The following is a 57,671-nucleotide window of genomic DNA, read 5'->3' as shown; positions in this document are numbered from 1 at the left end:
CCGTTACCGCCGGTTCCGGAACTCGACCCGGCCAAGGTCGAACTGGGCCGCCAGTTGTTCAACGAGCCGCGCCTGTCGGTCAATAACACCCTGTCATGTGCCAGCTGTCATCGCCTGGAATCCGGTGGTGCCGACAACAAGCCGTTCTCCCTGGGCTTCGACGGTAAGCCCGTGGCGATCAACACCCCAACGGTGTTCAACGCCAGCCTGAACTTCAAGCAGTTCTGGAATGGCCGGGTGGACACGCTGGAGGCGCAGATCGAACAAGTGGTCATCAGCCCGGTGGAAATGGGCAACGACTGGAAAACCGTGGTGCAGAACCTCTCCGCCCTGCCCGCTTACCAGGCGGCGTTCAAAGGCGCGTATCCCGATGGCGTGACTGCGGCCAATGTACAAAACGCCCTGGCCATCTATGAGCGAACCCTGCTCACCCCGAATTCGCGCTTTGACCAATACCTGCTGGGCAACACCGAGATCCTGACGATCCAGGAAAAGTACGGCTACCAGCGCTTCAAGGACTACGGCTGCATTGCCTGCCACCAGGGGATCAACATCGGCGGCAATATGTTCCAGAAGTTCGGTGTGATGGGCGACTACTTCAAGGCGCGCGGCAACCCTGTCGAGTCGGACCTGGGGCGCTACCTGTTGACCCAGGATGAAGAGGACCGTCACGTGTTCAAGGTGCCGAGCCTGCGCAATGTCGCGGTCACGGCCCCCTATTTCCACGACGCCTCGGCCAAGACCCTGGAGGAAGCCGTCGACGTGATGTTCAAGTACCAGTTGGGCCGTATCCCGTCCGCGGAGGATAAAGACCTGATCATCCAGTTTCTCAAGACACTGACCGGCGAATGGGCAGGTAAACCGCTATGAGCCGACCATCATGACCCTCTCCCGCCGCCGCGCCAGCCAATTGTTCCTGGGGTGCATGACGATGTTGCTGGCCTCGATACTGGTCTTTCTGTACATCAAGTCCTCCAACGACCAGGCCGCCTCCTACACCCAGTCACGCGACCTGATCCGCCAGTTGCAGCAACTCAACGCACAGTGGGACAGCGAGGTGCTCAAGGCCAGGATCGCCATCACCCACAATTACGACCCGCTGGTGACGCCCCTCACAAAAATGACCCAGCTGTGGGCCGAGCTGGAAGCACATGACTCGTACCACAACCCTGAAGACCTGCGCGCCTGGCAAGCCAGCCAACAAGCCTACCGGGAGGCGATCCAGGAAAAAGCCCGGCGGGTCGACCAGTTCAAATCCCACAATGCGGTGTTGCGTAACTCCCTGGCCTTCCTGCCGACGGCCGAAGACGATATCCAGGCGCAGTTCAACCAGGTGAACGGGCCCGCCAAACTGCAACTGCAAAGCGTGGCCACCGACACCTACGACTTGCTGCTCAGCAGCATGGAGTTCGCCCAGATCACCAGTGACGAGCGTGCCGCCGACATCCTCGTCGGCCTGGGCAAGCTGAACGTCAACAAAGAACTGTTGCCCAGCGCGTTCCAGGCCCCCGTGGACATTTTGAGCAATCACATCGAACTGATTTTGCGCGAGCAGCCGGTGGTCAACACCTTGCTCGAACAGATCGCCGCCATCCCGGTGGCCGAACGCCTGGATGAACTGACCACCCACCTCAATCAGGATCAACAGGCCGCCGACCGCATCGACCAGAAATACCATCGCTACCTGCTGGTGTTCTCGACCCTGCTGGTCGCCTTGTTGCTGTACCTGGCGATTCGACTGCTGCGCAGCGTCGCCGAGATAAACCGCGTCAATCGCGCCTTGCAGGCCGCCAACGAAACCCTGGAACAACGCGTCGAGCGGCGCACTCAACAGCTCAAGGATGCCCAGAGCGAGCTGATGGACAATGCCCGCCAGGCCGGCATGGCCGAGATCGCGACCAATGTGCTGCACAACGTCGGCAACGTGCTCAACAGCGTGAACATCTCCGCCGACCTGGTTGCCCGTAAACTGCGCAGCAGCAAGGCACAGGGCCTGGGCAAGGCCATGCAATTGATCAACGAGCACCAGGGTGACCTCGGCACCTTCCTCACCGAAGATGAAAAGGGCAAGCTGTTGCCCGGCTACCTGAACCAACTGGTAAACGCCATTGCCGTTGAACAGCAAGGGCTTACAGACGAGCTGGCACAACTGAGCAAGAGCGTCGACCACATCAAGGACATCGTCTCCACCCAGCAATCCTATGCGGGCGCATCCAGCCTGCTGGAGCCGCTGGATATCAGTGCCTTGATGGAAGATGCCTTGCGCATGAACGCAGGCGCCCTGAGCCGTCATAACGTCACGGTGATCAAGGAGTACGCAGCCGTGCCGCAGATCCTGGGGGACAAACATCGCCTGTTGCTGATCATGGTCAACCTGATCAGCAACGCCAAGTACGCCATGGCCAACCTGAGCGACCGGCCACGCCGCATCACCCTGTCCGTCACGCCCGTGGATGGCGACACCTTGCAGATCAGCGTCAAGGACGACGGCGAAGGTATACCCGCAGAGAACATGACACGGATCTTCACCCACGGCTTTACCACCCGCAAGGAAGGCCACGGCTTCGGCTTGCACAGCTGTGCCCTGGCCGCCCTGGAAATGAACGGCCAGCTCAGCGCCCACAGCGATGGGCCGGGCCAAGGCGCTATATTCACCTTGAAGATTCCTCTTACCCGGCCGGAAGTCAGTCATGAACCAACCACCTAACCGGCGCATTTTGCTGATCGATGACACGCCGTCGATCCACGACGATTTTCGCAAGATCCTGACGCCGCCGATCGAGACCAACCAGGTGCTCGATGAAATGGAGTCAGCCCTGTTCGGCGACAGTACCCAACCGGCCGCCCCGGCATTCGAGCTGGACTCGGCCTATGGCGGCGAAGAGGGACTGGCATTGCTCGTCACCGCCATGGCCAAGCAACTTCCCTATGCATTGGCCTTTGTCGATATGCGCATGCCCCAGGGCTGGGACGGTGCCAAGACGATCGAGGAGCTATGGAAAGTCGCCCCCGGCCTGCAAGTGGTGGTGTGCACGGCGTATTCGGATTATTCCTGGGAAGATTTGCTCGCCCGGCTGCAAGCCCATGACCGCCTGCTGATCCTGAAAAAACCCTTCGACAACATCGAAGTCCAGCAGATGGCCAACACCCTGACCAACAAATGGGACATGGCCCGCCGTGCCTCGCTGCAAAACAGCCACCTGGAACAATTGGTGGTGCAGCGCACCCAGGCGCTGACCCACGCCAGCGAGGCGCTGCAAATCGAAATCGACGAACGCAAACACCTGGAAAGCCAACTGGTGCAGTCGGAAAAGCTGGCGTCGCTTGGGCAACTGGCAGCGGGGGTCGCGCATGAGATCAATAACCCGGTGGGGTTTATCTCGTCCAACCTCAATACCCTCGACAGCTACTTCAGCCAACTGCAACAGATGCTGGGCGCTTACCGGCAGGCTGAGGAGATGATCGAATCGGGCGAGCAGCGTGATCAGCTCAAGGCTTTGCGCGAAAGCCTGGAGCTGGATTTTCTCAAGGAGGATATTCCGATCCTGATCCATGAATCCAAGGAAGGCATCAACCGCGTGGTGCAGATCGTCAGGGACCTGAAAAACTTTTCACGGGTGGACAACGACCAGACCTGGCAGTGGGCCAACCTGCAACAAGGCATCGACTCGACGCTGAACATCGTCGCCAGTGAACTCAAGTACAAGGCCGATGTGGTCAAGCACTACCAGCCCTTGCCGGACATCGAGTGCCTGGCCTCGCAGCTCAACCAGGTGGTGATGAACCTGGTGATCAATGCGGCCCAATCCATGGGGCCGGAGCGCGGCACCATCACCCTGAGCACCGGCGTGGAAGGCGACACCATCTGGCTGGAAATCGCGGACAACGGCTGCGGGATTGCCCCGCAGGCCCTGCAAAAGATTTTCGACCCGTTCTTCACCACCAAGCCGGTGGGTGAAGGGACGGGGCTGGGGCTCTCGCTGTCGTATGGGATTGTGAAGAAACATCACGGGACTATTACGGTCAGCAGCGAAGTGGGCAAAGGCACCACCTTCCGGGTGGTGCTGCCCATTCGGCAAACAGCCTAGTCGCCCCGTACAGCTCGGCTTTTTTAGATCGATTGCAATAACGCCAAAGCGCAAACCAAGCCTAGGTAAATCGCCACGCGATCGAGGCGGCCCCTCAACCACAAGCCGCCACAAGACCAATGACCGGCAACAGCAGGAGCCGGCCCCGCCCACTCACCCCACGCCGGCAGACGCCACTCAAAAAACCGTCCCGCACTGTCATTTCTGACAGTAGACGGCTTCGCCCACCCGTTGGACACTCAAAAAACACTGTCCGCCAGGGAAGGCTGTCATGGCTATTCGTCTCGTGGCATTGCTACTCGTCTGCCTTGCGCTATCGGCCTCGGCACAGACTGACCCGGTTGAACTGCTGCTGGCGCAAATGACGCTAGAGGAAAAAGCTGACCAGCTCACCCAGTTGGCGACAGTGGACACCGTCACCGGCCCGGTGATTGACCAGGGCAGCCTGACCCACCCGCCGATGCAGACTGTGGGCTCGGTGCTCGGCATCTACGGTGCCGAACGGACCCGACAATTGCAGCAGAGCGTCGTAGAAGGCTCGCGCCTGCATATCCCGCTGTTGTTTGCATTTGATGTGATCCACGGTTTTCGCACCCTATTCCCGGTGCCCTTGGCCGAGGCGGCGGCCTGGGACCCCGACTTGTCGCAACGCACTGCCCGTGCAGCCGCCATGGAGGCTTCGGCCAGCGGCCTGCATTGGACCTTTGCCCCCATGCTCGATATCACCCGCGACCCACGCTGGGGGCGGGTGGTCGAGGGGGCCGGGGAAGACCCGTTCCTGGGTTCGGCACTGGCGGTGGCAAGAGTCCGAGGGACTCACGGCGATGGGCCACCCAACACGTCCTTCATGCTGTCCACCGCCAAACATTTTGTCGCTTACGGCGCCGCCGAAGGCGGACGTGACTACAACAGCGCCGACCTGTCACAACGCACCTTGCAAGAGGTCTACCTGCCGCCGTTCCAGGCGGCCGTAGAGGCCGGCGCGGATGCCGTGATGCCAGGGTTCGAGGAACTCGCGGGGGTTCCCATGCACAGCAACGGGCCCCTCCTCAAAGGTCTGTTACGCGGCCAATGGGGGTTTACCGGAATCATCGTCAGCGACTGGATGGGCGTGCATGAACTCATCCCCCATGGCGTGGCGGCCAGTCCAGCGGATGCCACGCGCAAGGCATTGAACGCCGGTGTCGAGATTGACATGGTCAGCCAGTCCTATAGCCGAAACCTGCCCGACCTGGTGCGCAACGGCCAAGTGTCGCTGACCACCGTGGATGAGGCCGTACGCCATATCCTCAGGGCCAAGCAGCGGCTGGGCCTGTTCGAAAATCCCTATCGCTACAGCGACCCTGCTCGAGAACGCGCCCAGACCCTGACCCCGCAAACCCGTGCCCTGGCTCGCGAGGCGGCACAGAAATCCATCGTCCTGCTGAAAAATTCAGGCGCGCTGCTCCCCTTGCCCAAGGACCTGCACTCGTTGCTGGTGGTGGGCAGCCTGGCCACGGATGCCCAAGCCACGTTGGGCGCTTGGGCCTTGGCTGGAAATGCCAATGACAGCGTGACGATACTGGAAGGCATACAGCGCACTGTCTCCCCTGCCACCCAAGTGACCTACGTCCCCGGAGCATCGCCTACCAGCCTGGACACCCAAGGCATAGCAGCGGCACAACAGGCCGCCCAGAAGGCCGATGTGGTGGTGGCCGTACTCGGCGAAACCGCCGACATGAGTGGAGAAGCCGCCAGTCGCGCCGACCTTGGCCTGCCCGGCGCCCAGGACGCGCTCGTGCAAACGCTGCTGGAAACCGGCAAGCCCGTGGTGATCATCCTGATGAACGGTCGCCCGCTGTCGCTCTCGAACAGCGCCCAACAGGCAACGGCCATTCTGGAGTCCTGGTTCCTTGGCAGTGAAATGGGGCAGGGTGTGGCCGACGTGCTGTTTGGCGATGTAAACCCCAGCGGCAAGCTGCCCATCACCTTTGCCCGCAGTGTGGGGCAAGTCCCCATCTACTATGGCTACAGGAACAGCGGGCGCCCGGCCACAGGCCAAAACCCGTACGAATCCACCTACCTGGATTTGCCCTCGACGCCCGCGTATGCCTTTGGTTTTGGTTTGAGCTACACCACCTTCGCCTACTCGGCCCCCCAACTGAGCACCGAACGCCTCGCCTCGACCCAGTCCTTGAACGTCCGTGTCACGGTGACCAATACGGGCCAGCGGGCGGGAGACGAAATCGTCCAACTCTATCTACGCGATGATGTCGCCAGCGTGGCGCGCCCGGTCCGCCGACTGCGAGGCTTTCGCAAAGTACACCTGGCCCCTGGCGAAGCCCGGATCATGGAGTTCACCCTTGGCCAGGAAGACTTTGCCCTGCTCGACGATGACTTGTTGCCCGTGGTCGAAGCCGGCACATTCACCCTATTCGTCGGCGGCAGTTCCACGACCGACAATCAAGCCACCTTTGAGGTCACCGACAGCCGCCGCCTGCATGCGCTTGGCCCCGCCATCCCGAGACAGCTCAGACGCTGAATGCGCTTGGCGGTTGTCCAGGCTTTCCCTCCGGGAGCAGAATGCGGCACCGACCTGAAGAGTCCGAACCCAAGGTAACCGTATGAGCCTGTCCTTGCTAAGCCGTTACGCCTTCTTTGCCGTATGCGTCATTTTCACCCTCGCCAGCCTGCCTTTTATCGAATATGAATGGCTGTGGCCCATCACGATAGTCACCGGCATCCTCAGTCTGATCGGCCTGTTCGACCTGCTGCAAAGCCCCCACGCGGTGCGCCGCAACTACCCGATCCTGGGCAATATCCGATACCTGGTGGAGGCGATTCGCCCGGAAATCCGCCAGTACCTGCTGGAATCCGACAGCGACGCCCTGCCCTTCTCACGCGCCCAGCGCTCGCTGGTCTACTCACGGGCCAAGAATGAAACCGCCGACAAACCCTTCGGCACCCTGATCGATGTGTACCAGTCGGGCTTTGAGTTTATCGGCCACTCCATGCGTCCGGCGCCACTGAGCGACCCCAGCACCTTTCGCGTGATGGTCGGCGGCCCGCAATGCACGCAGCCCTATTCCGCGTCGGTGTTCAACATCTCGGCGATGAGCTTCGGCTCCCTGAGCGCCAACGCGATCCGCGCGCTCAACCAGGGCGCCAAGCTGGGCAATTTCGCCCATGACACCGGCGAAGGCAGCATCAGCCCCTATCACCGTGAAAACGGCGGTGACCTGACCTGGGAGCTGGGCAGCGGCTACTTCGGCTGCCGCACCAGTGACGGCCGCTTCGACCCAGAACGCTTCGCCGCACAGGCGCAGAACCCGCAAGTGCGCATGATCGAAATCAAGATGAGCCAGGGTGCCAAGCCCGGCCATGGCGGTATCCTGCCCAAGCACAAAGTGACCCAGGAGATCGCCGAGACACGCGGCATCCTGATGGGCGAAGACTGCGTCTCGCCCTCGCGCCACAGCGCGTTCTCCACACCGATCGAGTTGATGCAGTTCATCGCCCAGTTACGCGAACTGTCCGGCGGCAAACCGGTGGGCTTCAAGTTCTGCCTGGGCCACCCGTGGGAATTCATGGGCATCGCCAAGGCCATGCTGGAGACCGGCATCCTCCCGGACTTTATCGTGGTCGACGGCAAGGAAGGCGGCACCGGCGCCGCGCCCGTGGAGTTCACCGACCATATCGGCGTACCGCTGCGTGATGGCTTGCTGTTCGTACACAACACCCTGGTGGGCCTGAACCTGCGCGACAAGATCAAGCTGGGCGCCAGCGGCAAGATCGTCAGCGCATTCGATATCGCCAGCGTGCTGGCCATCGGGGCTGACTGGGCCAACTCGGCGCGGGGCTTCATGTTCGCCATCGGCTGCATTCAGTCGCAAAGCTGCCACACCAACAAATGCCCGACCGGCGTCGCCACCCAGGACCCACTGCGCCAACGCGCCCTGGTGGTACCGGACAAGGCCCAGCGCGTATTCAACTTCCACCGCAACACCCTCAAGGCCCTCGCCGAAATGCTCGCTGCCGCGGGTTTGGACCATCCGTCGCAGCTGTCAGCCAAGCACTTGGTGCGACGCATGTCGGCCACCGAGATCAAGCTGTTCTCGCAGTTGCATGTGTTCCTCAAGCCGGGGGAGTTGCTGACTGGGGAAGTGAACGGCGAGTTTTATTCGCGCATGTGGCAGATGGCGCGGGCGGATAGTTTTGAGGCCCATGAGGTGGCGGCCGCTTAAAGAGGCATGGACGCCGGCTTTCGGCGCCCATGCCTGCGCTCATTTTTCATTGAGTTGCAGGGTGTAGTCTTCAGGGTCGAGAATTTCCTTGAACACAATAAAACCGCCCTGCTCCGTCAGGTAAATCGAATAGAACTTTCTGTCCACCACTCGGCTATAGCGATTGCCAGCAGCGATGGCAGCCTCAAAATTCTCCCGGTCACCCTCCACCACATTATTGATGCCTAACCGGGTCATGAATTGAGGATGCAGCAAGGTATTAGCATCACTCAATAGATACCTCAGGGATGGCATGTACGTCATTGCCGCGTGACCTCGTGGCAACCAGTTACCCGCCGTTAGGGGACCGACATAATAAAAAATCGGTGCGGCGCTCAGTGACTCGTGAGCAACAATGTCATAGGCAATGTATTGGGCCACGGCCGTCTCCAGCTCTTTTTTGGCTATTAATACCTGCCCAAAGGCGTAGCAGAATGAAAACATGAACAGCACCGGCATCACTAACAGCACGCGCAATGGTTTCCAGACCCGGCCTAATACGTCGTAACTCAGTAACAGCAACAAAACCAACACGGCAGAAAAACCAATATAGTTTCTGGCATCCAAGTTAGGTTCGGCCAAAAACAAGATAGCCCCTGGCACACATAACAACAAAACCGGTAGAACGCCCAGGCACGCAATCAAGACCACTATTTTCCCCAGCGGACGGCCTTGCAGCGTAGCGATACTTGCAAGCCAGGATAATAACCCCACGCTCGCGACAACCAGCAAACCCACAAACAAAGCAGCGTTCCAGGGATTCGCCAGTGAATAAATACTGCCCATGGAAAATAGGAACTTTCTTTGTACGACACTGAGCCAGTTCGCGTCGAACAGGATACTGTCACCGCGATGACTGGTGATGAACTGATAAGCCGTCAGATAGTAGATCAAGCCTGCGCAGAGCAACTGCAACCCGCGCTGGAGCAATGTATACAGGATGCTATTGACCTCGATCCTGTTTCTCACCCCCCACAAGCACTCAATACAGCAAAGGCCGATGAACAGGGTAATCGTCAACTGATATAACGCCAGCGTTACAGCCATCGACACTGCCGCCACCAACCCGCGCAGAAACACGTTTTCGACTGTACAGGTGATCGCATAAATAACCGCCGCCACCGCCAGTATCATTCCAGGACCATCGTATTGATAGGCGATATTACCCAGAAAGAACGGATTACATAGAACAGGCAATACCACCAGACAGGCAACCCAACTTGGCGTCGGAAAATACCAGCACGTCAGGCGTGTCATAGCCAAAACCATGGCAAATACAGAAATCAATAATGGCAAAGGAAATATATTGGTGGTGCCGCCGGTGAAGGTTAAAAACTTATGCAGCACTTCAAGCAAGATTCGTCCCTGATTTTTCCAACCGTCTCCCGCCAGTAATAAAGAGCGCCAACTGTCATCGATATAGGCATAGTCCGCGCGAATGACGGGGTACACATAAATCAGTGAAACCACACTGAAGAACACCACCACCTGTTTTTTAGTCAATACCGGTTCATTCCACATGACGCATGCCCTCCTCGGTCGCTCTGCTCCGTATCACGTCCTTCACCACATACCTCGGCCTATGCTTGGCCTCCATATAAATCCGCCCCACATACTCGCCCAATATCCCAATCCCAATCAGTTGCACGCCGCCCAAGAACAAGATCGCCGTCATCAACGACGGATACCCCGGCACCGCATTGCCGAACAGCACTTTGTCGAGCACCAGGTACCCGGCATACACCAATGCCAGCAGCGAAATACAGCCACCGATATAGCTCCATAACCGCAGGGGCAAGGTGCTGAACGAGGTGATGCCATCCAGCGCGAGGTTCCACAGTTTCCAGGCGTTGAACTTGCTCTGGCCAATTACACGCGGGGCGCGGTTGTATTCGACGATGGCCACGTCAAAACCGGCCCAGGACAACACGCCTTTCATGAACAACTGCTGTTCGGGCAGGGCCTTGATCACGTCCACGACCTTGCGGTCCATCAACCGGAAGTCGCCGACGTTTTCCTCGATGTGGGGATAAGCGATATGGTTGAGCAGGTGATAGAACAGCGATGCACTGTGACGCTTGAGGTAGCCGTCAGTGGAGCGGTCCCGGCGCTTGGCCAGCACCACATCCGCGCCTTTCTGCCATTCGGCCAGCAGTTGCGGGATCACTTCGACCGGGTCTTGCAGGTCGACATCCATGGGGATGACGGCGTCTCCCCTGGCATGTTCAAGCCCGGCGAACAGTGCTGCTTCCTTGCCGAAGTTACGCGATAAATTGATCAACACCACGTCGTGGTCGACCAAGGCGATCGCCCGGGTGTTTTCGGCGGTGCGATCGGTGCTGCCGTCGTTGATAAATACGATCTCGACCGTGTAATCGCGCAATGCGGGCTCTTGTCGAACAGCCTGGTAAAACACTTTCACCGCCTGCTCTTCATTAAACAGCGGCACCACCAGAGAGAGTTTCATTGCCCACGCTCACGAAACACCACCCACTTCGACAGCAGGAAACCGCACACCAGGCTCACCAGCGAGAACGCCACCACCGTGACCAGCCCCGGCAGGCGCCAGCGATCGGCAAGCCAACCCACGGCCAGGCTCACCCCTCCCATGCACAGCATGAACAGTGCATAACGCGGCAGCGACACCGGCATGGCAAAGGTGTAAATCGCATTCAAATAGAAGGAGAAGGACGCAGCGGCGCAAAACGCGAAAAAGTTGCTCGCAGCCTGATTGAGTTCAAACGCCACCCTGAAGACAAAAAACAGCTGCCAATGGATCACCGTATTGGCGATACCAATTGCCGTATAGCGGGAGAATCCCTTCCACAGTCTGGTCATACCGTTGCCCTGTCGCGTCCCGTTCCAGCAGGCCACGGCAAACGCGATACGTCTACTGTCAGACTTAACAGGTAGCCCACCCGTAGACTTGAGACATTCAGAAATACCCAGCCTTTGCAATTGCTTACAAATACCGCCAACCTGCGCCCGCCCGACGTGCGGCGTATGACAACTCCCACCTGCGCCGGTCATTACTAAACCTATTGTTCAAGAGCCCGCTGCCATGCTGAACGGACGCGACCCACGCATCGATTTTTTTCGGGGCCTGGCGTTGATCTTCATTTTCTGGGATCACGTCCCCCACAACCCTCTCGGCCAAATCACCCTGCGCAATTTCGGATTCAGCGACGCGGCAGAAGTGTTTGTGTTCCTCGCCGGTTACGCCGCCGTGCTGGCCTACGGCAAGATCCTGCGACGCGACGGCTACTGGCTGGCTTCGTTGAAAATCCTGCGCCGCGCCTGGGTGTTGTACGTGGTGCATATCTTCCTGTTGGCGATGCTGATGGGCATCGTCTTCTTCGCCAACAGCCATGTGGAGACCCGCGACCTGGTCGAAGAAATGGGCCTGACGCACTTCGTCACCCACCCGCAGCAAGCCCTCACCGATGAACTGTTGCTGCGCTTCAAGCCCAACCTGATGGACCCGCTACCGTTGTATATCGTGCTGCTGGCGGGGTTGCCGCTGGTGCTCCCGCTGTTGCTGCGCAATACGTGGGCGGTAGTCAGTGTGTCGCTGGCGGTCTACCTGCTGGCCCCGCATTTGGGCTGGAATCTGCGGGCGATTGCCGACGGTGTGTGGTACTTCAACCCCGTCACCTGGCAGTTGCTGTTTGTGCTCGGCGGCGCTGCGGCGATCCATGCCAGCCAGCCGCACCCGGCGCAAACACAGGGTCGGCTTCGTCAGCCCTTGTTTGTCGCAGCCGCCCTCTACTTGCTGCTGGCCGGGCTCCTGACCCTCTCCTGGCGCTGGCCCGAGTTCCATGACGCCCTGATGCCAGCGGCACTCGGCGACCTGCTGTACCCCATCAGCAAAACCGACCTGTCGCCCGTGCGTCTCTTGCACTTTTTGGCCCTGGCTTATGTCACGGCCAAACTCTTGCCCCATGACCGCTGGGCCCACCATTGGCTGGCGCAGCAGTGCTGCCGCATGGGCCGTTATTCCCTGGAGGTGTTCTGCCTGGGGGTGCTGTTGGCACCGCTGGCTGACATGCTCAATGCCCTGGCCGGCGACGCGCTGGCCATGCAGTTGTTCAGTGCGCTATCGGGCGTGTTGATCATGGCGTTGCTGGCGGCCTGGCTGGACTACAACAAGTGCCTGGATGAAACATTGCGCACCCGCGCGGCCCACCTAACAAATAGTTAGCGCCAGCGAGGCCGCGGGCGATGCTTCCATGAACCTTTCCACTTTCGTGAAAGGTTATGGCACATGTCCACTTATCAACTGCTCAATGGGCTATCAGGAAACTTGCAATCCAGCGCGTCCTGGTCCCGACAACAGGCCCTCGAGCAGATCCAGCACAACGTGATTCAAGCCCTGAGCAGCTTGAATGCGCAGGAACGAACGCGATACCTCACCTTGCAGCGCGAGGCATTGGACGCCCACAAGGCCCTGGAAGATGCCCAGCAAGCCCATACCCAGGACTTCAAGGCCGAGGGCCTGGCGCAATTGCGGGAAAAGCTCGGTGGGCGCGACCCCGAGCAATACACCCTGTTCACCCGCTACAAGGAGAAACGCGAGCAACCCTTCCCCTGGGACCCACCCGATGAGGCGATAAGCCTCAGGGAAGAGTTAACCCGAAGAACCACCCGACGGCGTCGGGCCCAATACGACTTTCATTACATCGATCATCTCAAGCAGCTGTCGCTGTGGGAGGCCGCGTGTCTGAACTTTGGCTTCACCCACGCCATCCCCGGCGACTCGGGTTTCAGCGTGGTCGAAGCCAGCTATGTGGTCGGGCCGGACAATGACAGAAGCCTGAACGCGGCAACCTTTATCAAGGTCGCTCGTGAACTGGATCTGGGCGGCCAATTGCGTGACAAAACCAAAATCGCCATGGCCGCCGATGGCCCGCTGCGCCCCTTATTCGCCGCTTGCGCCAAAGCCAGCCTGCGCTTCGAGGCCATCGAAGCCTACCGCAACCGCGCCACCACCGGCGTCACCCTGGAGCACTTCAACCGACTGGACGCCGCCATCAGCGGCGACGGCCCACAGTTGCCGTTCGACACCCTGAGCCTGAGTTCCGGCGTCACACCCATCATCGCGGTGCCCTTCGTGCCCTGGGAAACCAGCATACCCACGCCCTTGTTCTTGATCCGGGTGGCCAGCCTGGGCGTGTTGTCCTATTTCCCCTTCCGCCCCGGCGGCGCGCTGCGCTACCACGAAGACGCCCAGGCTGCCGAACGCGCGTTTCGGGAGCAATTGCACCAGAGTCACGAGCACAAAGACCTGAGCTGGTTCGCCCGGCAATTGCCCCTGGTCGGCATGTCGGTGTTCAAATCATTGATCGACAAACAGGAGCCGCTCACACGGTTCAACTGGCTGGGGGGGAGCCTCTATAACGCATTTCACCGCGCGTTCCCGAAAAAAACCCTCGACAACATCCGCTTCAGCACTGATATCAAGCCCAGTCGTGAAGTCTCCCTGGTGCAGGCCTATACCTACCGGCAGGTCCAGCGCTTTCAGGCAGACCTGGATACCCTGGCCGAAACACGCGCCGAGAAGGACTGGCAAGCGCTCAAGGACGCGGTGGCAGCCATCGCCGCAGAAGTGCTGCAATTGCTGCTGACACCCCTGCCCGGCGGCGTCACGGGCATGAACCGGGTCATGCAACTCGCGGTGATGGGCAGCCTGACCTACAGCGTCGCCCAGGGCGTGAATGAGTTGGCCAAAGGCGAAGCCAGTGGATTTGCCTCGGCGCTGGCCGATGTCGCCGACCTGGCGATCAGCGGCAAATTGATCTCAACGGCGGGCCGCGTCCATCGCCAGCGCATGCTCCAATACCTGGAAAAACTCGGTCACCCACAAAAAATCACACGTCCCGACGGCACCCATGGGCTATGGAAACCCGACGCCCAGCCTTATGCCCATGACAATCAACGCCTGGTCGACGGGACCACCCCCAACGCCTTGGGCATCTATACGTTCAATGCACGCCACTACGCCAAACTGTGCCAGGGCGAAATGGACGTGCTGGTCGAGGTCCGGTTCGACCCGTTGAGCAAACGCTACGTACTCATCAAAGCCACCGACGGATATACCCCGGCGATTGTCTTCGACCCGGCGACCCAGGCGTGGACCTTCGATTTGCAGAACGCCCATACCCTCTCCAACCTTGAGTTGGTGCAACGCATGCTGCCCAACGGCGCGTCGCCCCCCACTCCGCAAGACCTTGAACATATGCTGCGCAGCACCGCCACCACGCGCACCACCCTGGATAACGTCTGGCGCGCCGAGGCGGCACCACTGAACCTGATCGAAGGGGTCAGGCGCCTGCAAGTCGACCGGGTCATCCAGCACGTCATCGAGCAGTTCCCCTTGCCCGGCCAATTGCCCGCGCATGCCGACAGCGCGGTCTTTTGCCTGCTGACGCAATTGAGCGGCTGGCCGGCCGACACGCGGCTCAACATCCACGACCCACAAGGCACGCTGATCGAGACTTATGGCAAGACCGGACAACCGCCATCGCGCCCGCACACCATCAACCTCAAGCGCCGTGACGATGGCAGTTACACGGGCCTGAGCCCACAGAGCATTGGCCCCGAAGGCAACGAACACCTGCTTGAACTGATCATTCGCCAGCAGCCAGGGGGTTCGAGCCTGGGCAAGGAAGGCCAGCCCGGCGCCTCCGAAGCCCAGCGCATCAGCACCGTGCGCCAACAGGTCGCGGCATTGGCACGCACCGAGAGGCTCACCCTGTTCTCGGCCCTGTTCAATTACTGGGGCTACGAAAAAGCCGAACTGAGCGTCGCCCCCGGCGCCCGACGGTTTCTGCCGATCAAGGTGTCACGGTCCCTGGCCCCCCTCACGCCCTTGCTGAAAAAACTGCGCGACCTCAACCCGCCCCTGACCGCCGCCAACCTGGATCTGATACTGGGCCAACACCCGTTGACGGCGCGCCAGCAGGAGGCTTTTCTCGCGGGCGGCACACTGCCCACTGCGTTTGTTGACGTCATCGATCATCACCGCACCGCATTGCGCATCGACGCGATCATCGACGCCCTGTACCACCCACGCGAATTCAATGCAGACACTGACCTATGGGCCAGGGAGATCGCCGGCTCCCTGATACGCGGCACACTCAAGCGTCCCTTCGTGATCACCGAGGTCGCCCTGGGAAAACCCTACGTGCCCAGCGGCCCGGACGATCGCACGGTGAACCTGCGCTTTTACCCCAACGGTCTCTACCAGGCCTACGACATTGCCAATGGTGGAGAGATCCCCGTCTCGCCCGCCCACGACAGTTTTTACCTGGCCATTGCCTCGGTGCTCCAGCCTCACGAGCGCGAACTACTGGGCATGAACAGCGCCACCGATGCCAAGGGCCTGCGCAAAACCCTGGGCGATACCATGAGCGCCCGACGCAACCCCGAAGGTTTCGTCAGCCTGCTCAATGGATCGTTAATGCAGTACGAACACGACCTGATGCTGCCATCGCACCTCCCGCCCAGCGCCAACGGGCTTTTCACCCTTGAGGGCAAGGACTACCTGCCACTTTCGGGCCGCCTTTACCAGGTCACGTTCGATAAAACCCTGTTCAAGTGGCGGCTTAAACACCCCAGCAAACTCGGGGTCGACACCCCGCTTCTGGAGCACAACGGCCAGGGCGCCTGGCGGCTGGCCAGCGAGCAGCCGATGGTATGGGACACTCATCAGTTGTTCCATCGCCTGGGCCACCCGCACTACGCGGTCACCCAGCAACAGGCCAACCGCATCCTGGCCCTGACCGACACCCCGGCGCATGTCCTGCGCGAGGTCCACCACGCCGGTCACCCGGCACCGCCCTTGCTCGCCGACACCAGCAAACGCTTCAAGATCGAACAACAGATCCAACACTTCATCGGCGCGTTGCGGGTGGACCCCAACAGCAAGGACGCCAACCCGGAGCTGCAACTGTTGATTATCTCCGGGTTGCCGGGGTGGCCAGACAGCCACAGGTTGCAGATCCTCGGCCCTCGGAACCAGGTGCGCTACCAATACCCCGCGACGCAGGCGACCAACGTTGAAACGATCAACGTGACCGAGCAACACTACAAAGAAGGCCGGTTACTGAACGAACTCACCCGCCACGACGCGCTGATCAACGCCTTGCTCGGGGAGTTGCCCAGCCTGGCTGACGAGCGGCTGTTCAAACTGGTGCAAAAAGTCGTCACGTTCGCACAGGATCACACGAACCAACTCTTCGATTCGCTCTACAAGGAAAGTGAACAGTACCGTCCCCATGCACTGCGAGAGCAATTCAAGACCCAACATGCCGAACTCCCCAACAGCGCTATCGAGGGCATCCTGGGCCATGCAACCCCTCGCGAACTCAAGCAACTGCATGAACACGGCAAGACCAGCCTGCGCCTGACCGAACAAGCCCGGCTGACCGCCCACGAAGTGCGCTTGAATCGCGCCTTCGAAGGCTTGTACATGGACAGCCTGGTCAACCCGGACAGCGACAAGATCACCCTGCACCTGCTCAAGGCTGTAACCGGTTGGCCCGCGGACCTGCGCATTGAGGTACGCGACAGGCATTTCAACGGCCCCAGCATCGAAGGTGCGGGAGACGCGGCCGGCACGAACCGCAAAGTGCTGGTCAAGAAAGGCGCGGTCTACCACCCCTACAGCCCTCAAGGCACGGCCCTTGCCGCTCCGCTCGGCAGCGGCAGCAACCTGCTCCCGGCCATCGTCCAGACCCTGGGCGCTAGCGAACGGACATCACTGGGGATCACCGACGAACTCGACCTTTCCGAGCTCCAGGCGCAGATCGCCAACCTGGCATTCTCCCAGCGCGTAGAAATGAAAAGCCTGCTGGGCCTGCCCCATCTGCAACCCTGGCTGCAACCGGCCATGGGCCTGGACCGCTCATTCCTGGCGTATCCCGTTTTCAGCTGGCTCTGGCCATTCGGTGGCCAACGAGCGCCAGACCTGGTGAGCCGGGTGCAGGAATTGTATCCCCGGTTCGACAACACTACCGCCAATGCCCTGATCCGCGGCCTGGGCCTGAGTGAACCCGATCTGTTGATCGAGCTGGACCGGCGGCAGGCCGAATTCCGCACCATGGACATCGAGCTGTCCCGCTGGAGCGACACGCCGCAAGCCATCGATGACCCGCAGGTAGACCCCTTGGGCTTGAACCTCGGCCAACGTCGCTACATCGCCAACCAATTGCGCCGGGCCTGGCGATGCGAAGAACCGCAGCAATACGTGGAACACCTGATGTATACCTCGTCGCTGCAACTGCAGCTCGACGAGAACGATCTGCCCCCAGCGTCCTTTCTCACGGGAACCACCGGTTTCAGTCATATCGAACACTTGAGGCTCTCAGGCAACCGCTTCCCCGCCAACGGCAATGCGTTCCTCGCCAAGTTTTCCGGGCTTCGCTACCTGCACCTCGACTGCGAGTTAACCGAGCTGCCCACCTCGGTCACCGACATGACCAGCCTCACCAGTCTGAACCTGAGCGATAACGCGATTGTATTGACCCCAGACTCCGCCACCCGCCTGGCAGGCATGGTCAACCTGAAGACCCTCCAGCTCAGCGGCAACCCCCTGGGCATTGCTCCCGATATCACTCGGATGCCCCTACTGCATACCCTCGATCTAAGGGAAACCGGTATCAGCCAATGGCCGGTGGGCGCCGCCACACATGACGAGTTGTCCAGCCTGAACCTGCGGGACAATCTGATCACCGATATCCCCGAAGCGGTCTTTACCCATCCAGGGGCGTTCCTGCGAAACCGCAATATCGAGCTGCGCGGCAACCCGCTGTCTGATCAAACCCGGCAACGTATCGCGCGGTACAACGCCCAGAGGGGCAACAGCATGCAGGGCGCTGCGGCGGACCTCGTGGCCGTGGCGCCTGATGTCACGCCGTGGCTCGATGCCCTGGACCGGGTTCAGTGGGGAACGGCGACAGAACTCTGGCAAGCACTGGCCAGCCATGAAGGTGCTCGATCCGATGATGTATTCAGCGTCCTGGCAGACTTGACCCAATCGCTGGATTACAGGCAAGGCGGGCAGATCAAAAAGAACCTGAGCCTGCGGGTCTGGCGGTTGCTCAATGCACTGGGAGACTCCACCGAACTGCGGGAAACGGTGTTTCTCAACACCTATGCGGCGGGTACCTGTGGCGACGGCGCCATCCTGACCTTCAGCAACATGGAACTGATGTACCGTACTCACCAGACCCTCGCTCGCCACGACAAGGATCGGATCGATCGGGAATTGCTGGGCCTGGCCAGGCAGGTGTATTTCCTCGAGCACCTGGATCGACTCGCCGAAAATCACATCGGTCGATTGAATCAAGCGTACGCCGACACTCCCCGCTACACCCCGCCGGACCCGGCAGAAATCATACTGTTCTATCGGGTCAGGCTACGCGAGGAATTCAACCTGCCCATTGCCACCGAGCAGATGCTGTACACCGTGGAGACCTACGGTGTGCGCGAAGCCGATATCACCGCCGCCCGACAGACGCTGCGCGCGTTGGACACGCCCTCGTTGCTGCTGGAGTCGTACAAGACTCGGGACTTCTGGCTCAGGTACCTGGAACGCCGGTTCCCCGAACCGTTCATGACGATCAAAAACGTGACCCGGTACCAAAAAGAGCAGTTGAACCGGGAAGTGCCCGACAAGCATTCGGATGAATACCTGGACCGGTTGCAAGCGCTGATCGACCTGGAAACCGCCGAACGCCAGCGCCTGATCAGGCAGTTGACCGAAGCGGCGGTTCACGCCATGCGACGTCCGTGACCACGCCAGGGGCCGCCGTGGCTGCCCCTGGACAATGACCCCGCCCGGATCACGCGGTTAAACCGGGCGGACCTCACCCTGGGCCGTCTGCGTCGGCTGCAACTTGAACACGTAGAACAACACAGTCAGCACGAGCAGGAACACCGGCCCGACGTACAGCGCGATACGGGTCTGCGGGAAGTACGCCATCAGGCCCACCACCAGCACCAGGAACGCCAACGCCAGGTACGAACTGACCGGGTACAGCCACATGCGGTATTTCAGCCCGGCCTGTTCCGACGGGCTCAGGCGTTTACGGAACGTAAGCTGCGCCAACAGGATCATCACCCACGTCCAGATCGCGCCGAACGTGGCGATGGAGGTCACCCAGACGAAGACTTTTTCCGGCACCAGGTAATTGAGCAACACACCCAGCAGCAGTGCGCCGATCGACAGCAGCAGTGCACGACGCGGTACGCCGTTGCTGGAGGTGCTGGCGAAGGTCGCCGGGGCCTGGCCATTCTGCGCCAGGCTGTAGAGCATGCGCCCGGTGCTGAAGATGCCACCGTTGCAGGACGACAGCGCCGCGGTGATCACCACGAAGTTGATGATGCCGGCGGCGGTCTTGATGCCCAGGCGCTCGAAGGTCATCACGAACGGGCTGCCCTGGGTGCCGATTTCATTCCAGGGGTAGATCGACAGGATCACGAACAATGCGCCGACGTAGAACAGCAGGATGCGCCAGAACACCGAACCGATGGCATTCGGAATAGTCTTCTGCGGGTTCTTCGCTTCGCCGGCGGTGAGGCCGATCATTTCCACACCCAGGTAGGCGAACATCACCATTTGCAGGGACATCAACACCCCCTGCACACCGTTGGGCATGAAGCCGCCATGGGCCCACAGGTTGGAAATGCCCAGCGCCACGCCGTCATTGCCGAAGCCGAACGCAATGATGCCGACACCGCCGATCACCATCGCAATGATGGTGACGATCTTGATCAGGGCGAACCAGAACTCGAACTCGCCGAACGCCTTGACCGCGATCAGGTTGATGGCGCCCATGCTGATCAAGGCCGCCAGGGCCCAGATCCAGCGTGGGGTGTCGGGAAACCACACGCCCATGTACACCGCCACCGCGGTGATCTCGGCGACACAGGTCACCAGCCACAGGAACCAGTAGTTCCAGCCGGTAAGGAAGCCTGCCAACGGGCCGAGATAATCCTGGGCATAACGGCTGAAAGAACCCGCGACAGGGTTGTGCACCGCCATTTCACCGAGGGCGCGCATGATCACCAGGATCGCCAGGCCACCAATGATGTAGGAAAGCATGATTGCCGGGCCGGCCATTTCAATGGCCTTGGCCGAGCCTAAAAACAACCCGACACCGATGCAGGCGCCGAGGGCCATCAGGCGGATATGCCGTTCGCCCAATTCACGTTTGAGCGGACCGCCCTGAGCGGTCTCGCCATGGGGCAGGTGGTTGCCAACTGGCATAGGGGTACAACCTCGTCTTGTTATTGGATTGAGTCACCGAGTGCACGACGTCACGACGGGTTTGCCATGACGCCATCACACCGGGCGCGCCTCGTGGGCGAACGCGTCTGGTCGGGCCAGATCGGTGGGGGGGCAGTATAAAAAGCTCAACCCAGTTTTTTTCACTCTATAAACGACAAGATTCAGCGGGAAGTCGCGGCAAAAGCGCTTTTTACCCAGTGCTTTTGCTTGAGGAGCGAATCCTGGCCGTCCGGAAACGGCGGCGAGTATTGCACAGCAATGGTGCACAGTCATGCCTCTGCCCCTGTCAAACCCGGCATCGATAAAACCCGGCTCCTCACACTGACAACACCGAACCCGACCACAGGCAAACCGGAACCTTCGCGATATCCAGCCCGGCGCCGGCCCTTCACGATGGCGACTCACAATTGCCAGGAAGGCACACCATGCAAGACATCCTCGAGGTATTCAGGCAGGGCCAGGCACAACGCCAGGCAGCCGACCGTAGCCTGATGGCCGAGTTGATCCACCACCTGAAAAATGCCCGCACGCCCCCCGTGGAGGTACCCGCCCACTCATCACTGGGTTGCTGGCTGCGGCTCTACCAGCAAACGCTCGACCGCCCGAACGTGCGCACGCGACTGCCACTGGACCTGGCCAGCCTGGGCGTGGAACGCGACGCCACCCAGCTGAAATTGCCGGCGCAACAGGTGCTGAATTTCTACGGTTACCCCCATCCCCGGCATCGCGGGCAACGGATGGTCATCGCCCAGGCCCTGGACCAACTGGACACCTTCGCCCACCCCAGGTCGGGCCTGAACGATCAGCTCAAGCGACTGGACCAGGACCTGCGCCAGATCGCCGACCGCCTGGAGGGTTTGATCGACGATGAAGATTTCAGCCTGTATTCCTCCTACAAGACCTACTTCAAGCTCGACTCCGGTTCGTTTTGGGCCACCCATCAGCAAACCGGTGCAGCCCTGCTCGACACCCTGACCACTACCCCGGCATTTCTGGCCCTGGGCCTGGTGCAGGGCCTGCAACCCGGCGCGTATACATTCGATCCCGCCACGCGGCGCCTCAGCGGCAAGAACGCCTGGGGCACGCTGGTGGATATCGGTGTGGAACACTTGGTGAAGCTGCCCGAAGAAGCCGGGCTGAATTCGTTGATCAGTGTCGCCGAACAACTCGGCACCTTCGTCCACCAGAGCGGCCTGTTCAGCCTCGCCCAACTGCTGAGGTGCCACGACTTGCCGGTGCCCGACACCCCGGAAGAGGCCCGCACACTGGTCAACACGCTACGCCAGTCGACGCCGCTGGCGATACTGCCGGTCAACGACCTCGCCGACTCCGACCTCGCGCTGATGCAGCACCTGCAATGGCTGGCCCTGGACCAGGACCGCGACATCATGGCCGTGGGGTTGGCGGGCCTGATCGATGGCCAACCCAGCGACGCCCTTATCGATACCGCCAGCGTGGAACTGACCCCCGCCCGCAACTCCAGCGTGCTTCACCCAGGTGTCATGCGCCACCCGGCCATCACTGCCGGTCCCGCCTGTGGCCCCTTCACCCTCGAACAGCTGTTGCAGCATCACCAGTTCGACCCGCCGGACACGGCCGGCGACGCCCAGGACACCCTGCAAAGCCTGCGAATGAACCTGCCCCGACGCTCCCTCTACGGCGATTACCACGCACTGCTCAGCACCACGGCGCCATCCCCGGTACGGCTGAATACCGAAGCACGAGAAACGATTGTGCAACGCGTCAACCACGGGCAACCGGAGAACGCCCCACGCCTGCTCGACAGGCTGTGCGGCATGCTGCTGAACGACAAAAGCACTGACGAGGTGCGTCGGCAGGCCGACGCCCTGCTCACCCACCTGTTGAGCCTCGAGCCTGCGCGTCGGTTGGGCCAGCAACTGATCGAGGCGCTGCACTGGTATGGGCAGCACCCGGACGAATCAGCCAGCCAGACAAGCCTTGGCCTGCTGGTGCTGAGCGCGCTGATCCTCGACCTGGACCCTGGGGCCGGCAACGGCGGTTACACACTGGCCGGTTTCAACCTGGCCGCCGACACGCACTGGGGTCACTCCCCTGTCGATCTGCGCCGCGACCTGGAGCTGCACCTGGTACGCACCTGTAAAGTCTCGAGCGCCGCCGCGCCACTGGCGGCCCATCTGTTGCTGGCCGGCGTCGCGCCGGAGTTTCTGGTGCAGGCGTTGCCCATGACCCTACGCTATCGCACCTCGATCACCTGGATGACCTTCAGGCAGGGCGTGATGATGGCGCAGGCGCTGGCGCCCGGTTCAACGCAGCACATGACCTACGATGACATGATCGCCCTGGCGTCCCAGCCGCCCGCGACCCTCCAGCAACAGCAGTGGCGCGACTACACCGCCACCAGCACGCTACTGGACTGGGCCATCGCCCAGGGCGAACTGCCCGAGCGCGAGAATGGGCACTACCTGGTGGACGAAATCACGGCCCTGAAAAGACGCCTCACTCAGCGCCTGCAGGCCTTGAAAGATGCGCTGATCACCTTCGCCAGCGAGCTGCCCACCCGTCGCGGCATTGCCCTGGCCGACCTGGAAAAGGTCTTTCCAGGGCAACCGATGCTGGACACGGCCTGCCTGTGGCGACCCGTCGCGCCGATCGCCGGCAGCAGCCTACGCTTCCCAATGCATCATCACGACCGCAGCAACTACAGCCTGCATTCTCTGCTGGAGTTGCACATGGATGGCCTGCTGGACGACACCCGTTGGCAGTCCATCAACCCTGAGGTGGACCTGGCGAAACTGCGTCAATCGTTTGGGCGCCTGGGCGACATCAATCAGCGCTTCGACGACGCCTTCGGTGCCTATATCGAGCGCATGAAGGAGGCCTACAGCGCCACGATTGAAGACCTGCTGGCGCAATTGCCCCTGGCCGACCGCTTGCATCTGCAACAGGCTGACTTGCAACTGCTGATACTGAAAAAAGAACCAGGCAAGGATCTCGTGCTACTCAGCCCGGAGCAGGAAATCGCCCGCATTGGCCGCATGGGCGTGATCCTGCGCGGCACCTCGCCCACCAAGGTGTGCGAATACGAGCTTTTCCCGCTGTTGAACCGCGCACTCAAGCGCCGTGGCCCGCCCCTGGTATTCAATGAGGGAGGCACGCCGATACCGGTGACCACCGGCGGCGCCCACTCGACCCGTCCGATCACCACACTGATGCAGGGCAATGAGCTGCCCCTGGACTGGGAGGCGTACGCGACCGGACGCCAGCCCAGGCCGGGAGTGCGCTCCAAGGTCATCGTCCACACATTGTGGTCGCGCCGTTCGACACCTGCCGACCCGCTCGTGTTGGCACCGCTCACCTACGGTTCAACGGTCAATCGCGCCATTGCCCAAGCCATCGTGCAAGAGCATTTCTTCCTCGAAGTCGATGCCTTGCGTCGGCAAGCACGGGGATCGACACAGCGCGAACACATTCAACAACGCTGGGACCGCGTGCTGGACCGTCTCAAATCCCTGGTACCCTTTTGGTCCTGCAGCCAAGACATCGCCTCCAGAGACACCCGCCGGATGATCGATGGAAGTTATGCGTGCTTTATCGACCTGCTGACGATGCTGTTCCCCACCCAGCGCTATCTCAAGGCATCGTTGGCGGTCTTGAAAAGGACGATGCCCCTGCCGATCAAGCTGCTCCAACTAGGTCGCTTGAGCACGGCCTTTCTCCATAGCGTCTTGAACCCCCTGGATGGCCTTCCCGGCCTCTACCGGCTGGCCCGTAACGGCCTGATCCAGCTCAGCGTCGACGCACGCCGCATCCTCGATACGGCCATTGGGCAAGTTCAACGCCTGGTAGCCGACATCCCGCTGCTCGATCACCTGAAACTGCTGGCCCGCGCCGACATTGGCAGCGGTTCGCTGTTGCACACCAGCGACCTGGTACGCCTCAACGCCATCCTGCACAAAAACCGCTGGCACGCCTGCCATCCCTTCAGCGCCAAGCCCTATGGCCCTGCGGTGGATAACTTCCGGCTGGACAGCGCCCTCGGCGTGACCCCAATGCACACCAGCAACGGGTATGAGGCGCTGGTGACCGACCGTCTATTCGGGACTCAGCCCCTGCTCATCCCACGCTCCGACGCCACCGACCTGTTGCACGGCAATACCGTGCGGCGCCTCGATCACCGCGCCCCCACCCACTTGGACGACCTGGCATCACCGGCCTACTTCAAGGCCGCGGACGGTTTCGACAGCACCTGTGCCGCCACTCGAACCAAACGCAGCCCGATCCCGTTGATCTGCTTCACCAAGAAGCTCGCGGCGTTCAATAGCTCGATCCATCAGCGCAGGGCCCAGGCCATCGAGCACATCCGCCTGATACCCGCGCCCGCCGTCGGCCCCGACAAACGTAAACTGGTGTACAACCGCAGGCTGTATGAGGCAACGCCCCAGGTGCTCGATTTCGAAATGACGCCGGTGGCCATGAACGCACCGCTGGCTTATAAAGCCCAGGTAAACGGGCGACTCATAGAAAATGAACCGCAATTTGGCCTGCCCATCAATCAAGTGGACAATCTGCTCACCCGCGACACCCGGGTAGTCGAACTGGAGGGGCTGGTTGACGCTGTCGATGACCGCCGGACCCTGCGCGCACTGGTGATCGACCTCAACCCTCCGGGGGCAGCGCCCAGGTCGCGAACGGTGGTGGAGGCCGATGCCGGCGTCTTCTACGACGTCATCGCCATCGATCCAGCCCCGTCGCTGCGGCTCGATCGCCTGGACTTCAGCCTGGGCGGCGTACACGAGCAACTGATCAGAGCGTACTGCAAGCGTAAGCTCGACTATCTGAGCGCCGGTGGTTTTATCCAAAGCCGCCCCCTGGTCAACCTGCCAACCCTGGAAGTGCTGTACTCGCAGTTGAGCAAACGCAATTTCACGCCTGAAAAAATTGCACTCCTTCGCGCACAAGCCAGCCAGTTACGGGTGATAAAACAGCGCGAACTGCTGCTGAACGCCAGCGACGAAGGCCGGCGCCTGGGGATGAGCGTGGCGGTCGAACCGATACGGCTGCAAACCTGGGCACCTTACGCGCCTCAATCGGGGCACACGCTGAACCAGTACCTCGCCACACAGGCCCATACCCACACCGTGGCCCTGCTTCAAAGTACCGGTATCGGGCCGTCCAATGTCGTCGGAGTCGGCGCGGGAGAAATGGCGCGCCTGGATATCGCTGAATCCGTGGTGATGTGGCAGTACAGCCGGGTGGGCCAGCCCAACTTTACGGAGGTGATCCTCAGGACCGGCGCGGGCAATTGCGACCAGATGGCCCACGTTGCGACGGAACTGATCCGGCTCAACGGCGGCGCCGCGCGGGTATGGGGTATGACGCCACCCGCCCATGCGTTCGTGGTCGTGGGTACACCGCCGCCAACACTGGCGCCCACGGTGGATTTCAGTGAGGCCGCCTGGACGGACCTGTGGATCTGCGATCCATGGGCGGGGATAGTGAGCCCTGCCAGGGATTACATGGCGCAGCTCACGATCAAAATGCACACTTGGTATCTTCAGGACATGTCCATATTTTTCAATGACCGAGGCACCTATCGCTGGGTCCAGGCCCACGACCGCGGCTGGCTGACCTTGTTGCGCACCGCCCTGAAACGCCCACAGACCTGACTGGACAATATTTTCACGCCGCGCCAGCAGCGACTAAGCTTCAACCAAGTCCGATCAATCTGCGTGAATGGATCAATCGACTATGGGCGCTTTATGGCAAACCGATTCGAAACCCGCTGTGGCACACGCCGACAGCGCGGATCAACCGCCATTGCCACGAAGCCCCCGCTTGCACAGCATGGGGTGGCGAGTGGCATGGCTGGTACTGCTGCTCGCGCTGGTGGCCCTGGCCTGGGCCGCCAACCAGGAAATGCGCACCTCGCGCCTGCAAGCCGAATACCTGAGTTCGTTTGCGGCATCGCTGACCTATCGCGTGGAGCCCGGCCCCAGCGACGCGGTTGTTTATCCGGGGGACGGGCCGTTTGACCGGCGCCTGGGTTACAGCGCCCTCGATGAATTCCTACCGCGCCTGCTCAAGCACAATTACCTGGTCCAGGCGCAGGCGCGTTTTTCCCCGGCGTTAATGGACTACGCCCGACACGGGCTGTTCGTACCCTACGCGGAAAAAGTCCAGGCCGGCCTGAGCATCACGGACTGTCGCGGCACGCCGCTGTACGCCTTCACCTACCCGCAACAGCTCTACCCCAGCTTCGCCGCGGTCCCGCCGCTGGTGGTGCAAGCGCTGTTGTTTATCGAGGACCGTGACCTGCTCGATCCCCGGCAACCCCTGGCCAACCCGGCGGTGGACTGGCCGCGTTTCGCCAAGGCCGCCTGGTCGCAGGTGGCCAAACTCCTGCATTTGCCTGGGCAAACCGCGGGGGGGAGCACCTTGGCCACGCAACTGGAAAAGTATCGTCATTCACCCGATGGCCTGACGTTGTCGGGCGGCGAAAAAATCCGCCAGATGATTTCCGCCAGTGTCCGCGCCTATCAACCTGGGCCAAACACCCTGGGCAGCCGGCAGAATATCGTGCGCGACTACCTCAACAGCGTGCCGCTGTCGGCCGTGCCGGGCCATGGCGAAGTACATGGCATGGCCGAAGGCCTGCGGGTGTGGTACGGCGCCGACTTCAACCAGGTCAATGCCCTGCTGGCCGGCAACGCACCGCAAGACCTGGCCAAAAAAGGCTTGGCGCTGCGCCAGGTACTGTCGCTGATGATCGCCCAACGTCGACCCTCGCATTATTTGACCAAGGGCCGCGAGGAGCTGGCGCAACTGACCGACAGCCATATCCGCCTGCTGGCGCAGAACAACGTGATCGATCCGGCGCTGGCCAAGGCCGCCCTCGCCAGCCACGTCACGTATCGCGACTGGCAGCAGCAACCGACGATCCAACCGGTCGAGACCAACAAAGCGATCAACGTCGCCCGCAGCCGTCTCGCCACCTTGCTCAACCGCCCGCTGTATGACCTCGACCGCCTTGACCTGGCCGCCTCCAGCACCCTTGACTACGCCCTGCAAACCCAGGCCACCGACTACCTCAAGCACTTGGCCGACCCGGTATTCGCCGGGCAAACGGGCCTGCTCGGCCCGCGCTTGCTCACCCCGCAAAGTACGCCCCAGGTGCGCTACAGCTTCACCCTGTTCGAACTGACACCCGATGGCGCGCGCGTGCGGGTGCAAACCGACAACACCGATCAACCGTTCGACATCAACGAAGGCAGCAAACTGGAGTTGGGCTCCACGGCCAAGCTGCGGGTGCTGACCACTTACCTGCAAATCATCACTGAGCTGCATGATCGCTACCGCGCACAGACACCCGCCGAGTTGAAAAAAGTCACGGTCCCCGAGCAAGACCCACTCTCCCGCTGGGCCCTGGACTACCTGATCCGCAACACTGACCGCGACCTGTCGAAAATGCTCGACGCCGCCCTCGACCGCACCTACTCGGCCAACCCCGGCGAGGCGTTCTTCACCGGTGGCGGCCTGCACCGTTTCCATAACTTTCGCAACGAAGACAACGGCCGCACCCCGACCCTGCGCGATGCCCTGCGCGAGTCGATCAACCTGCCCTTCATTCGCCTGATGCGCGACCTGGTGCGCTACACCACCTACTCCGGCGAAGACAACAGCGCGCGCTTGCTCAAAGACGACAACGACCCGCGCCGCCAGGAATACCTGGCCAGGTTCGCCGACCACGAAGGCACGGCGTTCCTGCTCAAGTTCTGGAAAAAGTACCGCAACAAAGACACCCAGTCGCGCCTCGACACCTTCATGGACAGCCTGCACCCCACCGCGATCCGCCTGGCCGCCGTGCACCGCTACCTGATGCCCCAGGCCAGCCAGGAAAGCTTCAACAGCTTCGTGCGCGCACACCTGAAAAGCATCAAGACCACCGACAAGCTCACCGACGAACGCCTGGCCACGCTCTACCAAAGCTACGGCCCCGGCGCCTACGATCTGCCGGACCAAGGCTACATCGCCAAGGTGCACCCGCTGGACCTGTGGCTGCTGGGCTACCTGCTCAACCACCCGGACGCGACCTTCAGCGAGATCGTCAAGGCCAGCGAATTCGAGCGCCAGGAAGTCTATAGCTGGCTGTTCAAGAGCCGGCACCAAAGCGCGCGGGACAGCCGCATCCGCACCATGCTGGAAATCGAAGCGTTCCTGGAGATACATGAGCGCTGGCGGGCCGTGGGTTATCCGTTCGACCACCTGGTGCCATCGCTGGCCACCGCCATTGGCAGCTCCGGCGACCGCCCCGCCGCCCTCGCCGAACTGATGGGCATCATCCTCAACGACGGCGTACGCCTGCCGGTGCTGCGTATCGACAGCCTGCGCTTTGCCGAGGGCACGCCGTATGAAACCTACGTGGTCAACGACCCGAACCGTGGCAAGCGCGTAATGCCCAGTGAAGTGGCCACCGCCTTGCGCGGCGCGTTGTCACAAGTGGTGGACGCCGGCACGGCCAAGCGCGTGGCCGGCAGTTTCACCCTGGCCGACGGCACGCCGCTGGCCATGGGCGGCAAGACCGGTACCGGCGATAACCGTATCGAAGCCATGGGCAGCGGCGGGCGGATCCTGAGCTCAAAATCCATCAACCGCACCGCGACCTTTGTGTTTTACATCGGTGAGCATCACTTCGGCACCCTCACCGCCTTTGTGCCCGGCGCTTCGGCGCAGCACTTCACGTTTACCTCGGCGCTGCCCGTGCAGGTGCTCAAGGGCATGGCGCCGATCCTGATGCCCTATTTGCAACCGGGTGGGCACACGCCCTAAGGCGCCAGGAAGTCGAACATCAGGTGTACGGTGCCGTAATAGCTGCCGCCCTGGTAACCGTCGTCGGGCTGTATCGCCGCGATCTCCAGCTCGGCGCGCGTGCCTGTCCTGGCCACCTCGGCGCCGACCACTTCGGTGCTGTCCAGCGTCAGCGGAACCTGATTGAACATCACCTGCAGGTCGATACGGTGTCGCCCGCTGTGCAGATAGGGCGTATCCAGCAACCGTGCGGCCACACCGCCACTGAGGTTCTTGACGTCGAAGTGCTTGCGCAAGCGACTGAGTTGCGAGGTGACCAGGTTCCAGGCCAGCTCTTGCTCCTGGCCCATCCAGTTGGACTCCGAGGGCAGCACATAAGCGTCGCGCACCGGAATGGTTACCGACACGTCGAAGCTATGGCGTTCCTGAATAAAAGACGCCCACGCCACGGGGACTGCCGGCAAGGTCAGAAGGACAAGGGTTGTCAGTTGCTTGAGCATCGTATTCACCCATTAACCTTGACCGTCATCGACCGTTTCTGCTGCCCTTCAATCATTTGAAAGCTGTATTGGCGATCGGGTTTCTTTTCGAACGTCAAGCGCCGGCCAGGCAGAATGTGGTGCTTGGTGGTGGGCGCGCAATCGCTGGCCCGAGCGATGGCGCAGTCGCGAAATTCGTCCAGCACCACCACGCTGTTGCCTGCGTTGTGCAACCGGTACTCGCTGGCGGTCTCGTCGACCTGCGTGTCGAAACGCGTCTGTTTGGGGCGCACGAAAAACACCGTGCCATAACCCGCCATCACGTTCACGCCCGCCGCCAGGTTGTTTTTATAGTCGTCGCGTTCCTGCTCGGTCACAGCAAAATCGTCTTCCTTTTGCGGGACCACCGGAATGAACCGCACCCGAAAGTAACGCTCCTTATCCCGCTCCCCCCGATACAACAGCCGGGTGCCCTGGCGGCCACCGGCGGGCACGATCAACCGCGCAGGGCTGGCCATCAAGCCATCGCGCCCAGTGGTGTTGCCCTGAGCATCGGCCAGGGACGGGAGGGCGACTTCCTGGGAAGTGCCATCGGCGTTGTAGAGGATTTCCAGCACATCCACCTTCACGAACGCGGTGCTGGTTCCCCCATTGAATACCCGCTTGAGAAAGGAACTGCGATCCGCCTCCAGATAGTCATACACCACCCCGACATTGATCATCGGCCCCGCATGGGCCTTGACGGACAACAGCAACACACCGATCCACAACACTGCATGCTTCATTTCAACGACGCCTCATAAATGGACTGTAGGAATAACGGCCCTACACCTGGGAATCCCAAATCACGGTGACGACACCCGAATAGGTGGTGCCGGGATGTTCAAGCATCTGGCTCACATTCGCCCGGTCCACTTCAAAATGCAGAATGGCGGGCCGATCGTTGACGTACTGCAACGGCTGGAACAGTTCGGTGCCGCTGCCATCCAGGCGCAATGGCCGTTTGTTCACCGCTTGGTCGTGACCATCCTGCAGGCCATAGGGCAGGCTCACGGCAACCTGCAAGGGCACTTCGTCGCCATTGCCGTTACGCAGGCCGCAGGTGTTGCCGATTACCAGCGAGCACTCCATCTGCATTTTGAAACGCGAGGACGCCGACAGGCGGAACGTCTGGTCCCGGTACAGCCTGTCCGGCCGGCGGCCAGCATTGAGCCAGGCTTGCCAGCCGCCCTGGGGCAACAGTTCGATACGGTTGCCTCCCGGCGGAATATCGACTTTGAGTTGGTGCTCAACGCTCAGGGTGAAGTTGAAGGTGGCGACTGTGTCGCCGGGTTTCATGATGTCGCCGAAGTCAAAATCCCCACCCGGCCCCATGGAATAGGTGAGTGAACCACGGTACTCCCCCGTATTCATCGTCAGCGGGTTGGGGGTCTTGAGTTCGTAGGCGTACTCCAGGTGAGAATAGGTGAACCACGGAATTTCGGTGCCGTTTTTTACGCTGCAAGCCCCCGCGCCCTCCGGCACGATCCAGAAAAACAACGCAAAGTTGTTGCCTGCTGCCAAATAGTTGATCGGCTGGCACGGCTCCGGGGCGCCATACCAGTAAGTGGACCAACCGGGCGTCTCGGCCGTCATAAACGCGGACACACCCGGCGGACGTGGCAGATTCCAGCGCGCGCCGACACCGGCGATACGCATCTGTACGGTTTCCACCTCGCCGGTACCCACATGGGTCACTTGCAGATCACGCCATTCGGAAGGCACTTTGAAATAGGCGCCCTGACGTGGATCGGTGGGATTGGCCAGAATCGGCCCACTGGAACTGGCGCTAAAGCCAGTATTGCGGATGCCGAAAATGTTTAACGCCCTGCATTTGGGAATGGCCGGGGGATGCCAGGCGCACACGCCGCCTTCCGGGGTGGTGTTTTTAAACTTGTTGCTCATCGGGTTGGAGGGATCCGGACGAAACACCGCCGTCACCTCTTCGACGAAGGCGAGCGCCAATGGGCTTGAAAACACCAGGGCCAGCGCCAATGCACTCGGCGCTGAGGTTTTTTTCAGGGTTGTGAATAGGCTCATAGAAATTCCACTGGCAGTGTCTGGGTCGCCATCAACCGGCGGTTGCGCCCTGAAGAGTGGCGTCGGCAAGTGAATCGGGCGTGCAACGCAGGTCACCGATCATCAACACATCGTTTTCGGCAGGGGTGTTATTCGGGTCCAGGCGGAACCGGCATAACAACTGGCTCTGGTAACGCACTTCCAGGGTCGGCGCGCTGGTGGTCATTTCCATGGAGAAAAACCCGTCCACTTCGCTAACGCCTCGGCTGGCGTGGTTGATCACCTGATGCCCCTTGAGCGGCGTGCCGTGGGCGTCCAACAGGCGACCCAACACGCTGACGGTTTTCATCACCGTGACTTTGCGGTAATCCACGCCGCCCTTGTTCAAGTGATAAGCGGAGCGCGCCGGTTGGATATTGGCCGCCGGTGGGTGGTTGCCCTCGAAATCGAAACTCAGGCTGCTGCTTCGGTAGGCGGATACCGGCATGTAGTTACGCCCTGGACGCAGAAGCGTGCCACCACCGTTCAGGTCATCGGCCCGTATGGCAATATCGTCCAGGTCGGTTTCGACATCGACGATCATGCCCGCACCGTTGCCCTGGTATTGATTGCTCAACACCATTTTGCCGGCACCGGCCACAAGGGTGCTGTTCAGGTTCAGGCCACCGGTGAGCTCATCATTGAAGGAGCTGCGCTGGATAAAACCATCGCCGCCGATTGACTCGGTACTGAAACTGGCCATGCCTGAAAGGCCCACACCATAGGTGTCGGTGATGGCGGTGGCGGACACGCTCTGCAGCACATGATCGGTGAGGTCCTGCCGGACGGTGACCGACGCATTGTTATCACGCCCACCGTCGCGGGCCGTGCGGGTACCGACGCTGCCGGAAATCTGCCGGCCATCGCTGCCCAGCGCCAGGCTCAGGGTGATATCCACACCCCGGTTGCGCTGTTCGTTCGTGGCACTGGAACCAGGACGATCAAATACCGCAAAGCGCCAGTTGGCATCACTGCCCAGCAGTGTGTCGCGGCGACTCCAGCCCAGGTCCAGGCCGGCGCCTTCGACGTTGCCTTCGCTGTAGGCCATGCGCACATTCAGCGTGTTTTTTTCATCGACACGGTGGTTCACCGACAGCGCCGTATTACTGGCCTCACCGACGAAGGTGTTGCGCCGTAAACGCGTGCCGTCCGGCAGGGTTTCGAAGGTATCGCGGGTATCCAGCCAGCTGCGATTGTGGCTGAACACCAGGTTGGTGGCGCCGAAGGTATACAGGCCCTGCAAGTCCAGCCCCGTGCCATGGTCCTGGGTTTTGTAGAGGTTCGCATAGACGCTGGAGTAGTTGGAGAGGGTCCAGTCTATCGAACCACCGTATTGCAATTGCTCACGCACCTCGCGAGCCGACAACCCGAGAATGACCCGTGGATGCAGCAGGTAGTTGACCGACGCGCCCGTGGTCAGCGCACCCGAGGCCTGGTCGTCCCAATTGCTGAACAGTTTGGTTTCGCGCCCGGCAAAGACGTTATAGCGCCAACGGTCTTCGACGTTGCGCCAATTACTCGGCTTATAGACCAGCTCTTGGGTGGTGCTGACGGTCAAGCCGTCTTCGATCATGCGGACCTCCACCTCATATATCCCGCCCGGTAAAGGCCGCGTATCCAGCGTCTGCAAACCGGCGGCCACCGCCTGGGTATTGATCAACAGGCCATTACGATAAATCTCGACGGCCGCCTGGCGGTTCGCGGTGACGTAGATCGGGTAAACGCTGGGCCTGGCGCTGTTGATGGCCAGGCTGTCGGAACTGCCATACATCACGCCCAGCGCGGTGTCCGGACTGGCGCCGAAGGTGCGCAACTGGCGGGTAAGCCCATCGGAATTGGGTGTGAAGTGGCCCAGGCGCAGGAAGCGCCCTTCCAGCTCACGCTGGGTATATAGCTCATGGATGGCATGGCGCAGGTGTTCTTCGTCGCCGCTCTGACGTGCCACTTGCAGGTTGAACATCTGGGTCCAGTTGCCCAGGCTGGAACTGGCCTGCAGGCCGTAGCGCCCACCGAGATCCTGGCTCTGCCCGCCATTGAGGTTGAGCTGGTTGTTGAGTATCAAACCCCGACTGCCATCCACGGGCAGTTCGTAAAAGCGCGGGGCTGTCCCATCGCGCTCCACGTTTTGGGTAATGATCGACAGCTGGGAGCTTTCCAGGCTGTAGAACGCCGACACCAGTTGCTGCGGGCATGACTGAGTGCATGCGCCCAAGGCAATGCCTTGTTCCAGAATCGCTTGCCAGGTGTCACGAGTTGCCGCGGCCACCGGGCTGCCCTGCGTGTCGGTAAACTCAAGCAGTGTCACGCGATCGTCTTTAGACAGAACGATCAACGCCTCGCCCAACAGTTGCTGATCAAGCTCCACGCGTACCGCCAGCGGAACCTCAAAAAAATGCTCGGTAAAACCCGCTGGCAAGCCTTGGGCCTGGGCGACCAGACTGCCGGGCGCCATGGCGGGCGTGGCCGGCGCCGCCAAGGCGCCCGTGCAAATCAATAGCGCAAGGGCAACCGCGATGGGTGTCATCGGGAACATGGACGGATACTCTAATTACCAGATTGCAAGGCAAAAACAGGCCGGCCAGACCGGGGAATATCGGCCGACCTGTAAACCATCACCTGCGAGCACGGAACTCAGCAGGCCCCCGTCACCTTCAAGGGCCTACAGGCAGTACCGCGTCAAACACCAATGGCATGACGCTGGTGTAGGCACCACGCTGGCTGGCGCCAGGCTTGGCTGCTGCAATACGCAACTCAGCGCCGATGCCCGGTGTGGAGTCGGCATCATTGACCACTTCCTGGGGGGTGCCGGTGAGGGTGACGCCGTTCAGGGTCGTGGTCAGCGGGATGTTCTGGGTGGTATCACCGTTGAACAGCACGGCCGGGCCACCTTCGATGTAGGCATGGATGGAACCGTTGGTATTACGCATGTCGTAAATAGCGCTCAGCGGCGCCAGCTCACCGCTCACCAGGTTGTAGTTCATGGTTTCGTCGCGGCCCCAGTTGGGGTCACGTGGCTGAACGTGGAACACGGTCGTCGGGATGTTGGCCTTGAGGGTGACGGTATGGCTCGCCTCGCCCGCCGCGAAGGTGACTGAAGCACTCATCGCCATAACAGCCAGAGGAACGGAAAGTGCAAACTTCTTGAACATAGCAAGTTACCTGTTATTCAAATTAGGACTACCAACATCAAATGTTTTTTTGAAATCGGCATATTCCCCCAAGAGCATTAGTTGGGGAGAGAAGATCATCCACGGAGTTGAAACACAAGTAAGCAGTCTACTTCCCATGAAGGCGTAGCCCAAGCCAGACGCCACTCGAGAGAAAAACATGGCACTTAGCCAAAACTTAAAACTCAACTGTAGGAACAAGACTACTTGCTAAGTACATGTGGGAAAACTGGAGAAACTTACAATACAAGAATTACGATATTAAGCCAAAAAGCATTAACTTATTCAACCGGGTCAACGACCTGAATAATGACTCTAATAATAACTTTTAGCCCAGAATGCCAACGCTGGCCGTGGAAGCGTGAACCGTCGGTCGCGAAGGCTTGCACGGGCTAAAGATATATCTTACGTTGTATCTTAAGACAATAGAGGGTATCCCCATGAGAGAGCATCACCCCCACCACCGCGAACCCCATGAGCACGGTGACGGCTTCGAGAAACGCCCCGGCCGCGAACGCGGCGGACGTGGCCCCCGCGTCTTCGCCCCCGGCGACTTGAAACTGCTGCTGCTGGCCCTGATCGCCGAGCAGCCGTGCCATGGCTATGACCTGATCCGCCAGATCGAAACCATGTTCGACGGCGCCTACAGCCCCAGCCCAGGCGTGATCTACCCGACCTTGACCTTCCTTGAAGAAAGCGAGCTGGTCAGCGGCGACGCCGAAGGTGGAAAAAAACGCTACACCATCACCGACGCCGGTCGTCTTTCTTTAAATGAGCAGGCCGTGGCGCTGGAGGGCGTGCGCATGCGCATTGATGTGAGCAAGCGTTCGCTGCGCGGCCATGATCGACCGGCACAGATCCACGAAGCGGTGCACAACCTGCGCCACGCCTTGCAACTGCACCACGGGCGCTGGACCCCGGAAGAAATCGTACGTGTCGCGGCACTGCTCAACGGCACCGCTCAAGCCATCGCAGACGGAAAAAACCAATGAATACGCAAACCATCCATCGCGTCAGCCACGAAATCAAACGCCGTCGCCTGCAAGTGTTGCGGGTGGTGGATATCACCCCGCGCATGCGGCGCATCACCCTGGGCGGGCCTGAGCTGGCAGGTTTTGTGAGCCTGGGCGCCGATGACCATATCAAGCTGCTGTTCCCGCAGAACGCCGCCGAACAAGCCGCGCTGGAAAGTCCCACTTTCAACGTCAAGGGCGATGGCCCGCAACCGGCCATGCGCGACTACACGCCCCGGCGTTTTGACTCGAGCATCGGCGAGCTGGATATCGACTTCGTGCTGCACGGCGATGGCCCGGCGTCCACTTGGGCCGAGCAGGTACAGGTCGGCCAGCACCTGTACATCGGCGGGCCACGGGGTTCGTTGATCGTGCCGGATATCTTCGACAGCTACTTGTTGATCGGTGATGAAACCGCGATCCCGGCTATCGCAAGGCGCCTGGAAGAATTGCCGGCGGGCCGCAAGGTGCTGGCGGTGATTGAAATCGACAACACGGCGGAACAACAAGCGTTGCACAGTGCTGCCGATGTGGACGTGATTTGGGTGATACGCGGCCAGGATGACCTGCTCGATACGGTGCGCAACCTGACCCTGCCGGGCGGCTCGCTGTACAGTTTTGTCGCGACCGAAACCAAGCTGTCGCGCCAGGTACGCCGGGTGCTGCTGGACACGCATCACGTCGATGAGGCGTACCTCAAGGCGGTCGGTTATTGGCGCGCCGACGGCAGCGACGAAGTGTGAAGCAGGGTGAGGTTTGATAACGTTTCATGCCCCATCACCGTCGATGTGCCCCTGCGGCATTCACGGAACGGAATGCCAAAGCCACCGGCGTGGGTCACCGGTGGCTTTGGCCTTGCCGTGGATCACGGCACCCCCATCACGAGTACGCCGCTGCCACTGATGGCTCCAGCGGCAGGCAGCGACCCGGCCCGCCGAACGAGCGTAAACGTCACATCGTCCCCGCCCACGCTGTTGGTAATACGGGTCAGGAACGAACCACCGACTTGCACCGCAGAACCGCCACGAACCAGGGCAGTGCCCACGTCCGCATTGGTCATCCTGAGAAGCCGTGTATCAAACGCCGATGGGTTGCCTTTGTAGCTGATGGTGATCGGTGTGTTGATGCCGCCATCCGGGCATGAATAGGTGAGCCGACGGTCCCTGCGAATGGTGGTTGTCAGTGGGTCGGTGCCGATTGCGCGCTGGTGGACGTTGCCGAAGTCTATGTCGATTGGATTGTTATTGTTGATCGTGCACGTGGATGGGGAGACGGTGAAGTTGTTGGCAGCGTTGTACGTAATGTTGATCCTGCCTGTGCTTGAGTTGTAGTTATTGGTGACAGTGAGATGCAGGCGTCCGAGATTATCGCCTATTCGAATATCGAGCGGATTGGACGGACTGTTGCGCACCAGAATATAAGGCGTGATATCGATCGGATAACCCGTAATGTTGTCAGGCAGCGTAGTAACCCGTATTCCACTCGGGATAGGGATATTTCGGTACGCTCCATTGATTCGTAAACCGGCCCCTTCGCCGCTGAATTTGATGCCCGGTATCCAGGGCGTCCCCGTTGAACTGCCCGTTGACCAGTAGTCCTGTCGTGAAGACGGGCTTTGCGAGCCTCGGGAAAATCTGCATTCAAGCCGTGCACCTTCCAACATGATCCTCGTACGATCTGCGGCCAGGGTAACTGTAACCGGGACCTGCAGGGGGAGTTCCCCGACTATCACCCGCCACGAGCCTCCATTCACACGGCATTCAGCAGCCTTCACGCTCGTAGCCCCCGCCATAAACATAAGGAGCGCTGTGGTTCCACAGAGTCGTTTCATTTTGACCTCTCGTTGTTTCTATACTCAAACGCCGTCCATGGAACATCTGTCCGGGCTTTAAGCAGCCCGGAAGGGATTTGAAGTTTGACGAAGGCTGTTTTCAGCCTATGAATGAAGGCTCACAAGTGCGCGAGTCCAGCGTAAAAACACCTGACCTCATCGTGGCTCACGGCACCCCCATCACGAGTACGCCGCTGCCACTTATGGCTCCAGCGGCAGGCAGCGACCCGGCTCGCCGAACGAGCGTAAACGTCACATCGTCACCGCCCCCGCTGTTGGTAATACGGGTCAGGAACGAACCGCCGACCTGCACCGCAAAACCGCCACGAACCAGGGCAGTGCCCACGTCCGGATTGCTCATCCTGAGGAGCCGTGTATCAAACGCCGATGGGGTGCCTTTGTAGCTGATGGTGATCGGTGTGTTGATGCCGCCATCCGGGCATGAGTAGGTGAGCCGGCGGTCCCTGCGAATGGTGGTTGTCAGTGGGTCGGTGCCGATTGCGCGCTGGTGGACGTTGCCGAAGTCTATGTCGATTGGATTGTTATTGTTGATCGTGCAGGTGGATGGAGAGATAGAGAAGTTGTTGGCGGCGGTGTACGTGACCGAGAGCCCCCTCCACGCAGAGTCATAATTGTTTGTCTGGAGAAGTCGCAACGTTCCAAGGACATCCCCTATGCGAACGTCGATAGGGTTAGTCGGGTTGTTTCGTATCAAAATATAGGGCGTTACATCGATGGGATAAGCCGCCCCGTTATTGGGCAAGGTCGACACCCGAATGTTATAGGGGACAGGGGTGTTGTAGTACGCACCGTTTATTCGTAAGCCGGTGCCTTGGTTGATGAATTTTGGGCCGGGTGTCCAGGGGGGTCCTGCTTGTGCCGACGTTGACCAATAATCCGTTCGCCCAGGTTGAGGCTGACCGGGCGTGAATCGACACTCCAACCTCACACCTTCAAGGATAATACGGGTAGTGTCCGAGCCCAATCGAACGGTGACGGGGACCTGCAGGGGGAGAGTCCCGTCTATCCCTATCCACGGTCCGCCATTCACCCGGCAATCAGCAGCCCTCACGGCAGTAGCCACGGTCATCAGGACGAGAAGTACAATGGCACTATATAGTTGTTTCATTTCGATATCTCGTTGCGCTTCTACCCAGACACCGCCTGACAGTTCGCCCATCAGAACTGTCCAGCAGAGATTTGAAGTTTGCCCAAGGTCGTTTTCAGCTCTTGAATGACGCTTCACACCTACGGATAGTCCAGGGTAAAAGTCGAGGTCACCCGGTACGCACCATGCCCGATGGTTTGATCCCTGATGGCCTTAGGCTCACCCTGCACATAGGCCTTGAGTTCAATCACGTTGCTGCCATTACTCAGCCGGTGTTCGTCACTGACGGTGTTCAGGGGCAAAGGCTTGTTGCTCGGCGTCTCTAAACCGATCCCGATACCGGAGGCACCACTTCCACCATCCAGCGCGAACAATCCGGGGAGCTCGGCGTTTTCCCTGCCGCCGAACGTGATGGTGACCGTGTTGCCAATCGTGGTGTCACAGTCCTCCAGGTGCAGCTTGAACCCCCTGCCCTGTGTACGTGTGTTGATATAAAGGTGCTTGCTGGTAACGTCCCAGAGTTCCAGCGTGATGGCCTCATCACCCGGACGGATCGTGCAGGCCTCTTCAACCAGATTGCCCTTGAACCTCAGGTTGTCCGCCGCATGCCCCTGGGGCATCAGGCCCAAGGTCAGCAGTAATACCAGCCCGGCACATGGCCAAGCCCTATGAACGCGTTCATGTCCCATGGACTCAGCTCCTACTCGTATTCAGCCAATAGCGTGGCCACCGCGGCAAACCTTGCGGGAAGCAGGGTCGCGCCGGGCTGTTTGACAGGCACCACTTCCAATACCGGCGGTGACGACAGGCTGATATCCAATGGCGTATTGAGTTGAAATGGCAGGTTGTTCTGATAAATCCGAATGCCCAACGCCGGCACACTGGTCTGCACCGCTGAGCGGTCATAAGCCGTTGCCGTACCGTTGACACTCAGCTTCAGTTGCCAGGGAAGCGTGTCGGCGCCACAGCTGATGGTGTAACCCACCCCTCTGCGGTATTTCACCCCGTCGACCCGCTTTATTCCGACATCGCCAAAATCGACTTCAATCGTGTTGCCCGCATCAATCGTGCACGGCGGGGGCTCATTCAGCGTTCCGCTGAACGTCAGGTTGGCCGATGCACCACTGCAAAGGCCGAGCGACCACAAGGCGAGCAACGCTCGCTGCTGCCAACATGTCATTGATCGTTTCTCTTCATTGGTAATCGACCACAAGAGTGGCAGCCGCATCGAATGCCCCTCCCGTCAGTTTGCTGCCCGCGCGTTTGACGGGGACCGCCTGCACGACCGGAACGTTGGGGTAGGTAAAGTTCACGGCGGTATTCAGCGGCCAGTCAGCGCCGTTGACGAACAGCTTGACCCCCAAGTCCGCCTTGCGGGTCACGAGCACACGATTGTCGAACGCAGCCCCGGTGCCCTTGAGCTCCAGCGTCAACGCGTTGCTGAAGGGCGAGTCGCACCTGACGGTGTAAGGCACATTCCGGCGATAGTTCACGCCGTCGATCCTCGACGTCAGCAGGTCATTGCCAAACGGCACATTGAGCGTACTGCCGCTGTTGATCACACACGGTGGCGGCGCGATGATGGTCGCGCGGATGGTCAAACTGGTGTCAGCTTGCACACCCTGGCTAAGCGCCCATAGCAGCCCAGCACCGATAAGAATGGCCCACGGGCCGGTTGCGGTTGCCATCGTTCTCCCCCTACTCATAATTGAGCCTGAAATCCACCACGGCCCTGAATGCCCCGCTGCTCAGCGGCGCGGGAGTGCGGGTGGGCTGTACATGCCAGGTCTGGGTGTTACCGCCCAGGGGCAAGAACAAAGGTTCGCCCCTTGACCCCAGTTGCACGTCACGCCCCAGGGCATCGGTCAGCCGCAGCCCCATCCCGGTGATACCTTGCACTTTGACCAGCCGGGGATCATCGGCATCGGCGGGCGCGAGGAACGCCACCGACAGTACGGGTTGAAAGGCACTCCATGTCAGGTTCCCCGTCCGTTCACTGCGGATGCTGCCGGCGGTGCGGTGGCAGTCGGTAAAGCGCAGTTGAAATGCCACGGGAGTGGCCTGATCGCCGGGGCGTTGCAACCGGCTGGTCGACACAGCGCCTAGATCAATCGTTTGATGCAGTGATGTCATCTCCAGGCTGCAGGGCGTTTCATGCATGGCCCCGGAGATGTTCAGCATTCCATTCATGCCTTCGACATCATCCGCGGCGTGCACGCCCCCCACAAAGGCCAGCAACAGGCCACCCAAGGCCTTCACAGTGTGCGACTTCATGACGTTCTCCGGCAGCAGGCCCTACTCATTGGGCGTTGAAGCGTGCGCGTTCACTTTGCAAGTGTCGCCACTGCAGGTGAAGGCCAGTAGCGGACGGCCACCGTAATCATTCACGTAGGCCAGGTAAGGGCTCGTGCCGAGTACCTGGGCCGTTGGCCCCAGGTCCAACGAACCTTTGGGCGGGACCATCACGGGCTCGAAGCCCGGCACGGTTTTGCCGTCCTTGGTGCTGCGTGCATCCACGAGGGTCACGTAGTAAGGCGTAGGGTTGTTGACCTGATAACGCTCGCCTGCGCGGGTCAGGATCAGCTTTTCCTGCCAGGGGTTGGACAAGTCTTGCTGGCTGGGCGCAATGGCTTGCGGTCGATAGAACAGTTTGATCCGGGTCTGCAGCGCAATTTGCAGGGTATTGGCTTTATCGCTGCGCGGTGGAATCTCCCTCAGGTTGAAGTAGAACACCGTCTCCCGATCCTGGGGCAGCGACTTGGCCGCGGGTAACGCCTGAACTTTCACCTGGCTTTGTTTGCCGGGCTCCAAACGTTGAACCGGCGGCAGGACGATCAGGGGCGTGGTGATTTTCTTGCCCTCTTCATCCTCGATCCAGCCCTGGGCCAGATACGGCAGCTGCGTGTTGTTATTGGTGATGTTCACGCTGGTGGCATCTTTGCCACCATCAAAAATCACTCGGGTACGATCCAGGCCGACAGCGGCATGGGCGCTCTGGCTCAAGCCCAGGGCCAGCAGCGTGAAAGCCTGGCGTGTGAGGCGCGTATTCAGCATCATGAGGATGTGTTCTCCGTATGGATGTGCTTCCCGGTCAGGTCCGCGGGTTCGGGCAAGGATTGATCAGCGGCGACCATGCGGCAGCCCAGTTGCAGGGCATCGGTCAAGCCATCAGCCGGTAGAACGACCGGGAGCGTGAGGACGCATCGCTCGGCCCCTGCCCAACTGACAGTCATCTGCTCGCCGGCCTGAATACCGCTGAGGTAGACATTGCCGCCGTCGTTCACAATCCCGGTGTCTTGCTGCTTTGTGTTTTTCACGGTCGCGCCGAAGGGCGGTGAACTGCCATCCGGCAGGCGAAGCACTGCCATGGCTTTTGCACCGGAAATCACGTCCAGGGATCGATAACCGATAGCCCCTTCGGTGAGCGTCAGTTGCGTGACCGACTGAGTGGCTTCGACCGTGTTGGGCAAACGCTCCAGGTCGATACTGGCCGCCGTACGCTGATAGCTGCCGATATCGGAGATGACCGCCTTGCCAAACGCATTGCTACGGGTCGGCGTGCCGTAACCCCGCACAGGCACATCGGGTACCCCGGCGGTATCGACCATCAGGCGTGTTCCTCCCGTACTGTTGGTACGATGGAGGGCCGCACCGTAAGGCGTGAGCGTGCCGCCGCCGCGCGCGGACATACCGATGCTGCTTTTATTGCCTTCTTGTGTACTGACGCTGAGATCGATGTCGGCCTGGTCGCCAATATGGCTCAGGTAGCCACTGGCGGCGTTGTCGCTTGCGCTGAGCTGGTAGCTGTTACGCTCATCGAGGCGGTCACTGTAGCGCGTTGAAAAGTTGTTCTTGCCGGCAATCCTGTTAGCGTCCAGCGACAGCGTGCCGGAGGGACCCAATGGCAGGCTGACCGTCAGCGCCATGCCATTATCCTTATAATTATATTCCTGGGTGCGGAACATATTCAGGGACATGTTCATGTTCTTGACGCTCCCCACATTAAAATAACGTGACGCCGACAAGTTCCAGCGATGGGTGGCCGGGCGCGACCAATAAGTCTGTTTGTTGTAACTGGCATACACAGTCGCGCCCAAGTCGCGAAACTGCTTATTGATCGTCGCGGTATAAAGTGCCTTGCTACCACCAATAGGTTTCCAACTTCCGTTGTACTCACCATACTCATTGAGCCCCGCGCGCTCGCCATTCCTGCCGTAATGACGGGCATCAAGGTATTCACTCATGCTCAAATAGTTTTTCTCGGAAAAGCGGTACCCGGCAAAGGTGATCTGGCTGTCGTATTGCTCAAAGTTCTTCGAGTATTGAAGCCGGTACGATTTGCCGGAGAGTGTCTCGTTCCACACTCGGGCGTGGGACTGAGTCGCATCCAGCGATATGGCGCCGAACGCCAACAGGTCACGACCGACCCCGCCCGATACCGCATGGTAGTTGTTATCGGTGATACCGCCGCCATACAGAGACCAGCCGTTGCTGATCCCCCAGGAAAACTCGCCGCTGCCGAAGAAATTGCCATCGGCCCCGTACTGAAGATTGGACGGGCGTCCACTCGCCAACTTATAACGAATGTGTCCCGGACGCGTCAGGTAAGGAACGCCTGCCGTATCAAGTTGAAAGGTATGTACCGAACCGTCCTGCTCTTCCACGCGCACATCCAACCTGCCGCTGACTGCGTCGTGAAGGTCCTGGATACGGAAAGGTCCTGCCGCCACCAGCGTTTCATACAGCACACGCCCCTGCTGGCTGATGATGACCTTTGCATTGGTTTTGGCCACGCCGACCACTTCAGGCGCATAACCTCGCAAGTTCGGCGGTAGCTGGCTTTCATCCGAATTGAGCGCGGCACCGGTAAAGCGGAAGCTGTCGAACAGGTCCGAATACAGGTAGTCCTCCCCCACCACCAGTCGTGCCTTCAACTCGGGAATGGCGCGATACGCGTAGTAACGACTCCACTCCAGCTTCGGTTGGCTGGACGCGCGCTCGCGGTCTTTGTCGACACGTCCCTGCCAATCCGCCCTCAGACGCCAAGCCCCGGCATTGGCCCCCAATGTTCCGTTACCGCTGACGTTATGGCGAACCCTGTCATTCTTCTCGTGGTTGGATTGTGCGGTCACGTTGTAGTCAACCAGCAACCCCGGCACCCCGTCATCCCAACGCGAGGGCGGATCCCAGTTGATGGCGCTGTACTCAAGGTAAGCTTGGGGCAGGTTGATATTCAGCGTGGAGCTCGCCAGATCGCCACTGACTTCCATGCCCGGCAGCCCCTGAATATCCAGGCATTCGCCGCCTTTCCACCACGTCAGCGGGGCGGCGCCAGACTCTTTGAGGCCCAGTTGCCCCACCAGATCGGGCGATAAGCACGCCTGGCTGCCCTTGGGATCATCGTCAGGGGGATAAAACGCCACCGACTGCTCAGCGATAGGCTGGCTATTGACCTGTACAACCATCGAGTAGGTGCCCGGCAGAATAAACCCGCTACGCGCAAACTGAGACAAGTCAATATTGGTGCGATCACTGAGATCAAGAACATCGGTATTGAACTCGATATCACCGGCCGCTACTACAGTGCCTGCCAGGGACATCAACCCGCCAAAGAGACTCGGGCGGAGGTTATTTTTGATCTTCGACGCATTCAACATGAAAGCAACCCATCACTGTTCAAAAGTAGTCCAACTTGAATCGCACCGCGGCACTGTGAGCACCAGGCATCAGCGGCAGTCCGTTTCCGACCAGGCGAAGCGTGTAGTGAAGTGTCATGTCACCTTCCGCCAACGGAAGCAGGGCCATCGGCTCGCCCGGAACACTCTCTTGGCCAGCCGCATCCCAGATATGAATGGCAATCCCCTGTGAATCACCGAGGGCGGCAAACGAGCGCCCGTTTCTATCGCGAGGACCGTCGAACGTGACTTGCAGGTGCTGCCAATCAGGCAGCGTTGCCCCCGGACGCGACGGGTCAGGTCGAGTCAATGAGCAGTTGACCAGGCGTAGCTGGAAGGGGTGGGGGGCTCCTATCGTGTTCCGCAAGAGCCGGCCAATGGGCTCGGGCGTCATCTCGATGGATTGATCGACACTGGCCAGTTCCAGCCCGCACGCTGAGTCGATGACCTCTCCACCGAGTGTGACGACTCCAGCACCTTGTGCAGGTGCCTGCGCGAAAACCAAAGGGCTGATGAACATCGCCAATGAAGAGGTGATAGCGAGGTTTATGAATGTTTTCACCGTTATCTCCCGCCAGTGTCCCCCGCCACCTGAGTGGCGGGGGAACAACTTACTGATAAGCCAAGGTGAAGTTGGTTACCGCACTGAAACTACCCGGGATGATCGGATCCGTAGCGGCGCCTTGTACGTAGGCCCCGAACTCCAGGGTGTTGTCACCGACGCCAATGGCCTGCGGGGTTGTAGGGACGCCCAGTTCGATGAGTTTGCCGCCATGGGTCATCATGACGCCCACACCGCCCGCGCCACCCACAGTGCCGATTGCGCCCGGCACGGCACTGGACGGTGCCCCGGTGAAGGTGGTGGTCACCGTCTTATCCGTAAGGCCGGTCAAGTCGCAGCCTTCAAGTTCAATACGCACAGGCCGGGCAGTAGATTTCCCTCCCGACTGCAACTGATGCTTTGCGATCGCCCCCAGTTGAACGGTCTGATCCACCGAGTCAGGTTTGATCGAACAGGCGCCCGAGTGGACCGAACCGATGAACGTCACTGTTCCATCTGCGGCGTGAGCAACGGAGGTCGCCCCTACCAACAAGCCAATAGACAACAGCGCAGTTTTCATTTTGGTTTTCATTTGCCAATACTCACACATCAATGAACGTCATAAGGAAACCCTGCCGAAGTAGTGCGCAGGACTTATCAAACAAGCGCCGAACAGGTGTCTGTATCTGATTCCCTCTTGGTAAAAGTGCGATTCATGCAATAGCACGCAAAACTACTTTTCCAATTATTTGTATTGCAAATCAGGACACGCTCAAGGCCAGGAAAGCTTCTATTACAATTGGATTTATGTAAGCCGTACGTTTCTCATCATTGCGTAGCCCCGCAACACCAAGAGAAGTAGGAAAATTAACGAACACGATCAAATCATCAAAATAAACTGTAAGAAACAGCCTACTCGAAGATTAATCTGAATAACTTGCAGAACGAATATGTAAGAAAGTTCTCACCAAGGTAAAAAAACACGAGCGTTGACGGTATTAATTGCCTTTAAGCGTTAAATAATTAACACCCCTCCCAAGACCACCTGCGGGTAGCCCTTGGACAGATAACAAGATATATCTCAAGTTATATATTGATACACACAGAGGTGCTTGCCCGGCGACCTTAAGCTGCTGCTGCCGGCATTGATCGTCGAACAGCCGTGTCATGACTATGAGCTGATTTGTAAGATCGAAAGCCTGTTCGATGGCGCGTCCCCCCCAGCTCAGGCGTGATCTACCCGACGCTGACTTTTCTGGAGGAAAGCGATTTGATCCAGGGCGATGCAAGCGTTCTTCAAGGCCGTCGGTTACTGGCGTGCCGAAGGCACTGAAGAAGAATGAGTCAGGGCCGGGGCTTGATGACTTTGTCCAGCCCCACCAGGCCCAGGGCGATTGCCACGAACCCCGCCAGGATCCCCCCCGCGTTCACAAAGACCTGTGGATAACCGAGGGTGCTCACATCGATGAACGGGTACTGATATTGCCCGAGCAGGTCACCGCGCAGCAGCGCATAGGCGAAGTACACCAACGGGTAGACCACCCATGCGCCGATGTGCCTGACGCGCAAGCTACCCTTGGGCACACAGCGCCACCAGTAAATAAAAAACAACACCGGCATCACATCATGCAGCAATTCGTCGGCGATGAATTGGAAGCCCGTGGGGCTCCACAAATGCCGCAGCAGCAGGTTGTACGCCAGGCTTACCACGATGATGCTCGCGGCAATCGCGCTGCTGATCCTGGGTGAATGGAAAAACCGCTTCGCGGCAGACTCGCGGTTGACCAGCGCATAGCTCATCACCACGACTACCAGGGTGTTGGTGAGCACAGTGAAGAAACTGAAAAAGTTGATCAACCCGCCCAACAGGCTGGCACCGGCTTGCCAGCGCGAATAGAAAATCAGGTACTGCTGAATCGCCAACCCTGTCCAACCGGCCAGCGCCGCTGCCGCCACATACCGCTTCATGTCATCAGTCCAGCGGGCGTTTGGTGCGCATCAACTTGACGTACAACCCTTCGACTTTTTCGCGCGCCCAGGGGGTCTTGCGCAGGAAGGTGAGGCTGGACTTGATGCTCGGGTCGCTCTTGAAGCAGCGGATATCAATGCGCTCGGCGAGGCCCGCCCATTCGTAATGTTCCACCAGGGTGGTGAGGACGTGCTGAAGGGTCACGCCGTGGAGGGGGTCGTTGCTTGTCGCGGTCATGCCGGGCCTTTTGCAAAAAGAGGAAACACAGCCGCGCACCTTAGCCGACGGGGCGTACAGGTGGAAGCACCGCATTGAATATAGCCCCTGGGAAAAAGTTCCCCTTTTCAGCCAAAAAAGAGATGTTATATTGTAACAATAATTACCAAAATCCAGCCTTTCACTACCGTTTCAGCCTTCTCTTTTTTGCTGTTTTGCCAAGGAATGTATGATGTCCCGCTCCCCTCTCTGGCGCCTGTCCCCCCTGGCCGCCGCCCTGTTGATCAGCGCCGAAGCCCACGCCCTGGAACTACCCCCCCAGGTCATCACTGGCAACCCGCTGGGCAACGAACAACTCGCATCGCCGACCACCGTGCTCGAAGGCGATAACCTGACCCTGCAACAAAAAGGCAGCCTCGGCGAAACCTTGAACAAGCAGCCGGGCGTGTCGTCGTCCTACTTTGGCCCCGGTGCCAGCCGACCGATCATTCGCGGCCAGGACGGCGACCGCATTCGCCTCCTGCGCAATGGCGTCGGCGCGCTGGACGCGTCGTCACTGTCCTACGACCACGCGGTGCCGCTGGACCCGGTCAACGTCGAGCGCATTGAAATCGTGCGTGGCCCGGCCGCCCTCTTGTATGGCGGCAGCGCCATCGGCGGCGTGGTCAATACCTTTGACAACCGCATCCCCACCGAAGCCATCGAAGGCATCCACGGTGCCGGTGAACTGCGCTACGGTGGCGCCGACACCACGCGCAGCAGCGCCGGCAAACTGGAAGCCGGCAATGGCACCTTCGCCCTGCACCTGGACGCCAATGCGCGGGAATTCAACGACCTGAAAATCCCAGGCTTTGCCCGCAGCCGCCATGCGCCTGAGAACGAAGATGGCCCCGGTAAAAATGGCCGCCTGGGCAACAGTGACGGGCGCCAGGACGGCGGTGCAGTCGGCGGCTCCTACACCTGGGACGATGGTTACGCCGGGCTGTCCTACAGCAGCTATGACAGTAACTACGGCTCCCCCGCCGAGCAGGACGTGCGCATCCGCATGAAGCAGGATCACTACGCGTTCGCCTCCGAGATGCGCAACCTGCAAGGCCCGTTTACTTCGGTGAAACTCGACGCCGGCTACACCGACTACGAACACCGCGAAATCGAAGGCGGTGAAACCGGCACGATTTTCAAGAACAAGGGCTATGAAGCGCGGGTTGAAGCGCGCCACCAGCCAATCGGCCCGTTCGACGGCGTGGTCGGCGCGCAAGTGACTCGCAATGAGTTCTCGGCCCTGGGTGAAGAAGCCTTCGTGCCGCAAACCGACACCAACGCTGGCGCGCTGTTTATCCTTGAGGACATGCAGGCCACCGAACGCCTGAAACTCAGCCTCGGCGGGCGTCTGGAACACACCCGTGTGGACCCGGACGCCAAAGGCAACGCGCGCTTCGCCAATGCCGACAAGGCCAATGACTTCACCGCCGGCAGCCTGTCGTCCGGGGCGGTCTACACCCTCACACCCGTCTGGTCCGTGGCCGCGACCCTAGGCTACACCGAACGCGCACCGACGTTCTATGAGCTGTACGCCAATGGCGCCCACGTCGCCACCGGCACCTACGAACTGGGCGACGCCAACCTGAAGAAAGAAAAGGCGGTGTCCAGCGACCTGGCGCTGCGCTTTGACAATGGCACCCACAAGGGCAGCTTCGGTGTGTTCTACAGCCGCTTCTCCAACTACATCGGGCTGCTGGGAACGGGTCGTACGCTAAACGACGAAGGCGAAGAAGACGCAGGCGGCATCCCTGAGTATGAATACTCCGGCGTGCGCGCCCGTTTCGCCGGCTTCGAAGCCCAGGATCACTGGAAGCTCGGCGAAAGCGCCTACGGTAAGTTCGCGCTGGAACTGTCGGGCGACTACACCCGCGCCACCAACCTCGACACCGGCGAAGCCTTGCCGCGTATTGCACCGCTGCGCTTGAACAGCGGCCTGCTATGGGAACTGGACCGCTGGCAGGCGCGCATCGACGTGGAACATGCCGCAGGCCAAGGCCGTGTGCCAGATAACGAAAGCGGCACCGATGGCTACACCACCCTGGGCGCCAGCGCGGGGTATCGCTTCAATGTGGGAGGCAGCCAGTGGCTGGCGTTCGTCAACGGTGAGAACCTGACCAACCAGACCGTGCGGTATGCCAGCTCGATCCTGCGTGACATCGCGCCGGCACCGGGGCGTAGCGTGCAATTCGGCATACGCACCACCTTCTAAAAAAACCGCGAATCCTACCTGTGGGAGCTGGCGAGCCGGCTTGGTGTGGCAAACGGATTTGTTGTGGCGAGCGGGCTTGCCCCGCGTTGGGGCGCGAAGCGGCCCCATTACAGACAATGTGTTTTTAACTGACACGCCGCGGTGCCTGGTTTTGGGGCTGCTGCGCAGCCCAACGCGGGGCAAGCCCGCTCGCCACAACAAGCCCGCTCGCCACAGGCCAGCCCGCTCGCCACAGTTACGGTGTTCTGCCTTAACTGAACGGCATTCGGGCTTGCCACAATCACTGTTACCGAATCGGAAATGATGCATCTTGCGATTTGCGCTTTCTCTCGGCGCGTCCTCCCATTATCCTTGCCGCAATAAACTGAAACGTTTCACTCTCCGGTCGACCCCATCTTGCCGAATTCCCCTCGCAACAGAGACAGCGCTGTCTTGCACCGACCTGCGCCTGGGTATAAATCGCCCGCCTGTGGATAACCCAGTTATCCACAGAAAAACCCGAATGAACGCTGAACCAAGCCCGCGCCGAATCGTCATCTACAGTGAAGCACGGGGTTACATAATTCCAACGTAACGGAGAAACACAACTATGAGCACTGACGGTGCCTCAAGTCCAAGTCGCCTGCTGCCCAGGCTGCTTGGAGTCTTGCTGCTGATCATGGGCCTGGCCTTGCTGGCCGGGGGTATCAAGCTGACGATGCTCGGCGGGTCGCTGTACTACCTGCTGGCCGGTATCGGCATCACCTTGACCGGCCTCTTGCTGCTGGCCACCCGCCGCGCTGCGCTGGGCCTGTACGCACTGGTGCTGCTCGCCAGCACCGTGTGGGCACTTTGGGAAGTCGGCCTGGACTGGTGGCAACTGGTGCCGCGCCTGGCACTGCTGTTCGCCCTGGGTATCGTCATGTTGCTCCCATGGTTTCGCCGTCCGTTGCTGCGTGGCCAACCGGCCCCGCTGGGTACCGGCGCGCTGAGCGTGGCCGTGGTACTGGCGGGCGCCGCAGCCATCGCCAGCCAGTTCACCAACCCCGGTGAGATCAAAGGCCAGTTGGACCGCGACGCGGTACCGGGCATGGCCAGTGCGGCACCGGCCCAGGCCGATGGCGACTGGAACTCCTACGGTCGTTCCGCCTATGGCGATCGCTACTCGCCCCTGGCGCAGATCACAGCGGAAAACGCCCATAAGCTGGTCCCGGCGTGGACCTACCGCACCGGCGACATCCCCGGCCCGAACGACCCGGGTGAGACCACGGCGGAAAACACCCCGCTGAAAGTCAACGGCATGCTCTACGTATGCACCCCGCACAGCCAAGTCATCGCCCTCGACCCGGATACCGGCAAGGAAATCTGGCGTTTCGATCCGAAGATCAGCACCGAAGGTGCCGAGAACTTCAAGGGTTGGGCGCACATGACCTGCCGTGGCGTGTCGTATCACGATGACGCCGTCTACGCGTCCGAGCAGAGCCCCACCGGAAGCGCCAGCCCCGCCGTCGCGCCGAATGCCTGCCCGAAACGCATCTTCGTACCGACGGCCGACACACGCCTGATCGCCCTGAACGCCGACACCGGCAAGATGTGCGAAGACTTCGGTGACAAAGGCCAGGTCGACCTGCGTGCCAATATCGGCAGCTTCGCCCCAGGCGGTTACTACTCCACGTCGCCACCGGCCGTGACTAAGAACCTGGTGGTGATCGGCGGCCACGTCACCGACAACGTCTCCACCGACGAACCCAGCGGCGTGATCCGCGCGTTCGACGTGCACACCGGCAAGCTGGTGTGGAACTGGGACAGCGGCAACCCCGACGACACCACGCCGCTGGCCGAGGGCAAGACCTACACCCGTAACTCGCCGAACATGTGGTCCATGTTCGCCGTGGATGAAAAGCTCGGCATGCTCTACCTGCCGATGGGCAACCAGATGCCTGACCAATACGGCGGCGACCGTACCGAAGACTCGGAAAAATACAGCGCCGGCCTGACAGCCCTGGACATCGACAGCGGCCATGTGAAGTGGACCTTCCAGTTCACCCACCATGACCTGTGGGACATGGACGTGGGCGGCCAGCCTTCGCTGATCGACATCAAGACCGCTGAAGGCGTGAAGCAAGCGGTGATGGCGTCGACCAAGCAAGGCAGCATCTACGTCCTGGACCGCGCAACCGGCCAGCCGGTGGTGCCGATCCACGAAGTGGCAGTACCCCAAGGTGCAGTCGCTGGCGACCACACCTCGCCGACCCAACCGAAGTCCGACCTGAACTTCATGCCACCGCCGCTCAAAGAGCGCGACATGTGGGGCGTGACGCCGTTCGACCAGTTGCTGTGCCGTATCGACTTCAAGTCCATGCGCTACGACGGGGCTTTCACTCCGCCATCGCTGCAAGGTTCGATCGTGTACCCAGGTAACTTCGGCGTGTTCGACTGGGGTGGCATTTCCGTCGACCCGGTACGCCAGATTGCCTTCGTGAACCCGAGCTACATGGCGTTCAAATCGAAACTGATCCCGGCCGCCGATATCGCCAAGCAAGGCCCGCGCATCAGCGAAACCCAAGGCGTACAGCCGAACAAAGGCGCGCCCTACGGCGTGATCCTCGAAGCCATGCTGTCGCCCATGGGCCTGCCGTGCCAGGCACCGGCGTGGGGTTATGTGGCAGCGGTCGACCTGACCACCCACAAAACCATCTGGATGCACAAGAACGGTACCGTGCGCGACAGCTCGCCCGTGCCAATCCCCCTGACCATGGGCGTGCCTAGCCTGGGCGGCACCTTCACCACCGCCGGTGGCGTGGCGTTCCTCAGCGGTACCCTCGACCAGTACCTGCGTGCCTATGACGTGAAAAACGGCAAGCAACTGTGGGAAGGTCGCCTGCCAGCCGGCGCGCAAACCACCCCGATGACCTACACCGGCAAGGACGGCAAGCAATACGTGCTGGTCATGGCCGGCGGTCACGGTTCCCTGGGCACCAAGCAGGGTGACTACGTGATGGCGTTCAAACTGCCGGATTAAGCTGTATCGGCGGCAAACCAAGGCGGCTACCCTCACAGGTAGCCGCCTTTTTCATGAGCGAAGAAAATCAAAATATGGGAGAGGCGGTGGACTGCACCCGTCGTTATAGCGGTACCCGCTCGCGCCGCATCCACATCTCGAACGCCATGGCACTGAGCGGCCGGCTGATCAGATAGCCCTGGGCAGTGTCGCAATGCCACAGCTTGAGCAGCTTGAGGCTCGGCTCGAACTCCACCCCTTCGGCCACCACCTTGAGCCCCAGGTTGTGGCTCATTTCGATGGTGGAACGCACGATCACTCCATCGCCACTGGTGCTGTCGAGGTTGCGTACAAAGGACTGGTCGATTTTCAACTCCTGCACCGGCAAGCGCTGCAATTGCGCCAACGACGAATAACCGGTGCCGAAGTCATCCACCGACAGGCTGATGCCGCAACCACGCAACCGGTCCAGCACACTGAGGGCCTGTTGCGGGTTGTGCATGATCGCGCTTTCGGTGATCTCGAAAATCAACTGCTGGGCCAATACGCCGTATTGCAGCAGCAAGGTGGTGACTCGAGTGGCCAGGTCATCATCGCCCAGGTCATCCACCGAAATATTCACCGACAGCTGGATCGATATACCGCGCTGTGCCCATTCACCCACCTGGCGGATGGCTTCTTCGATCACCCACTGGGTCAGGCCGCGCATGCTGCCGGTGCGCTCGGCCAAGGGGATGAATTCGGCCGGAGACACCAGGCCCAGGCTCGGGTGCTGCCAACGCAGCAGGGCTTCGGCCTGGCGCACGTCGCCCTGTTTGAGATCGAGCTTGGGCTGGTAGCAGAGGAACAGTTCGCCTTCGACGGCGGCCCGGCGCAAGTCGCGGATCAAGGTGATCTGACGTTGGTGCGCAAGGTCGCGGTCCTGCTGGTAGATCTGCAGGTAGCCTGGCAGCGCTGCCGCATCGTGACGAGCGATGGCGGCGCGACCGATCAACTCTTCCACCTGCTGGCCATCGGCGGGGTACGCGGCGATACCGATACTGACTTCGTGACGCAGTTCGTCATTGCCAATGCGTTGGGGCTCGGTGAGCAGTGCATACAGCCGGTCGGCGCGGGCCACGGCGCGGTCGATCTCGGTGTTTTCCAGCAGCAGCAGAAATTCGCTGCCAGTGATGCGCGCGGCCGTGTCGCTGGCCAACAGGCTCATGGACAGACAGCGGCTGGCTTCGCGCAGCATTTCCTCGACGCCCTCAGGACCGAAGCCTTCGTTGATCACCCGGTAGTTCTCGATGCCCAGGTACAGCAACACCACGGGCCGCCTTGCACTGATCGCACTGCCCAGGCGCTCCATGGCCAGGGCGCGGTTGGGCAGGCCGGTCAGCGGGTCATGCAAGGCGTTATGCGCCAGTTGCCGCTCGCGCACGGCGATACCGCTTTGCATGGCGTTGAAGGCGCGGGCCAGCAGGCCGAACTCGTCGTGGCTGCGCACCCGCACTGGCGTGCGGTAATCACCGGCACCAATGCGTCCAGCCGCCTCCACCAGCGCATTGAGCGGTCGTGACACACGGCGCGCCAGGAACAGCGCGCCGGCCAATGACACCAGCAGCACCGCCAGGGCAATCCCGAGGAACTGCCGGTCCAGCGGAGCAAAGGACTCCAGCGCATGGTCCAGCGGACTTTGCAGCAGCACGCGCACGTCATCGCCATCGCCATCGCCGTTATTGGCCAGCGGCAGCACTTGGCTGAGCACGCGTTGCCCGTAAAACAACGTGATCTGTGCGTCACGTTCGAGGTGTGTGTCGCGCAACAGGTTGAACACAGTGGCCTGGTAGGCGTCGGGCTGGGTGCTGAACAGCGTGCCGGGACGGCCGTCCTGCACACTGAGAAACGACACCTCAAGGTTGCTCATGGAGCGCAATTCATGGGCGAACCCTTTGTCCATGGGGAAGCCCATGACCACTCGGGCAATGGGCAGCGGGTCGAGCACTTCATCCTGCACCAGCAGGTAGGGTCGCCCGTCCATGGCCACGATCAACATCTGCAAGCCACTGCGCCGTGCCTGGCGCAACGCCGCATCGTAGGGAAACAGCTGACCGCGACTCAGCAGCGGCAAGGTACTGGCGATCACCTTGCCGTCGAGCCCCAGCACAAACACCTGGCTGGAGCGGATACCGCTGCCATGGCGGCGTACGGCGGCCAGAATCGGTGTGGCCTGGCCCTCGATCACGGCTTGCTTGAAGGGGCCATCGGCGGTCAGCCAATCCAGCCCGTATTGCAGGCGGCGACCCCGCAGTTCCAGCAAGCGTTCGAAGACCTGGCTGCCGGTCTTCAACTGGACCTGGGCCTGGTTTTCCACAGCCTGGGAGGTGGCGGCCTTGACGGCGAGGTAGGTGGCGCCGACCACCACCAGCAGCAGCAACACCAGCACTCCGGCGATACGAGTTTGAAACGTGTGGCGCCACGCCATTGCCGTGCCCTCTGGCAGCGTTCGTCGTTTTATGCCACTGCGTCCCTGTGTCATAGCGCGTCCCTCGCGAACTGCTGACCTGGCGTCAAAAAAATATCCATCGCCGATGGACATTCAGTTTTAGCAGATTAGCTGGGAGCACGGACAAGTGCACCCAATAAAACCGGGGACTTCGCTGTCATTTTATTGGCGACAAACGTTGGGCGGGCCGTCAGCCACGAGCGCGCATAAAGTCCCCCCAACGACGCACCAGGTAGTTGTGCTCATCCATCACCGAGTTCCACACGGCGATATGCCCCATGCGTTGCTCATAGGAACCGCCGTCGCGCACTTCGCCGATATCAATCAGCGGCAAGCCATCGCTGCCGAGCAATTCCTCACGGGCAGGTTTGCCGGCATACCAGTAATCCCATTCGGCGCTGCTCAGGTGGTCGCGACTGCGCGCCGGGTTGCCGATGTAGTAACCCTGGCGCGCCATCACCGCGCCCGGCCAACCGGACAACCACCAATTGAGATACGCATACGCCGCATCCAGCACCGCCCCCTGGGCATGCCGCGACAGGGACAGGCCGCCGAACCAGGCGCGATAGCCTTCGCGGGGCACCGCCAGACGGTACTTCACCCCCGCCCGGTGCAAGCGCATCAAGGTGGGCGACCACAGGCTCTGGATATCGATGCTCGGGCTGAGCATCAATTGCGCGGCTTCTTCATCGTCCGACCAGAACGCCGCGAAGTGCCCTTCCTTCTGCTTGCGCACCAGAATGTCAGCGAGTACATCGATCTCTTCGATGCTCATGTTGCCGATGTCCTTGAACGTCGCCAGCCCGGCGCCCTGCACCGCCAGCGCGGCGTCCAGGGCGCCGATGGCGGCGTCGCTTTGCAACGCGGTGCGCGCGCTCCAGGCGGGGTCGAGCAGCCAGCCCCAGCTTTCATTGCCGTGGCTGAAACCCTCGGGCAGGCGCTCGGGGCGGTAGGCAAAGCTGTCGGCATTGTGGGTCAGGGGCAACATGCTGATGCGTTCGGTGACGGTGCTGCCGAGGCTGCCGTCGTGCTGTACGAACAGGCGCTCGCTGGGCACGCTGCCGCTGCCCAGGCGGTCATGGGCCGAAAGGCGGCCACGCTTGGGCAGGTCGTTGATCTCGTGCCACAAAGCGATGCGCCGGGTGTCGATGGGCTGGATTGCCCGCGCCGGCCACACGAAGTCGACGTTGTGGAACCACTGGTCATACAGGTCGTAGCTGTCGGGCTGCATCACTGCGATGCGCTGGGCCTGTTCGACATCGTGCACCTGGTACACTAGGCGAATGCCCAACTCCTGTTCGGCCCGCACACGCAGGCATTCGAGCAGCGTTACCGACGTACCGAGCACGCGCAATGTGATCATGCCGCGAACCGCCGTGAGAACACGTCGAACGAGCGACGCAACTGCGCCGGGTCCAGGCCGCGCAGGATGAACACCAGGCGCGATTGCCGCTCGGCACCTGGCCAGGCCGGCAGGTGGACCGGAGCATGCAGGCAGTGCTGCACACCATGAATAACGATGGGGGCCAAACTTGCGTTCACGTTGAGCAGTCCTTTGACGCGAAGGATTCGTTCGCCGTGGCATCTTAGCAGCATCGACAACCAGACCCCGAAGCCGACCCAATCCAATGGCTGGTCGAAGGTCAGGCAGCACACTTGCGCAGCGCCGTGGGTGGCGGCCGTGGGTTGGTGCAGTTGCCAGCGACTGACCTCCACGGCGGGTTCGGCACTGCGCAAGCCTTCGCCGAGCAGCAACTGGTCGCCGCTGTGGATATCATGGGTATCGAGGATCGGCGTACCGGCATTGAGCGCCTGTAAATGCGCGCGCAGGGGCGCGCAGTCGCCTTCCAGGTCGGTCTTGCTCAGCAGCAAGCGATCCGCCGCCACGACCTGGGCCAGCCATTCCGGGTGCAAGCGTTCTTGCAGGGCGGCGTGGCTGGCGTCGACCAGGGTGATCACCAGGCCAATGTGAAAGCGCCCACGCAGTTGCACGTCGTTGTTCAGGGTGGCCAGGATCGGCGCCGGGTCGGCCAGGCCAGTGGTTTCCAGGATCACCCGTTTGAAGGCCGGGATTTCGCCGCGCTCGCGGCGTTGCAACAGGCCGAGCAGCGCGTCTTTCAACTCGCCACGGATCGAACAGCATACGCAGCCGCTGGGCAGCAGCACGGTGTCCGGGGCCACCTCTTCGACCAGCAGATGGTCGATGCCGACGTCGCCGAATTCGTTGATCAGCAACGCGGTGTCGCCGAGGCTTTCGCCGTGCAGCAGGCGCTTGAGCAAGGTGGTCTTGCCGCTGCCGAGGAAGCCGGTGATGACATTCAGTGCGATGCTCATATTTATCTCCGCACCCTGTAGGAGCGAGCTTGCTCGCGAAAAACTCACAGGCGCCGCGTTCATTCAGAAAACACGCGTTATCGTTGACGTTTT

The 57,671-nt window shown here is 60.6% G+C and carries 37 protein-coding genes and 1 pseudogene (1 of these 38 running past the window's edge); 14 read left to right on the top strand and 24 right to left on the bottom strand.

Annotation, left to right across the window (positions count from 1 at the left end):
- From AC1Q6I_RS27295 to AC1Q6I_RS27275, 5 genes are all read left to right on the top strand, one after another.
- Positions 1 to 870, top strand: partial view of a cytochrome-c peroxidase gene (locus AC1Q6I_RS27295; RefSeq protein WP_371858345.1) — the 3' portion only. Its footprint begins 51 nt before the window's first position; the window shows 870 of its 921 coding nt (coding positions 52–921); its start codon lies off the left edge, out of view; it ends in the stop codon at positions 868 to 870.
- Positions 871 to 880: 10 nt separating this feature from the next.
- On the top strand, positions 881 to 2,707 hold the full coding sequence (locus tag AC1Q6I_RS27290; protein WP_024073675.1) for a DAHL domain-containing protein: 1,827 nt from the start codon (positions 881 to 883) through the stop codon (positions 2,705 to 2,707).
- Positions 2,691 to 4,088, top strand: coding sequence for an ATP-binding protein (locus tag AC1Q6I_RS27285; protein ID WP_102624594.1), 1,398 nt, complete (start codon positions 2,691 to 2,693; stop codon positions 4,086 to 4,088). The genes AC1Q6I_RS27290 and AC1Q6I_RS27285 overlap by 17 nt, the downstream gene beginning before the upstream one ends.
- Positions 4,089 to 4,359: 271 nt before the next feature.
- Entirely contained in the window at positions 4,360 to 6,609 is a 2,250-nt protein-coding gene (bglX, locus tag AC1Q6I_RS27280; RefSeq protein WP_102624595.1) for a beta-glucosidase BglX, read from the top strand.
- A gap of 82 nt (positions 6,610 to 6,691) precedes the next feature.
- Positions 6,692 to 8,311: an FMN-binding glutamate synthase family protein gene (locus AC1Q6I_RS27275; protein ID WP_024073672.1), complete on the top strand. Its 1,620-nt coding sequence runs from the start codon at positions 6,692 to 6,694 to the stop codon at positions 8,309 to 8,311.
- Between the two features lie 39 nt (positions 8,312 to 8,350).
- On the opposite strand, the gene AC1Q6I_RS27270 is transcribed toward AC1Q6I_RS27275, so the two are convergent.
- Genes AC1Q6I_RS27270 through AC1Q6I_RS27260 form a run of 3 tightly spaced genes read right to left on the bottom strand, consistent with a single transcriptional unit; the run spans position 8,351 to position 11,188 of the window.
- Complete coding sequence (locus tag AC1Q6I_RS27270; protein WP_102624596.1) at positions 8,351 to 9,871, bottom strand: glucosyltransferase domain-containing protein; 1,521 nt, start codon at positions 9,869 to 9,871, stop codon at positions 8,351 to 8,353.
- The gene (locus tag AC1Q6I_RS27265) at positions 9,861 to 10,817 is read right to left on the bottom strand and encodes a glycosyltransferase family 2 protein (RefSeq protein WP_024073670.1); all 957 of its coding nucleotides are present in this window, start codon (positions 10,815 to 10,817) and stop codon (positions 9,861 to 9,863) included. The genes AC1Q6I_RS27270 and AC1Q6I_RS27265 overlap by 11 nt, the downstream gene beginning before the upstream one ends.
- Complete coding sequence (locus tag AC1Q6I_RS27260; RefSeq protein WP_024073669.1) at positions 10,814 to 11,188, bottom strand: GtrA family protein; 375 nt, start codon at positions 11,186 to 11,188, stop codon at positions 10,814 to 10,816. The genes AC1Q6I_RS27265 and AC1Q6I_RS27260 overlap by 4 nt, the downstream gene beginning before the upstream one ends.
- A gap of 223 nt (positions 11,189 to 11,411) precedes the next feature.
- Here AC1Q6I_RS27260 and AC1Q6I_RS27255 point away from each other — a divergent pair, with 223 nt between their 5' ends.
- Together AC1Q6I_RS27255 and AC1Q6I_RS27250 are read left to right on the top strand one after the other, a co-directional pair.
- Positions 11,412 to 12,551: an OpgC family protein gene (locus AC1Q6I_RS27255; protein ID WP_069075341.1), complete on the top strand. Its 1,140-nt coding sequence runs from the start codon at positions 11,412 to 11,414 to the stop codon at positions 12,549 to 12,551.
- A 63-nt stretch (positions 12,552 to 12,614) separates the two neighbouring features.
- Positions 12,615 to 19,145 (top strand): NEL-type E3 ubiquitin ligase domain-containing protein, encoded by a 6,531-nt coding sequence (locus AC1Q6I_RS27250; protein ID WP_102642558.1) that lies wholly within the window; start codon positions 12,615 to 12,617, stop codon positions 19,143 to 19,145.
- A gap of 57 nt (positions 19,146 to 19,202) precedes the next feature.
- On the opposite strand, the gene AC1Q6I_RS27245 is transcribed toward AC1Q6I_RS27250, so the two are convergent.
- Positions 19,203 to 20,621: an amino acid permease gene (locus AC1Q6I_RS27245; RefSeq protein ID WP_102624598.1), complete on the bottom strand. Its 1,419-nt coding sequence runs from the start codon at positions 20,619 to 20,621 to the stop codon at positions 19,203 to 19,205.
- Between the two features lie 446 nt (positions 20,622 to 21,067).
- Between AC1Q6I_RS27245 and AC1Q6I_RS27240 the strand changes: the two genes are divergently transcribed.
- Positions 21,068 to 26,290 (top strand): hypothetical protein, encoded by a 5,223-nt coding sequence (locus tag AC1Q6I_RS27240; protein ID WP_102624599.1) that lies wholly within the window; start codon positions 21,068 to 21,070, stop codon positions 26,288 to 26,290.
- 82 nt (positions 26,291 to 26,372) lie between these two features.
- The gene (locus AC1Q6I_RS27235; RefSeq protein WP_102624600.1) at positions 26,373 to 29,450 is read left to right on the top strand and encodes a transglycosylase domain-containing protein; all 3,078 of its coding nucleotides are present in this window, start codon (positions 26,373 to 26,375) and stop codon (positions 29,448 to 29,450) included.
- On the opposite strand, the gene AC1Q6I_RS27230 is transcribed toward AC1Q6I_RS27235, so the two are convergent.
- The 5 genes from AC1Q6I_RS27230 to AC1Q6I_RS27210 form a co-directional block, all read right to left on the bottom strand.
- Positions 29,447 to 29,929: a CS1 type fimbrial major subunit gene (locus AC1Q6I_RS27230; protein WP_069075338.1), complete on the bottom strand. Its 483-nt coding sequence runs from the start codon at positions 29,927 to 29,929 to the stop codon at positions 29,447 to 29,449. The genes AC1Q6I_RS27235 and AC1Q6I_RS27230 overlap by 4 nt on opposite strands.
- Positions 29,930 to 29,934: 5 nt before the next feature.
- Complete coding sequence (locus tag AC1Q6I_RS27225; protein WP_102624601.1) at positions 29,935 to 30,693, bottom strand: pilus assembly protein; 759 nt, start codon at positions 30,691 to 30,693, stop codon at positions 29,935 to 29,937.
- A gap of 40 nt (positions 30,694 to 30,733) precedes the next feature.
- A complete protein-coding gene (locus AC1Q6I_RS27220) occupies positions 30,734 to 31,987 on the bottom strand; it encodes a hypothetical protein (protein ID WP_102624602.1) in 1,254 nt (417 codons plus the stop codon).
- A gap of 31 nt (positions 31,988 to 32,018) precedes the next feature.
- Positions 32,019 to 34,538 carry a CS1-pili formation C-terminal domain-containing protein gene (locus AC1Q6I_RS27215; protein ID WP_102624603.1) on the bottom strand — a complete coding sequence of 840 codons (2,520 nt, stop codon included), beginning with the start codon at positions 34,536 to 34,538 and terminating at the stop codon, positions 32,019 to 32,021.
- Positions 34,539 to 34,656: 118 nt separating this feature from the next.
- Positions 34,657 to 35,154, bottom strand: a complete 498-nt coding sequence (locus AC1Q6I_RS27210) for a CS1 type fimbrial major subunit (protein WP_024073659.1) — start codon at positions 35,152 to 35,154, stop codon at positions 34,657 to 34,659.
- Between the two features lie 458 nt (positions 35,155 to 35,612).
- Here AC1Q6I_RS27210 and AC1Q6I_RS27205 point away from each other — a divergent pair, with 458 nt between their 5' ends.
- Both AC1Q6I_RS27205 and AC1Q6I_RS27200 read left to right on the top strand, forming a co-directional pair.
- Positions 35,613 to 36,164 (top strand): PadR family transcriptional regulator, encoded by a 552-nt coding sequence (locus AC1Q6I_RS27205; RefSeq protein WP_024073658.1) that lies wholly within the window; start codon positions 35,613 to 35,615, stop codon positions 36,162 to 36,164.
- Positions 36,161 to 36,928, top strand: coding sequence for a siderophore-interacting protein (locus AC1Q6I_RS27200; RefSeq protein WP_102624604.1), 768 nt, complete (start codon positions 36,161 to 36,163; stop codon positions 36,926 to 36,928). Before AC1Q6I_RS27205 ends, AC1Q6I_RS27200 begins: the two co-directional genes overlap by 4 nt.
- A 122-nt stretch (positions 36,929 to 37,050) precedes the next feature.
- Here AC1Q6I_RS27200 and AC1Q6I_RS27195 read toward each other — a convergent pair whose 3' ends face one another.
- The 10 genes from AC1Q6I_RS27195 to AC1Q6I_RS27150 all read right to left on the bottom strand — a co-directional run bounded on the left by AC1Q6I_RS27195 (position 37,051) and on the right by AC1Q6I_RS27150 (position 45,920).
- The gene (locus AC1Q6I_RS27195; protein WP_102624605.1) at positions 37,051 to 38,016 is read right to left on the bottom strand and encodes a fimbrial protein; all 966 of its coding nucleotides are present in this window, start codon (positions 38,014 to 38,016) and stop codon (positions 37,051 to 37,053) included.
- A 166-nt stretch (positions 38,017 to 38,182) separates the two neighbouring features.
- Positions 38,183 to 39,145: a fimbrial protein gene (locus AC1Q6I_RS27190; RefSeq protein ID WP_102624609.1), complete on the bottom strand. Its 963-nt coding sequence runs from the start codon at positions 39,143 to 39,145 to the stop codon at positions 38,183 to 38,185.
- 119 nt (positions 39,146 to 39,264) lie between these two features.
- Entirely contained in the window at positions 39,265 to 39,813 is a 549-nt protein-coding gene (locus AC1Q6I_RS27185; RefSeq protein ID WP_069075331.1) for a fimbrial protein, read from the bottom strand.
- Between the two features lie 11 nt (positions 39,814 to 39,824).
- A complete protein-coding gene (locus AC1Q6I_RS27180; RefSeq protein WP_024073653.1) occupies positions 39,825 to 40,304 on the bottom strand; it encodes a fimbrial protein in 480 nt (159 codons plus the stop codon).
- 13 nt (positions 40,305 to 40,317) lie between these two features.
- A complete protein-coding gene (locus tag AC1Q6I_RS27175; RefSeq protein WP_102624606.1) occupies positions 40,318 to 40,812 on the bottom strand; it encodes a fimbrial protein in 495 nt (164 codons plus the stop codon).
- A gap of 10 nt (positions 40,813 to 40,822) precedes the next feature.
- Positions 40,823 to 41,398, bottom strand: a complete 576-nt coding sequence (locus tag AC1Q6I_RS27170; protein ID WP_069075330.1) for a fimbrial protein — start codon at positions 41,396 to 41,398, stop codon at positions 40,823 to 40,825.
- A 21-nt stretch (positions 41,399 to 41,419) separates the two neighbouring features.
- The gene (locus AC1Q6I_RS27165) at positions 41,420 to 42,181 is read right to left on the bottom strand and encodes a fimbria/pilus periplasmic chaperone (protein WP_102624607.1); all 762 of its coding nucleotides are present in this window, start codon (positions 42,179 to 42,181) and stop codon (positions 41,420 to 41,422) included.
- Positions 42,178 to 44,781 carry an outer membrane usher protein gene (locus tag AC1Q6I_RS27160; RefSeq protein WP_024073649.1) on the bottom strand — a complete coding sequence of 868 codons (2,604 nt, stop codon included), beginning with the start codon at positions 44,779 to 44,781 and terminating at the stop codon, positions 42,178 to 42,180. The genes AC1Q6I_RS27165 and AC1Q6I_RS27160 overlap by 4 nt, the downstream gene beginning before the upstream one ends.
- Before the next feature lie 19 nt (positions 44,782 to 44,800).
- Positions 44,801 to 45,361, bottom strand: coding sequence for a fimbrial protein (locus AC1Q6I_RS27155; protein ID WP_024073648.1), 561 nt, complete (start codon positions 45,359 to 45,361; stop codon positions 44,801 to 44,803).
- Between the two features lie 49 nt (positions 45,362 to 45,410).
- Positions 45,411 to 45,920, bottom strand: a complete 510-nt coding sequence (locus AC1Q6I_RS27150; RefSeq protein ID WP_041160849.1) for a fimbrial protein — start codon at positions 45,918 to 45,920, stop codon at positions 45,411 to 45,413.
- A gap of 532 nt (positions 45,921 to 46,452) precedes the next feature.
- Here AC1Q6I_RS27150 and AC1Q6I_RS27145 point away from each other — a divergent pair.
- Positions 46,453 to 46,628: pseudogene (locus AC1Q6I_RS27145) on the top strand (PadR family transcriptional regulator); the annotation flags it as partial.
- 56 nt (positions 46,629 to 46,684) lie between these two features.
- On the opposite strand, the gene AC1Q6I_RS27140 reads toward AC1Q6I_RS27145, so the two are convergent.
- A complete protein-coding gene (locus AC1Q6I_RS27140; protein ID WP_102624608.1) occupies positions 46,685 to 47,308 on the bottom strand; it encodes a Pr6Pr family membrane protein in 624 nt (207 codons plus the stop codon).
- Between the two features lie 4 nt (positions 47,309 to 47,312).
- On the bottom strand, positions 47,313 to 47,546 hold the full coding sequence (locus tag AC1Q6I_RS27135) for a VF530 family protein (RefSeq protein ID WP_024073644.1): 234 nt from the start codon (positions 47,544 to 47,546) through the stop codon (positions 47,313 to 47,315).
- A gap of 211 nt (positions 47,547 to 47,757) precedes the next feature.
- Here AC1Q6I_RS27135 and AC1Q6I_RS27130 point away from each other — a divergent pair, with 211 nt between their 5' ends.
- Together AC1Q6I_RS27130 and AC1Q6I_RS27125 are read left to right on the top strand one after the other, a co-directional pair.
- Entirely contained in the window at positions 47,758 to 49,776 is a 2,019-nt protein-coding gene (locus AC1Q6I_RS27130; protein ID WP_102625687.1) for a TonB-dependent receptor, read from the top strand.
- Positions 49,777 to 50,365: 589 nt separating this feature from the next.
- Entirely contained in the window at positions 50,366 to 52,777 is a 2,412-nt protein-coding gene (locus AC1Q6I_RS27125; RefSeq protein ID WP_102625686.1) for a glucose/quinate/shikimate family membrane-bound PQQ-dependent dehydrogenase, read from the top strand.
- A gap of 103 nt (positions 52,778 to 52,880) precedes the next feature.
- Here AC1Q6I_RS27125 and AC1Q6I_RS27120 read toward each other — a convergent pair whose 3' ends face one another.
- From AC1Q6I_RS27120 to AC1Q6I_RS27110, 3 genes are all read right to left on the bottom strand, one after another.
- The gene (locus AC1Q6I_RS27120) at positions 52,881 to 55,223 is read right to left on the bottom strand and encodes a putative bifunctional diguanylate cyclase/phosphodiesterase (RefSeq protein ID WP_102625685.1); all 2,343 of its coding nucleotides are present in this window, start codon (positions 55,221 to 55,223) and stop codon (positions 52,881 to 52,883) included.
- 211 nt (positions 55,224 to 55,434) lie between these two features.
- Entirely contained in the window at positions 55,435 to 56,607 is a 1,173-nt protein-coding gene (locus AC1Q6I_RS27115; RefSeq protein WP_024073640.1) for an ABC transporter substrate-binding protein, read from the bottom strand.
- A complete protein-coding gene (locus AC1Q6I_RS27110; RefSeq protein ID WP_102625684.1) occupies positions 56,604 to 57,578 on the bottom strand; it encodes a CobW family GTP-binding protein in 975 nt (324 codons plus the stop codon). Before AC1Q6I_RS27110 ends, AC1Q6I_RS27115 begins: the two co-directional genes overlap by 4 nt.
- Positions 57,579 to 57,671 lie beyond the last annotated feature (93 nt).

It is taken from the genome of Pseudomonas sp. MPR-R2A5, assembly GCF_058793055.1.
The sequence above is the reverse complement of the archived record's forward strand: the minus strand, read 5'-3'. Positions and strand labels throughout refer to the sequence as shown.

What these genes read in the sequence shown, in the direction of transcription:
- AC1Q6I_RS27200 (WP_102624604.1), top strand. Translation starts at nt 36,161, where the DNA reads ATGAATACGCAAACCATCCATCGCGTCAGCCACGAAATCAAACGCCGT.
- AC1Q6I_RS27220 (WP_102624602.1), bottom strand. Translation starts at nt 31,987, where the DNA reads ATGAGCCTATTCACAACCCTGAAAAAAACCTCAGCGCCGAGTGCATTG.
- AC1Q6I_RS27245 (WP_102624598.1), bottom strand. Translation starts at nt 20,621, where the DNA reads ATGCCAGTTGGCAACCACCTGCCCCATGGCGAGACCGCTCAGGGCGGT.
- AC1Q6I_RS27215 (WP_102624603.1), bottom strand. Translation starts at nt 34,538, where the DNA reads ATGTTCCCGATGACACCCATCGCGGTTGCCCTTGCGCTATTGATTTGC.
- AC1Q6I_RS27230 (WP_069075338.1), bottom strand. Translation starts at nt 29,929, where the DNA reads ATGCTCAAGCAACTGACAACCCTTGTCCTTCTGACCTTGCCGGCAGTC.
- AC1Q6I_RS27240 (WP_102624599.1), top strand. Translation starts at nt 21,068, where the DNA reads ATGCAAGACATCCTCGAGGTATTCAGGCAGGGCCAGGCACAACGCCAG.
- AC1Q6I_RS27255 (WP_069075341.1), top strand. Translation starts at nt 11,412, where the DNA reads ATGCTGAACGGACGCGACCCACGCATCGATTTTTTTCGGGGCCTGGCG.
- AC1Q6I_RS27165 (WP_102624607.1), bottom strand. Translation starts at nt 42,181, where the DNA reads ATGATGCTGAATACGCGCCTCACACGCCAGGCTTTCACGCTGCTGGCC.
- AC1Q6I_RS27120 (WP_102625685.1), bottom strand. Translation starts at nt 55,223, where the DNA reads ATGGCGTGGCGCCACACGTTTCAAACTCGTATCGCCGGAGTGCTGGTG.
- AC1Q6I_RS27270 (WP_102624596.1), bottom strand. Translation starts at nt 9,871, where the DNA reads ATGTGGAATGAACCGGTATTGACTAAAAAACAGGTGGTGGTGTTCTTC.
- AC1Q6I_RS27180 (WP_024073653.1), bottom strand. Translation starts at nt 40,304, where the DNA reads ATGACATGTTGGCAGCAGCGAGCGTTGCTCGCCTTGTGGTCGCTCGGC.
- AC1Q6I_RS27135 (WP_024073644.1), bottom strand. Translation starts at nt 47,546, where the DNA reads ATGACCGCGACAAGCAACGACCCCCTCCACGGCGTGACCCTTCAGCAC.
- AC1Q6I_RS27195 (WP_102624605.1), bottom strand. Translation starts at nt 38,016, where the DNA reads ATGAAACGACTCTGTGGAACCACAGCGCTCCTTATGTTTATGGCGGGG.
- AC1Q6I_RS27275 (WP_024073672.1), top strand. Translation starts at nt 6,692, where the DNA reads ATGAGCCTGTCCTTGCTAAGCCGTTACGCCTTCTTTGCCGTATGCGTC.
- AC1Q6I_RS27170 (WP_069075330.1), bottom strand. Translation starts at nt 41,398, where the DNA reads ATGAAGTCGCACACTGTGAAGGCCTTGGGTGGCCTGTTGCTGGCCTTT.
- AC1Q6I_RS27185 (WP_069075331.1), bottom strand. Translation starts at nt 39,813, where the DNA reads ATGGGACATGAACGCGTTCATAGGGCTTGGCCATGTGCCGGGCTGGTA.
- AC1Q6I_RS27125 (WP_102625686.1), top strand. Translation starts at nt 50,366, where the DNA reads ATGAGCACTGACGGTGCCTCAAGTCCAAGTCGCCTGCTGCCCAGGCTG.
- AC1Q6I_RS27235 (WP_102624600.1), top strand. Translation starts at nt 26,373, where the DNA reads ATGGGCGCTTTATGGCAAACCGATTCGAAACCCGCTGTGGCACACGCC.
- AC1Q6I_RS27285 (WP_102624594.1), top strand. Translation starts at nt 2,691, where the DNA reads ATGAACCAACCACCTAACCGGCGCATTTTGCTGATCGATGACACGCCG.
- AC1Q6I_RS27150 (WP_041160849.1), bottom strand. Translation starts at nt 45,920, where the DNA reads ATGAAAACTGCGCTGTTGTCTATTGGCTTGTTGGTAGGGGCGACCTCC.
- AC1Q6I_RS27110 (WP_102625684.1), bottom strand. Translation starts at nt 57,578, where the DNA reads ATGAGCATCGCACTGAATGTCATCACCGGCTTCCTCGGCAGCGGCAAG.
- AC1Q6I_RS27205 (WP_024073658.1), top strand. Translation starts at nt 35,613, where the DNA reads ATGAGAGAGCATCACCCCCACCACCGCGAACCCCATGAGCACGGTGAC.
- AC1Q6I_RS27210 (WP_024073659.1), bottom strand. Translation starts at nt 35,154, where the DNA reads ATGTTCAAGAAGTTTGCACTTTCCGTTCCTCTGGCTGTTATGGCGATG.
- AC1Q6I_RS27160 (WP_024073649.1), bottom strand. Translation starts at nt 44,781, where the DNA reads ATGTTGAATGCGTCGAAGATCAAAAATAACCTCCGCCCGAGTCTCTTT.
- AC1Q6I_RS27265 (WP_024073670.1), bottom strand. Translation starts at nt 10,817, where the DNA reads ATGAAACTCTCTCTGGTGGTGCCGCTGTTTAATGAAGAGCAGGCGGTG.
- AC1Q6I_RS27175 (WP_102624606.1), bottom strand. Translation starts at nt 40,812, where the DNA reads ATGGCAACCGCAACCGGCCCGTGGGCCATTCTTATCGGTGCTGGGCTG.
- AC1Q6I_RS27290 (WP_024073675.1), top strand. Translation starts at nt 881, where the DNA reads ATGACCCTCTCCCGCCGCCGCGCCAGCCAATTGTTCCTGGGGTGCATG.
- AC1Q6I_RS27225 (WP_102624601.1), bottom strand. Translation starts at nt 30,693, where the DNA reads ATGAAGCATGCAGTGTTGTGGATCGGTGTGTTGCTGTTGTCCGTCAAG.
- bglX (WP_102624595.1), top strand. Translation starts at nt 4,360, where the DNA reads ATGGCTATTCGTCTCGTGGCATTGCTACTCGTCTGCCTTGCGCTATCG.
- AC1Q6I_RS27140 (WP_102624608.1), bottom strand. Translation starts at nt 47,308, where the DNA reads ATGAAGCGGTATGTGGCGGCAGCGGCGCTGGCCGGTTGGACAGGGTTG.
- AC1Q6I_RS27190 (WP_102624609.1), bottom strand. Translation starts at nt 39,145, where the DNA reads ATGAAACAACTATATAGTGCCATTGTACTTCTCGTCCTGATGACCGTG.
- AC1Q6I_RS27130 (WP_102625687.1), top strand. Translation starts at nt 47,758, where the DNA reads ATGTCCCGCTCCCCTCTCTGGCGCCTGTCCCCCCTGGCCGCCGCCCTG.
- AC1Q6I_RS27260 (WP_024073669.1), bottom strand. Translation starts at nt 11,188, where the DNA reads ATGACCAGACTGTGGAAGGGATTCTCCCGCTATACGGCAATTGGTATC.
- AC1Q6I_RS27250 (WP_102642558.1), top strand. Translation starts at nt 12,615, where the DNA reads ATGTCCACTTATCAACTGCTCAATGGGCTATCAGGAAACTTGCAATCC.
- AC1Q6I_RS27115 (WP_024073640.1), bottom strand. Translation starts at nt 56,607, where the DNA reads ATGATCACATTGCGCGTGCTCGGTACGTCGGTAACGCTGCTCGAATGC.